This window comes from Streptomyces sp. SudanB25_2051, assembly GCF_964272635.1.
Lineage (GTDB): Bacteria > Actinomycetota > Actinomycetes > Streptomycetales > Streptomycetaceae > Streptomyces.
In genome coordinates this window covers 1,527,399-1,583,684 of record NZ_OZ186787.1, presented here as the reverse complement: position 1 = coordinate 1,583,684, position 56,286 = coordinate 1,527,399, and the positions used below count along the sequence as shown (strand labels likewise).

The 56,286-nt window shown below is 74.6% G+C and carries 51 protein-coding genes and 1 riboswitch (2 of these 52 running past the window's edge); of the genes, 27 read left to right on the top strand and 24 right to left on the bottom strand.

Annotated features, from left to right (window positions below):
* On the bottom strand, window positions 1-653 hold the 5' portion of the coding sequence (locus tag ACSUPT_RS07000; protein ID WP_436943726.1) for a rhomboid family intramembrane serine protease. The gene continues 67 nt to the left of window position 1, outside the view; 653 of the gene's 720 nt are visible here — the first part of the coding sequence; the start codon lies at window positions 651-653; its stop codon lies beyond the left edge, outside the window.
* Between the two features lie 214 nt (window positions 654-867).
* Between ACSUPT_RS07000 and ACSUPT_RS06995 the strand changes: the two genes are divergently transcribed.
* The 5 genes from ACSUPT_RS06995 to ACSUPT_RS06975 all read left to right on the top strand — a co-directional run bounded on the left by ACSUPT_RS06995 (window position 868) and on the right by ACSUPT_RS06975 (window position 6,439).
* On the top strand, window positions 868-1,110 hold the full coding sequence (locus ACSUPT_RS06995) for a hypothetical protein (protein ID WP_351965568.1): 243 nt from the start codon (window positions 868-870) through the stop codon (window positions 1,108-1,110).
* Between the two features lie 62 nt (window positions 1,111-1,172).
* Window positions 1,173-2,537, top strand: coding sequence for an NYN domain-containing protein (locus ACSUPT_RS06990; RefSeq protein ID WP_351965569.1), 1,365 nt, complete (start codon window positions 1,173-1,175; stop codon window positions 2,535-2,537).
* Between the two features lie 323 nt (window positions 2,538-2,860).
* On the top strand, window positions 2,861-3,886 hold the full coding sequence (locus ACSUPT_RS06985; protein ID WP_351965570.1) for a C40 family peptidase: 1,026 nt from the start codon (window positions 2,861-2,863) through the stop codon (window positions 3,884-3,886).
* Window positions 3,887-4,134: 248 nt separating this feature from the next.
* Window positions 4,135-5,169: a C40 family peptidase gene (locus ACSUPT_RS06980; RefSeq protein ID WP_403501584.1), complete on the top strand. Its 1,035-nt coding sequence runs from the start codon at window positions 4,135-4,137 to the stop codon at window positions 5,167-5,169.
* 145 nt (window positions 5,170-5,314) lie between these two features.
* On the top strand, window positions 5,315-6,439 hold the full coding sequence (locus tag ACSUPT_RS06975) for a hypothetical protein (protein WP_436946178.1): 1,125 nt from the start codon (window positions 5,315-5,317) through the stop codon (window positions 6,437-6,439).
* On the opposite strand, the gene ACSUPT_RS06970 is transcribed toward ACSUPT_RS06975, so the two are convergent.
* Window positions 6,409-7,698 carry a glycosyltransferase family 87 protein gene (locus tag ACSUPT_RS06970; RefSeq protein WP_351965573.1) on the bottom strand — a complete coding sequence of 430 codons (1,290 nt, stop codon included), beginning with the start codon at window positions 7,696-7,698 and terminating at the stop codon, window positions 6,409-6,411. The two genes, ACSUPT_RS06975 and ACSUPT_RS06970, sit on opposite strands and share 31 nt — an antisense overlap.
* A 91-nt stretch (window positions 7,699-7,789) precedes the next feature.
* Here ACSUPT_RS06970 and ACSUPT_RS06965 point away from each other — a divergent pair, with 91 nt between their 5' ends.
* Window positions 7,790-8,932: a glycosyltransferase family 4 protein gene (locus ACSUPT_RS06965; protein ID WP_436943723.1), complete on the top strand. Its 1,143-nt coding sequence runs from the start codon at window positions 7,790-7,792 to the stop codon at window positions 8,930-8,932.
* 129 nt (window positions 8,933-9,061) lie between these two features.
* On the opposite strand, the gene ACSUPT_RS06960 is transcribed toward ACSUPT_RS06965, so the two are convergent.
* The gene (locus ACSUPT_RS06960; RefSeq protein ID WP_351965575.1) at window positions 9,062-9,511 is read right to left on the bottom strand and encodes an SRPBCC family protein; all 450 of its coding nucleotides are present in this window, start codon (window positions 9,509-9,511) and stop codon (window positions 9,062-9,064) included.
* 58 nt (window positions 9,512-9,569) lie between these two features.
* Entirely contained in the window at window positions 9,570-10,346 is a 777-nt protein-coding gene (locus ACSUPT_RS06955; RefSeq protein ID WP_436943722.1) for a metallophosphoesterase family protein, read from the bottom strand.
* Between the two features lie 268 nt (window positions 10,347-10,614).
* On the opposite strand from ACSUPT_RS06955, the gene ACSUPT_RS06950 reads away from it, so the two are divergent.
* The 5 genes from ACSUPT_RS06950 (at window position 10,615) to ACSUPT_RS06930 (ending at window position 16,278) form a co-directional block, all read left to right on the top strand.
* Window positions 10,615-12,411 carry an AMP-dependent synthetase/ligase gene (locus ACSUPT_RS06950; RefSeq protein ID WP_351965577.1) on the top strand — a complete coding sequence of 599 codons (1,797 nt, stop codon included), beginning with the start codon at window positions 10,615-10,617 and terminating at the stop codon, window positions 12,409-12,411.
* A 281-nt stretch (window positions 12,412-12,692) separates the two neighbouring features.
* Window positions 12,693-13,832, top strand: a complete 1,140-nt coding sequence (locus tag ACSUPT_RS06945; RefSeq protein WP_436943719.1) for an ArsA family ATPase — start codon at window positions 12,693-12,695, stop codon at window positions 13,830-13,832.
* 60 nt (window positions 13,833-13,892) lie between these two features.
* Window positions 13,893-14,420, top strand: a complete 528-nt coding sequence (locus tag ACSUPT_RS06940) for a DUF5304 domain-containing protein (RefSeq protein WP_403506241.1) — start codon at window positions 13,893-13,895, stop codon at window positions 14,418-14,420.
* Window positions 14,421-14,497: 77 nt separating this feature from the next.
* Complete coding sequence (locus ACSUPT_RS06935; protein WP_351965580.1) at window positions 14,498-15,439, top strand: ROK family glucokinase; 942 nt, start codon at window positions 14,498-14,500, stop codon at window positions 15,437-15,439.
* Window positions 15,440-15,522: 83 nt separating this feature from the next.
* Window positions 15,523-16,278, top strand: coding sequence for an endonuclease/exonuclease/phosphatase family protein (locus ACSUPT_RS06930; protein WP_361660579.1), 756 nt, complete (start codon window positions 15,523-15,525; stop codon window positions 16,276-16,278).
* A 26-nt stretch (window positions 16,279-16,304) separates the two neighbouring features.
* Here ACSUPT_RS06930 and ACSUPT_RS06925 read toward each other — a convergent pair whose 3' ends face one another.
* Window positions 16,305-17,099: a hypothetical protein gene (locus ACSUPT_RS06925; RefSeq protein ID WP_436946177.1), complete on the bottom strand. Its 795-nt coding sequence runs from the start codon at window positions 17,097-17,099 to the stop codon at window positions 16,305-16,307.
* A gap of 70 nt (window positions 17,100-17,169) precedes the next feature.
* On the bottom strand, window positions 17,170-17,973 hold the full coding sequence (locus tag ACSUPT_RS06920) for an alpha/beta hydrolase (RefSeq protein ID WP_403502787.1): 804 nt from the start codon (window positions 17,971-17,973) through the stop codon (window positions 17,170-17,172).
* Between the two features lie 197 nt (window positions 17,974-18,170).
* Between ACSUPT_RS06920 and ACSUPT_RS06915 the strand changes: the two genes are divergently transcribed.
* The 4 genes from ACSUPT_RS06915 to ACSUPT_RS06900 all read left to right on the top strand — a co-directional run bounded on the left by ACSUPT_RS06915 (window position 18,171) and on the right by ACSUPT_RS06900 (window position 22,301).
* A complete protein-coding gene (locus ACSUPT_RS06915; RefSeq protein ID WP_361660671.1) occupies window positions 18,171-19,001 on the top strand; it encodes a lysophospholipid acyltransferase family protein in 831 nt (276 codons plus the stop codon).
* A gap of 113 nt (window positions 19,002-19,114) precedes the next feature.
* Window positions 19,115-20,323, top strand: a complete 1,209-nt coding sequence (gene macS, locus ACSUPT_RS06910) for a MacS family sensor histidine kinase (RefSeq protein ID WP_351965583.1) — start codon at window positions 19,115-19,117, stop codon at window positions 20,321-20,323.
* Window positions 20,320-20,994, top strand: coding sequence for a response regulator transcription factor (locus ACSUPT_RS06905; RefSeq protein WP_351965584.1), 675 nt, complete (start codon window positions 20,320-20,322; stop codon window positions 20,992-20,994). Before macS ends, ACSUPT_RS06905 begins: the two co-directional genes overlap by 4 nt.
* A 287-nt stretch (window positions 20,995-21,281) precedes the next feature.
* Window positions 21,282-22,301, top strand: coding sequence for a 2-hydroxyacid dehydrogenase (locus ACSUPT_RS06900; RefSeq protein WP_436943715.1), 1,020 nt, complete (start codon window positions 21,282-21,284; stop codon window positions 22,299-22,301).
* Window positions 22,302-22,341: 40 nt separating this feature from the next.
* Here ACSUPT_RS06900 and ACSUPT_RS06895 read toward each other — a convergent pair whose 3' ends face one another.
* The 3 genes from ACSUPT_RS06895 to ACSUPT_RS06885 form a co-directional block, all read right to left on the bottom strand.
* Window positions 22,342-24,270 carry an anthranilate synthase family protein gene (locus tag ACSUPT_RS06895; RefSeq protein ID WP_436943713.1) on the bottom strand — a complete coding sequence of 643 codons (1,929 nt, stop codon included), beginning with the start codon at window positions 24,268-24,270 and terminating at the stop codon, window positions 22,342-22,344.
* Between the two features lie 96 nt (window positions 24,271-24,366).
* Window positions 24,367-24,423, bottom strand: a complete 57-nt coding sequence (locus tag ACSUPT_RS06890) for a trp operon leader peptide (RefSeq protein ID WP_351965644.1) — start codon at window positions 24,421-24,423, stop codon at window positions 24,367-24,369.
* Between the two features lie 115 nt (window positions 24,424-24,538).
* Window positions 24,539-27,367, bottom strand: a complete 2,829-nt coding sequence (locus ACSUPT_RS06885) for an N-acetylmuramoyl-L-alanine amidase (RefSeq protein ID WP_365727957.1) — start codon at window positions 27,365-27,367, stop codon at window positions 24,539-24,541.
* A gap of 192 nt (window positions 27,368-27,559) precedes the next feature.
* On the opposite strand from ACSUPT_RS06885, the gene ACSUPT_RS06880 reads away from it, so the two are divergent.
* Together ACSUPT_RS06880 and ACSUPT_RS06875 are read left to right on the top strand one after the other, a co-directional pair.
* On the top strand, window positions 27,560-28,915 hold the full coding sequence (locus tag ACSUPT_RS06880; RefSeq protein ID WP_351965588.1) for a class II 3-deoxy-7-phosphoheptulonate synthase: 1,356 nt from the start codon (window positions 27,560-27,562) through the stop codon (window positions 28,913-28,915).
* A 197-nt stretch (window positions 28,916-29,112) separates the two neighbouring features.
* Window positions 29,113-29,346, top strand: coding sequence for a (2Fe-2S)-binding protein (locus tag ACSUPT_RS06875; RefSeq protein ID WP_351965589.1), 234 nt, complete (start codon window positions 29,113-29,115; stop codon window positions 29,344-29,346).
* Window positions 29,347-29,369: 23 nt separating this feature from the next.
* Here the strand turns inward: ACSUPT_RS06875 and bfr are convergent, their stop codons facing one another.
* Entirely contained in the window at window positions 29,370-29,849 is a 480-nt protein-coding gene (gene bfr / locus ACSUPT_RS06870; protein WP_351965590.1) for a bacterioferritin, read from the bottom strand.
* Window positions 29,850-30,004: 155 nt separating this feature from the next.
* Here bfr and ACSUPT_RS06865 point away from each other — a divergent pair, with 155 nt between their 5' ends.
* Window positions 30,005-30,637 carry a sulfite oxidase-like oxidoreductase gene (locus tag ACSUPT_RS06865; protein ID WP_351965591.1) on the top strand — a complete coding sequence of 211 codons (633 nt, stop codon included), beginning with the start codon at window positions 30,005-30,007 and terminating at the stop codon, window positions 30,635-30,637.
* Window positions 30,638-30,667: 30 nt separating this feature from the next.
* Here ACSUPT_RS06865 and ACSUPT_RS06860 read toward each other — a convergent pair whose 3' ends face one another.
* From ACSUPT_RS06860 to thiO, 6 genes are all read right to left on the bottom strand, one after another.
* On the bottom strand, window positions 30,668-31,270 hold the full coding sequence (locus ACSUPT_RS06860; RefSeq protein ID WP_436943710.1) for a DUF4396 domain-containing protein: 603 nt from the start codon (window positions 31,268-31,270) through the stop codon (window positions 30,668-30,670).
* Window positions 31,271-31,361: 91 nt separating this feature from the next.
* Window positions 31,362-32,258 (bottom strand): deoxyribonuclease IV, encoded by an 897-nt coding sequence (locus ACSUPT_RS06855; protein ID WP_361660553.1) that lies wholly within the window; start codon window positions 32,256-32,258, stop codon window positions 31,362-31,364.
* A 7-nt stretch (window positions 32,259-32,265) separates the two neighbouring features.
* Window positions 32,266-34,278, bottom strand: coding sequence for a Stk1 family PASTA domain-containing Ser/Thr kinase (gene pknB / locus ACSUPT_RS06850; RefSeq protein WP_436943708.1), 2,013 nt, complete (start codon window positions 34,276-34,278; stop codon window positions 32,266-32,268).
* 155 nt (window positions 34,279-34,433) lie between these two features.
* The gene (locus ACSUPT_RS06845; RefSeq protein WP_436943706.1) at window positions 34,434-35,228 is read right to left on the bottom strand and encodes a thiazole synthase; all 795 of its coding nucleotides are present in this window, start codon (window positions 35,226-35,228) and stop codon (window positions 34,434-34,436) included.
* Between the two features lie 3 nt (window positions 35,229-35,231).
* Window positions 35,232-35,456: a sulfur carrier protein ThiS gene (thiS, locus tag ACSUPT_RS06840; RefSeq protein ID WP_351965596.1), complete on the bottom strand. Its 225-nt coding sequence runs from the start codon at window positions 35,454-35,456 to the stop codon at window positions 35,232-35,234.
* Window positions 35,453-36,604 (bottom strand): glycine oxidase ThiO, encoded by a 1,152-nt coding sequence (thiO, locus tag ACSUPT_RS06835; RefSeq protein WP_436943705.1) that lies wholly within the window; start codon window positions 36,602-36,604, stop codon window positions 35,453-35,455. Before thiO ends, thiS begins: the two co-directional genes overlap by 4 nt.
* A riboswitch (TPP riboswitch) is annotated at window positions 36,602-36,713 on the bottom strand. It overlaps the preceding gene by 3 nt.
* 165 nt (window positions 36,714-36,878) lie before the next feature.
* Here thiO and ACSUPT_RS06830 point away from each other — a divergent pair.
* The 5 genes from ACSUPT_RS06830 (at window position 36,879) to ACSUPT_RS06810 (ending at window position 41,805) form a co-directional block, all read left to right on the top strand.
* On the top strand, window positions 36,879-38,138 hold the full coding sequence (locus tag ACSUPT_RS06830) for an NAD(P)/FAD-dependent oxidoreductase (RefSeq protein WP_436943704.1): 1,260 nt from the start codon (window positions 36,879-36,881) through the stop codon (window positions 38,136-38,138).
* A gap of 172 nt (window positions 38,139-38,310) precedes the next feature.
* Window positions 38,311-38,676: an Rv2175c family DNA-binding protein gene (locus tag ACSUPT_RS06825; protein ID WP_351965598.1), complete on the top strand. Its 366-nt coding sequence runs from the start codon at window positions 38,311-38,313 to the stop codon at window positions 38,674-38,676.
* A 486-nt stretch (window positions 38,677-39,162) separates the two neighbouring features.
* Window positions 39,163-39,840 (top strand): thiamine phosphate synthase, encoded by a 678-nt coding sequence (gene thiE / locus ACSUPT_RS06820; protein ID WP_351965599.1) that lies wholly within the window; start codon window positions 39,163-39,165, stop codon window positions 39,838-39,840.
* 182 nt (window positions 39,841-40,022) lie between these two features.
* On the top strand, window positions 40,023-40,937 hold the full coding sequence (gene metF / locus ACSUPT_RS06815) for a methylenetetrahydrofolate reductase [NAD(P)H] (protein WP_351965600.1): 915 nt from the start codon (window positions 40,023-40,025) through the stop codon (window positions 40,935-40,937).
* Window positions 40,938-40,986: 49 nt separating this feature from the next.
* A complete protein-coding gene (locus ACSUPT_RS06810) occupies window positions 40,987-41,805 on the top strand; it encodes a hypothetical protein (protein ID WP_436943702.1) in 819 nt (272 codons plus the stop codon).
* A gap of 83 nt (window positions 41,806-41,888) precedes the next feature.
* On the opposite strand, the gene ACSUPT_RS06805 is transcribed toward ACSUPT_RS06810, so the two are convergent.
* The 4 genes from ACSUPT_RS06805 to ACSUPT_RS06790 all read right to left on the bottom strand — a co-directional run bounded on the left by ACSUPT_RS06805 (window position 41,889) and on the right by ACSUPT_RS06790 (window position 47,565).
* Window positions 41,889-43,397, bottom strand: coding sequence for a phytoene desaturase family protein (locus tag ACSUPT_RS06805; protein ID WP_436943701.1), 1,509 nt, complete (start codon window positions 43,395-43,397; stop codon window positions 41,889-41,891).
* Window positions 43,398-43,870: 473 nt separating this feature from the next.
* On the bottom strand, window positions 43,871-44,479 hold the full coding sequence (locus ACSUPT_RS06800) for a TetR/AcrR family transcriptional regulator (protein ID WP_351965603.1): 609 nt from the start codon (window positions 44,477-44,479) through the stop codon (window positions 43,871-43,873).
* A 37-nt stretch (window positions 44,480-44,516) separates the two neighbouring features.
* A complete protein-coding gene (locus ACSUPT_RS06795) occupies window positions 44,517-46,604 on the bottom strand; it encodes a YhgE/Pip family protein (RefSeq protein ID WP_436943700.1) in 2,088 nt (695 codons plus the stop codon).
* On the bottom strand, window positions 46,576-47,565 hold the full coding sequence (locus ACSUPT_RS06790) for an ATP-binding cassette domain-containing protein (RefSeq protein WP_436943699.1): 990 nt from the start codon (window positions 47,563-47,565) through the stop codon (window positions 46,576-46,578). Before ACSUPT_RS06790 ends, ACSUPT_RS06795 begins: the two co-directional genes overlap by 29 nt.
* Window positions 47,566-47,807: 242 nt before the next feature.
* Between ACSUPT_RS06790 and ACSUPT_RS06785 the strand changes: the two genes are divergently transcribed.
* The 3 genes from ACSUPT_RS06785 to ACSUPT_RS06775 all read left to right on the top strand — a co-directional run bounded on the left by ACSUPT_RS06785 (window position 47,808) and on the right by ACSUPT_RS06775 (window position 49,716).
* Window positions 47,808-48,275, top strand: a complete 468-nt coding sequence (locus ACSUPT_RS06785) for an SAV_6107 family HEPN domain-containing protein (RefSeq protein ID WP_361657482.1) — start codon at window positions 47,808-47,810, stop codon at window positions 48,273-48,275.
* Between the two features lie 23 nt (window positions 48,276-48,298).
* Window positions 48,299-49,057: a methyltransferase gene (locus tag ACSUPT_RS06780; RefSeq protein ID WP_351965607.1), complete on the top strand. Its 759-nt coding sequence runs from the start codon at window positions 48,299-48,301 to the stop codon at window positions 49,055-49,057.
* Window positions 49,058-49,323: 266 nt separating this feature from the next.
* A complete protein-coding gene (locus tag ACSUPT_RS06775; RefSeq protein ID WP_365729553.1) occupies window positions 49,324-49,716 on the top strand; it encodes a DUF3040 domain-containing protein in 393 nt (130 codons plus the stop codon).
* Window positions 49,717-50,099: 383 nt separating this feature from the next.
* Here ACSUPT_RS06775 and ACSUPT_RS06770 read toward each other — a convergent pair whose 3' ends face one another.
* The 4 genes from ACSUPT_RS06770 to ACSUPT_RS06755 form a co-directional block, all read right to left on the bottom strand.
* Window positions 50,100-52,457, bottom strand: a complete 2,358-nt coding sequence (locus ACSUPT_RS06770) for a transglutaminase TgpA family protein (RefSeq protein WP_436943696.1) — start codon at window positions 52,455-52,457, stop codon at window positions 50,100-50,102.
* A complete protein-coding gene (locus ACSUPT_RS06765) occupies window positions 52,454-53,812 on the bottom strand; it encodes a DUF58 domain-containing protein (RefSeq protein WP_436943694.1) in 1,359 nt (452 codons plus the stop codon). The genes ACSUPT_RS06770 and ACSUPT_RS06765 overlap by 4 nt, the downstream gene beginning before the upstream one ends.
* Complete coding sequence (locus ACSUPT_RS06760; RefSeq protein WP_436943692.1) at window positions 53,812-54,837, bottom strand: AAA family ATPase; 1,026 nt, start codon at window positions 54,835-54,837, stop codon at window positions 53,812-53,814. The genes ACSUPT_RS06765 and ACSUPT_RS06760 overlap by 1 nt, the downstream gene beginning before the upstream one ends.
* A gap of 264 nt (window positions 54,838-55,101) precedes the next feature.
* The gene (locus tag ACSUPT_RS06755; protein WP_351965612.1) at window positions 55,102-55,635 is read right to left on the bottom strand and encodes a beta-class carbonic anhydrase; all 534 of its coding nucleotides are present in this window, start codon (window positions 55,633-55,635) and stop codon (window positions 55,102-55,104) included.
* Between the two features lie 476 nt (window positions 55,636-56,111).
* On the opposite strand from ACSUPT_RS06755, the gene rsmH reads away from it, so the two are divergent.
* On the top strand, window positions 56,112-56,286 hold the 5' portion of the coding sequence (gene rsmH, locus ACSUPT_RS06750; RefSeq protein WP_403503311.1) for a 16S rRNA (cytosine(1402)-N(4))-methyltransferase RsmH. Its footprint extends 752 nt past the window's final position; only the first 175 of its 927 coding nucleotides appear in the window; the start codon lies at window positions 56,112-56,114; its stop codon lies beyond the right edge, outside the window.

Here is a 56,286-nt window from a genome sequence, read left to right as displayed (position 1 = left end):
CACGCGTACAGGAACCCCAGCGCGAAGCCGATCAGGTGCGCCAGGTAGGCGACACCGGGCCCGCTGCCCGCCCCGCGCGCCGCCAGCCACTGCAGGACGAACCAGAAGACCAGCACGATCCAGGCGGGGAAGCGCAGCGGCAGGAAGAAGAGGAACGGGAAGAGGCTGGTCACCCGCGCCCTCGGGAACAGGTACAGGAAGGCGCCCAGCACCGCCGAGACCGCGCCCGACGCGCCGACCAGGGTCTGCTCGCTGCCCGCGTGCGCCAGCGCGTACCCGGCCAGCGCGAGGGCGCCGCTCACCACGTAGAACACCCCGAAGCGGACGTGCCCCATGCGCTCCTCGGCCATCGTGCCGAAGACGAAGAGGAACAGCATGTTCCCCAGCAGGTGCAGCCAGTTGCCGTGCACGAACAGGGCGCTGAACGGGGTGAGCAGCGCCTCGGCGGAGCCGCTCAGCAGATCCGCCGGGATCACGCCCCAGCGCTGGAAGTACGTGCTCTGCGCGGCGACCAGGGCCTCCCCGGTGCCGTACGACCTCGCCAGGCCCGAGGCGGGGCCGAGGACGAAGACCAGCGCGCACACCCCGATGACGCCGTACGTCACCGAGGGCCCGGTGACCGCACGCCGCGACGCTCCACGCCAATCGATCACGCACAGATCATGACGTAAAGGGCATGAGCCGGACAGGGTGCCTCGCCGGGGCCGGGTGTAGCCTCGCCCGGTCTCCCCTCCCGTCCGCGACCGCGGAACCGGGGAGGCCGTAGGGTTACGGGCGTGCCCGGGTGCCTCCCGGGGCACCCGCAGTCCGACGGCGCACCGCGGGTCGAAGAGAGTCGAACGATCCGGACATGACAAGGACGGCACCATGACGACGGTTCCCCAGCCGACCGCCGACACCCGCTGGCGCTGCACGCTCTGCGGCAATCTGACGCGCTTCGACGTGACGCGCTCGTCGAAGGTCGTCGAGTACGTCCATCTGGACCTGGCCGGCGAGCCCACGGTGGAGGAGCGCGAGGTGGTCAGTGAGACCATCGAGTCGGTCCGCTGCCGCTGGTGCAACGCGGTGGACCGGGTCGAGCTGGTGGACAGGCCGGGCGCCGGCTCCTGAGCGCGCGCCCGGTGACGGGACGCGCGGCAGAGTGAGAACGACGGGTAGTGGGGTGACGGATCGTGGCGCAGCCGGCAAGCGGCGATGAGTCGGCCGGTGCGGCAGGTGACGCCGCCGAGGCGCTCGACCGCCCGCTGCCCGAGGCGGTACGGCGCCGGGTCGTCGCACTGGTCGCCGAGGCGTTCGGCGGCCTGACGGTCACCGAGCTGCCGGCCCAGCTGCGGCAGTACGCCCGCTTCACCCCCTCCCGCCGCGCCCGTTTCGCGGGCAACGCGATGGCCGCCGCCCTGGAGACCGACGCGCTGTTCCGGCAGCGCATCGGCGACCGGCTGCGCACCGGCCAGCCCGAGCTGGCCGCCGCCGTCGAGTCCGGCGCCCCGCCCGCCGCCGCCGACCCGGTGGACGTGGCCGCCGCCGCGTACGTGCTGCGCCCCACGGGCTGGGTCAAGCTGGTCGCCGCGGCCGGCGAGGAGGTGCAGCGCGCGGACGCCGAGCGCGCCGACGAGGCGGGCCGGCGGGAGCTGGAGCGGCTGCGCGAGGAGCTGGCGGAGGCCCGCGCCCACACCCGCGCCGAGACCGAGCGGCTGCGCGCCGACCTGGAGGCGGCCCGCAAGGAGGCCGAATCGCTGCAGCGCAAGCTCCGCAGCGCGCAGAGCGACGTCAAGCGCGGCGAGGCCGCCCTGCGGCGCGTCCAGGCGGAGATCGACGCCGTCAAGGCGGACGCCGCAGCCCGCGTGTCGGCCGCCGAGAGCGAGACCCGCCGCCTCAAGACCCGGCTCGGGGAGACCGAGGCCGCCCTGGAGGCCAGCCGCCGCGCCGCGCGCGAGGGCCGCTCGGTGGAGGACGTACGGCTGCGGCTGCTGCTGGACACGGTCCTGGAGGCCGCCCAGGGGCTGCGCCGGGAGCTGGCGCTGCCGCCCGTCTCCGTGCGGCCCGCCGACTCGGTGGACGCGGTGGAGCCCGGCCGGATGTCGCCGAAGGACGTCGCGGCCCGCGCGCTGTCCGAGACCGACCCGGCCCTCCTCGACCAGCTGCTCGCGCTGCCGCAGGCCCATCTCGTCGTGGACGGCTACAACGTCACCAAGGCCGGCTATCCGACGATGCCGCTGGAGAAGCAGCGGCTGCGGCTGCTGGGCGGCCTTTCCGCGCTCGCCGCCCGCACCGGAGCGGAGGTCACCTGCGTCTTCGACGGCGCCGAACTGGCCGCGCCGGTGCTGCTCGCCCCGCCGCGCGGGGTGCGGGTGCTGTTCTCCAAGCCGGGCGTCACCGCCGACGAGCTGATCCGGCAGCTGGTGCGCGCCGAGCCCGCCGGGCGGCCGGTCGTCGTGGTGTCCAGCGACCGCGAGGTGGCCGACGGGGTCGCCAGGTCCGGCGCCCGCCCCGTCGCGTCCGTGATGCTGCTGAAGCGGCTTTCGCGGCTCTCGTAACTCCTGGGCGCGATGCCCGATTTGAGGAAGCGTCCGGGGAACGTACCGTCAACCCCTCATGACCCAGGGTGGGGCCGGAGCAAGGAATGCGCCCGGTGAGCGAGATTTTTCTCATGAGGATTTGAACTGATCACAATGTGGTCACTAGGGTCAGGGCTCGAACCTTCGCGCGGTTGGTCGCCCATCCGGGGCGACAGCGAAGGAACCGCCTGAACCGTGCAGTTCGGACGTGGATCACGGGGAGCGTCCGGACGCCAGCGCGCCCGGGGCAGTTGACCGTCGACCCGGCAGGCGGCTCGAAGAGGAAGAAGGAGCTCGCCTCCGTGGCGTCCCACCGTCGACCCAAGCAGCCGAGCCGCGCCCGCGTGACCGTGCTCACCGCGACCGCCGCCGCGGCCGTCGCCCTCACCTCCCAGACCGCTTCGGCCACGCCGCAGCCCACCAAGGACCAGGTCAAGGAGAAGGTCGACAAGCTGCACCACGAGGCCGAGGCGGCCACGGAGCAGTTCAACCTCGCCGACGAGCGCCGCGAGAAGCTCCAGCAGGAGGTCACCGCCCTCCAGGACCAGGTCGCCCGCGGCCAGGAGGAGCTCAACACCCTGCGCGACAGCATCGGTTCGGTCGCCAGCGCCCAGTACCGCAACGGCGGCATGGACCCCTCGCTCCAGCTGTTCCTCTCCTCCAACCCGGACGACTACCTCGACAAGGCGTCCGCCGTCGACCAGCTGTCCGCCAAGCAGGCCGAGACGCTGCGCACCATCCAGGCCAAGCAGCGCACGCTCGCCCAGCAGCGCGCCGAGGCCACCGCGAAGCTCGCCGACCTGGAGGACGTCCGCAAGTCGCTCGGCGAGAAGAAGAAGAAGTTCCAGACCAAGCTCGCCGAGGCCCAGAAGCTCCTCAACACGCTCACCGCCGAGGAGCGGCGGAAGATGCAGGAGGAGGAGCAGCGCGCCAGCCGCGACGCGAGCGAGCGCGTCGAGCTCGGCAACGAGGTCCCCGCCTCCCAGCGCGGCGCCGCCGCCCTCAACGCCGCCGCCACGCAGATCGGCAAGCCGTACGTCTCCGGCGCCGAGGGCCCCAACTCCTACGACTGCTCCGGCCTCACGCAGTGGGCCTACCGCCAGGCCGGCGTCAGCATCTCCCGCACCACCTACACCCAGCAGAACGACGGTGTGAAGATCGGCCGCAGCCAGCTCAAGCCGGGCGACCTCGTCTTCTTCAACAACCTCGCCCACGTCGGCCTCTACGCCGGCAACAACACCGTCCTGCACGCCCCCAAGCCGGGCGCCTCGGTGCGCTACGAGTCGATGAACTACCTGGGCTCGTTCCAGTTCGGCGTCCGCATCTGACACAGGCCGCCCGCCTCGCGGGCATCTGATATGCGCGGCGCGCCGGGACCGTCCCCGGAGCGCCGCGCACACGCGCCCGATCGGGGGAATTGCCGCCCCCCGCGCTGACGCTCCGCCCCGCCGGTGACCTGTGGTTCCCGGCGGGGCGTCACTTTGTGCGCATCCCGAGGTCTTTGGCCGAGCCGTGACCGCCCGGCTACTGTCTGCCGCGCAACAGCCGCTCGACACAGCTGAAGGGAGCGCGGTCCGTGGCGTCCCACCGCCGTCCCCCCACACCGGGCCTCCACCGGAGCGCCGCCAGGGCCACCGTCCTGTCCGCCGCGGCCGCCACGGCGGCCGCCGCCCTCGGCGCCACCCCCGTGCGGGCCGAGCCGGCCGGCCCCGCCGACACCGTCCGCGCCCGCGTCGACCGCCTCTACGCCGAGGCCGAGCAGGCCACGGAGGAGTACAACGCCGCCGACGAACGCGCCGACCGGCTCCGCCACACCGTCGAGGCCGCCCGCGACAGCGTGGCGCGCGGCCAGGAGCGCATCAACCGCATGCGCGGGGCGCTCGGCTCGGCCGCCGGCGCCCAGTACCGGTCCGGCGGCATCGACCCGGCGCTCGCCCTGATGCTGTCCGAGAAGCCCGACGCCTACCTCGACAAGGCCGCCGCGCTGGACCGCCTCGGCGAGCGGCAGGCCGCCGCGCTCGGCGAACTGCGCCTCGCGCAGCGGCGGTTGGCCCAGGAGCGCGCCGAGGCGGGACGGGCCCTGGCGGAACTGGAGCGCAGCCGGGCCGCGGTCGCCCGGCACAAGCGGAGCGTGGAGCACAAGCTCGCCGCCGCGCGGGCGCTGCTGAACTCCCTGACGGCGGCCGAGCGCGCCGACTTCGACCGGGCCTCCCGCTCCGGGCGCGACGACACGGCGCAGCCGCCCGCGGCCGACGGGGCCGCCTCGCCGCGCGCCGCCGCAGCCGTGCGGGCCGCCCGTTCGGCGCTCGGCAAGCCGTACGTGTGGGGCGCCAACGGGCCAAACGCCTTCGACTGCTCGGGGCTCACCCAGTGGGCGTACGCCCAGGCCGGGGTCGGCCTGCCGCGCACCTCCCAGGCGCAGCGGAACGCGGGACGGCACGTCGGGCTGGCCGAGGCGCGGCCCGGGGACCTGGTCACCTACCGGTCGGACGCCAGCCACGTCGCCCTGTACGTCGGCGGCGGCCAGGTCATCCACGCCCCCTACCCGGGCGCCCCGGTCCGCTACGACCCGGTCGGCATGATGCCGATCTCGGCGGTCACCCGCGTCTGAGCGCGCGGGACGCCCCCGGACCCGCGCCTACCATCGGGGCGTGACGTTTCCGGAGCGGTGGACCCGACGCCGAACGGCCGGGAGGCGGGCCGCGCCGCGGCGCGCCGCCGGGCGGTGGATCGCCGGGCGGTGGATCGCCGCCCTCATGGCGCTGGGCGTCCTCGCCCCTGGGTGCGCCGCGCGGCAGGACCCGCCGGCGGGCGACGACGGGTCCGTGCGGGACGCCGTGGCCGCGCGGGCCGACCTCGTACCGGGCCTGCTGGGCGGCGCGCCGGTCCGGTCGGCCGCGTACCGGACGCTGGACGTGCGGTACGACGGCCCGGCCCGCGCGGGCGCCGACGCCGAGCTGACGTACAGCCTCGACGGCCACGACCCCGCGCCCGCCACCGCCCGCCGCAGCATCGACCTGGTGCGCCGCGACGGCAGGTGGCACGTCACCGCCGACCGGCCCGCCCCCGGGCAGCCCGCCCAGCTCTGGGACCAGGGCCGCGTCCAGGCGGTACGGGGCGCCCGCAGCCTCGTGCTGGGCGTCGGCCACCCGGCCGCGCTCCTGCGCCAGGTCGCGGCGCACGCGGACCGGGCCGTCCCGGCCGTCGCCGCCGCGTGGCCGGACGCCGCCTGGAAGGGCACCGTCGTCGTCCTCGTACCGTCCGGGCTCGACGCGATGGGCGCCCTCCTCGGGGCCGGGCCCGGCGCGTACCGGGGCGTCGCCGCCGTGACGACCGGCCGCACCGGCGGCGGGGCCGCGGACCGCGTGGTGGTCAACCCGGAGGCGTACCGGCAGCTCGGGGACTTCGGGCGGACCTTCGTCCTCGCCCACGAGACCGCCCATGTCGCCACCCGCGCCGCCACGACCGGCGCCACGCCCCTGTGGCTGTCGGAGGGCCTGGCCGACCGGATCGCGTACGCCGGCACGGGCCGCACGGCGGCCGACGCCGCGCCCGAGCTGGGCCGGGCCGTGCGCGCCGGGGACCTGCCGCGGACGCTGCCGGCCGACGGGGACTTCGGCTTCGGCGGGGACCCGGCCGCCGTGGCCCGCGCCTACGAGGGCGCCTGGCTGGCCTGCGAGCTGATCGCCGACCGGTGGGGCGGGGAGCGGCTCGCCGCGTTCTACCGGGCGGCCGGGAGGACCGGCGCGGCCCGCGCCTTCCGCGACGTGCTCGGGACCACGCCGGAGGCGTTCACCCGGGCCTGGCGCGAGCGCCTCCGCGAGGAGTTCGGCGGCCCGGGCCCCGGCCGTCAGGACTTCAGCAGCGCCCCGTCGCGGTGAGCGCCCTGCGCGGGCACCCGCGCCCCGGGGCCGCCGCCGTCACCGCCGCCCTCGCCCGCCGCCTCGCGCAGCCGGGGCTCGGTGACCGTGCGCCGCCACAGCTCCCGCGCCGCCAGCAGCGACGCCGCGACCAGCAGCCCGTTGCGCGTGAACAGCAGCACCAGCCCCAGCCCGTCGCTGGCGACCACATGGCTGAACCAGATCGGGAACTCCAGCAGTGTCACCCCGGTCGCCACCAGCACCAGCACCGCCGGCCGGCGCATGCGGCTGCCGCGCCACACCAGGCACACCGCCGCGAGCCCGACGAGCCACAGCATGTACTGCGGGCTGATCACCCGGCTCGTCGTGGTGAACAGCAGCACCGCGACGAACGCCGCGTCGGCCAGGGCCGTCGGGCCGAACTCCCGCGCCCGCACCCGCCACAGCACCAGCCACGCGAACGCCAGCAGCGTCAGCGCCATCGCGGCCCGGCTGACCAGCGGCACGTACGGGCCGAGGAACTCCACCGACCCGTAGTTCAGCCGGACGTCCCCGTCCCAGGCGCCGAAGAACCGCGCCACATGGAAGACCAGCGACCCCAGCGACTCGACCTCCGTGCCCCGGTCCCGCTGGAAGGTGAGGAACGCCAGCGCGCCCGGCGCCGCCAGCACGCACGCCCCCAGCACCGCCGCGCCCGACACGACCGCGGCCGTCCACGACCGGCGCGTCACCCGGCCCCGGGCCGTACCGGCCAGCAGCAGCGCCGGCCACACCTTCAGCAGCGCGCCGACCCCGGCGAGCACCCCCATCGTGCGCGGGTTGCGCACCCCCGCGAGCAGCGCCGCGACGGCGACGGCGGTGACCATGATGTCGTAGCGGGAGTACGCCGTCGGGCCGAGCAGCGGGACGCCCGCCAGCCACACCCACGCGCCCGCGTGGCTCTTGCCGGGGCGCCCGCCCGCGTACATCAGCAGCCCGAACACCACCGCGTCGCAGACCAGCGCCAGGACGAAGAAGGCGTGCGCGTACTCCAGGAACGGCAGCAGGCCGGGGGAGAGGATCGCGAACGCCGCGGCCGGCGGGTACTGCCAGGTCACGTCGTCCAGCGGGTACGTGCCGCCGCGCAGCACCTGGTACCAGTCGAAGTAGATCACCGACACGTCGGTCGTGACGTCCGGGCCGGGGACGAAGACGACCCTGAAGGTGTAGAGCAGGAGGACGGCCCTGCTGAGCAGCCACAGGGCGGCCAGGGGGAAGCGCGGTCCGCTCGGGAGCTTCATCGGTACCTCGTCCGGTTTCGTGGTGATCTGCGGCTGGGGGCGGTACGGTGCGCGAGCGGTGCGGGCGGGCCGTTCGGTACTGTCGGCCACGATGCACAAGACGCTGATCGTAACGAACGACTTCCCGCCCCGGCCCGGGGGCATCCAGGCGTTCCTGCACAACATGGCGCTGCGGCTGGACCCGGACAGGGTCGTCGTCTACGCCTCCACGTGGAAGCGGGGGCGGGAGGGCGCGGAGGCGACCGCGCGGTTCGACGCGGAGCAGCCGTTCCCCGTCGTGCGCGACCGCACGACGATGCTGCTGCCCACGCCCCGCGTCACCGCGCGGGCCGCGGGGCTGCTGCGCGAGCACGGCTGCACGTCCGTGTGGTTCGGCGCGGCCGCGCCGCTCGGCCTCATGGCGCCCGCGCTGCGCCGCGCCGGGGCCCGCCGCCTGGTCGCCACGACGCACGGGCACGAGGCGGGCTGGGCGCAGCTGCCGGTCGCGCGGCAGCTGCTGCGGCGCATCGGCGAGGGCACGGACACGATCACGTACCTGGGCGAGTACACCCGCTCCCGGATCGCCACCGCGCTCAGCCCCGAGGCGGCCGCGCGGATGACGCAGCTGCCGCCCGGCGTCGACGAGAAGAGCTTCGACCCCGGCTCGGGCGGCGACGAGGTGCGCGCCCGGCTCGGCCTGGCCGGCCGGCCCGTCGTCGTGTGCGTCTCGCGCCTGGTGCCGCGCAAGGGCCAGGACACGCTGATCCGGGCCATGCCCGCGGTCCTCGCCGCCGTGCCGGACGCCGTCCTGCTGATCGTCGGCGGCGGCCCGTACGCCAAGGACCTGGAGCGCCTGGCCCGCGAGACCGGTGTGGCGGGGTCCGTGCGCTTCACCGGGCCCGTGCCGTGGGAGGAGCTGCCCGCGCACTACGGGGCCGGCGACGTGTTCGCCATGCCGTGCCGCACCCGGCGCGGGGGCCTCGACGTGGAGGGCCTGGGCATCGTGTACCTGGAGGCGTCCGCGACGGGCCTCCCGGTCGTCGCCGGCGACTCGGGCGGCGCCCCCGACGCGGTGCTGGACGGCGAGACCGGCTGGGTCGTCCGGGGCGGCTCCCCGGAGGAGGCCGCCGACCGGATCGTCCCGCTGCTCCAGGACCCCGAGCTGCGCCGCCGCATGGGCGAGCGGGGCCGCCGGTGGGTCGAGGAGAAGTGGCGCTGGGACCTGCTGGCGGAACGCCTCAAGGCGCTGCTGTAGCCCGCGGCTCCCCGCCCCCTCGGGCGCGGCGGCATCGCCCCTCGCGGGGCGCCCGGGACCGGAGGGCCTCGCCCCCCGCGGGGCGCCTTCGACCGGCGGCGCGGGTCCCCGCCCGGGCGGGGCGGGGGTTCAGGCGCCGGGGCGGGACTCGACGCGCTTCTTCAGGCCCGCGAGGGCGCGGTCGATGATGACCTTCTCGGCCTTGCGCTTGATCATGCCCAGCATGGGGATCTTGACGTCCACCGTCAGCCGGTAGGTGACCTCCGTGCGGGCGCCGCCCGCCAGCGGGGTCAGCTTGTACGAGCCGTCCAGCGCCCGCAGCATCTGCGACTTCACCAGCGTCCAGCTGACCTCGTCGTCACCGGTCCAGGTGTACGCCAGCGTGTGGTCGTCCTTGATGGCTCCGGCGTCCAGCAGGAGGCGGACCTGCTCGGCGCGGCCGGCGGCGTCCTTCGACAGCACCTCCGCCTCCTTGACCTCGCCCGTCCACTCCGGGTAGCGCGCGAAGTCGGCGATCACTCCCATGACCTCGGCGGGGGCCGCCTCGATCGTGATGCTCGAGCTGGTGTGTTCCGCCATCGCTGTGGCTCCTCCAGAGGGCTCGGTACGTGGGGGAAGGCTATCGCGTGCCCGCGGGTCACCATTCCAGGGCCCACGGCCGCCCCGTGGAGGCGAAGTGGCCCACGTTGACGCACTCGGTCGCGCCCACGCGCATGCGCCGCGCCAGCGGCTGGTGGACGTGCCCGAACAGCGCGTACCGGGGCCGTACCCGGCGGATCGCGGCCAGCAGGGCGCCCGAGCCGCGCTCGAAGCGGCGGGCGACGGTGTCGTAGGTGAGCTCCGGCACGTCCGGCGGGATGTGGGAGCAGAGCACGTCGACCTCGCCGAGCGCCTCCACCTTCGCCGCGTACTCCTCCTCCGGGACCTCGTACGGCGTGCGCATCGGGGACGGCAGGCCGCCGCCGACGAAGCCGAACACGCGGCCGCCGATCTCGACGCGCTCTCCGTCCAGGACGGTCGTGCCGGGCCGGGCGTACTCCGGCCACAGCGTCGGGATGTCGACATTGCCGTAGGTGGCGTACGTCGGCGTGGGGAGCGCGGCGAACAGCTCGGCGTACTGGGCGCGGACGGCCGACTCCACGGCGGCGGCCTTGTCGACGCCGCGCTCCGCCAGCTCCGCCCACAGGCCGCGGGCGAAGACGCGCGCCTCGTCGAAGCGGCGGGCGGTGCGCAGGGCGACGATGCGCCCGGCGTTCTCCGCGCCGAACAGGTCGGGGAAGATCCCGCGCCCGTGGTCCGCGTAGTCGAGGAAGAGCACCAGGTCGCCGAGGCAGACCAGCGCGTCGGCGCCGTCCCCGGCCTTGGCGAGGTCCCGGGCGTTGCCGTGCACGTCGCTGACCACATGAATGCGCATGACACCCCACCTTAAGGGCCCCGGGAGGGGGCCGGACCTGCGGTTACTTCCACCTCGCGACGAGAGTGGACTACTGTGCGCGCAGTAGTGCCAATGATGTGTGACGCAGCGAACATCTGACCAGGACCCCCTATCGGGAACGAGGTACTGGTGGGTAACGTCCGGGCAGTCCAGTCGTGCTCACCCCACTGAGCACGTGTCCGTTTGGACCGCGAACCGACGCATCACACAGAGCCGTGGCGTCGGCGCCCGATGAGGAGCAGCAGTCTTGCGCGAGTTCAGCCTTCCGGCCCTGTACGAGGTCCCCGCGGACGGCAATCTGACGGACCTCGTCCGCCGCAACGCCGCGCAGCACCCAGACGTGCCCGTCATGGCCCGCAAGGTGGCCGGCGGCTGGCAGGACGTCACCGCCGAGGGCTTCCTCGCCGAGGTGCGCGCGGCGGCGAAGGGCCTGATCGCGCGGGGCGTGCGGCCGGGCGACCGGGTCGCGCTCATCTCCCGCACCCGCTACGAGTGGGTGCAGCTGGACTTCGCCGTCTGGAGCGCGGGCGCGGTGACCGTGCCGGTGTACGAGACGAGCTCCCCCGAGCAGATCCAGTGGATCCTCGGCGACTCGGGCGCGGTCGCGGTGATCGTGGAGAGCGCGGCGCACGCCGAGGCCGTGGAGTCCGTACGCGACGCGCTGCCGGCGCTCACGCACGTGTGGCGGATCGACGGCGGGGCCGTCGACGAGCTGACCGAGGCCGGCCGCGAGGTCTCCGACGAGACCCTCGAAGAGCGCTGCTCGACCGCCAAGGCGGACGACGTGGCGACCATCGTCTACACGTCCGGCACGACGGGCCGCCCCAAGGGCTGTGTGCTCACCCACCGCAACTTCTTCGCCGAGTGCGGCAATGTCGTGGAGCGGCTGAAGCCGCTGTTCCAGACCGGCCGCTCGTCGGTGCTGCTCTTCCTGCCGGCCGCGCACGTCTTCGGCCGCATGGTGGAGGTGGCGTCGGTGCTCGCGCCGATCCGCCTCGGCTGCGTACCGGACATCAAGAACCTGACGGACGACCTCGCGTCGTTCCGGCCGACGCTGATCCTGGGCGTGCCGCGCGTCTTCGAGAAGGTCTACAACTCGGCGCGGGCGAAGGCCCAGGCGGACGGCAAGGGCAAGATCTTCGACCGCGCGGCCCAGACGGCCATCGCGTACAGCCGCGCCAAGTCCACGCCGGGCGGCCCCTCGCTCGGCCTGCGGCTGAAGCACAAGCTGTTCGACGTGCTCGTCTACTCCAAGCTCCGCGCGGTGCTGGGCGGCCGCTGCGAGTTCGCGATCTCGGGCGGCGCGCCGCTGGGCGAGCGGCTCGGCCACTTCTACAGCGGCATCGGCTTCACCGTGCTGGAGGGGTACGGCCTGACGGAGTCGTGCGCGGCGACCGCGTTCAACCCGTGGGACCGGCAGAAGATCGGCACGGTCGGCCAGCCCCTGCCCGGCTCCAAGGTGCGGATCGCCGACGACGGCGAGGTGCTGCTGCACGGCGAGCACATCTTCACGGGCTACTGGAACAACGAGGCGGCGACGGCCGACGCGCTGGCCGACGGCTGGTTCCACACGGGCGACATCGGCACCCTCGACGAGGACGGCTACCTGGCCATCACCGGCCGCAAGAAGGAGATCCTGGTCACCGCGGGCGGCAAGAACGTCGCCCCGGCCGTGATCGAGGACCGCATCCGGGGGCACGCCCTGGTCGCGGAGTGCATGGTCGTCGGCGACGGCCGGCCGTTCGTGGGCGCCCTGATCACGCTGGACGAGGAGTTCCTGGCGCGCTGGGCGGCCGAGCACGGCAAGCCGGCCGGCGCGACGGCGGCGCAGCTGCGCGACGACCCGGAGCTGCTGGCCGAGGTGCAGCGGGCCGTGGACGACGGCAACGCGGCGGTGTCGAAGGCCGAGTCGGTCCGCAAGTTCCGCGTCCTGACCTCGCAGTTCACCGAGGAGGCGGGCCACATCACGCCGTCGCTGAAGCTGAAGCGGAACGTGGTGGCGAAGGACTTCGCCGACGAGATCGAGGCGATCTACCAGAGCTGACCCGTCGGCCGGCCCGTCGGCCGCGCCAGGCGGTGCCGGCCCTTCCGGTGGCCGTACCCGGACCCGGCGCGCGCCCCGGCACGTCGCGCGGAGCCTTCCGGCGCCCGTCAGGACCCCTCCCGGCGGGCGCCGCGGCGTTCCCGGCGTCCGCCGCGGCGTTCCGGACAGGCGCGGGCCCGGAGGGCGAGGAGGCGCGGCGGCCGAGGGCACCGAGGGCTCCGAGGGCTCCGAGGGCAAGGGTGCCCGGCGGGTGTCCGCGCGCAGGGGGTTACCGTGCACGCATGCGCACCCTCCTCGTCACGGGCCCCGGCGGCTCCGGCCGCACCACCGTCGCCGCGGCCACGGCCCTGGCGGCCGCCCGCGACGGGCGGAAGGTCCTCCTCCTGACCGGCGACGCGGCCGTCCCCGCCGACGGCGCCCCCGCCACCCTGACCGTGCACCGCCCGGACCCCGCCGCCCACTTCCGCCAGGAGCTCCTCGCGCTCCAGGCGCACGCCGCGCCCGCCCTCGAACTGCTGGGCGCCGCCCCGCTCGACGACGACGAGCTGACCCCGCTGCCCGGCAGCGCCGCGTCCGCGTACCTCAAGGCCCTGCGCGACGCCGCCCGCGGCGACTGGGACCTCCTCGTCGCCGACCTCCCGCCCCTCCCCGAGGCGATCGCCCTGCTCGCGCTGCCCGAGCAGCTGCGCCGCTACCTGCGCCGCCTCCTCCCGCCCGAGCGGCAGGCCGCCCGCGCCCTGCGCCCGATGCTGGCCCAGCTCGCCGGCGTCCCCATGCCCCCGGACGGCCTGTACGAGGCCGCGGCCCGCAAGGACGCCGACCTCGCCGCCGTACAGGACCTCGTCCACGCCCCGTCGGCCGGTGTCCGCCTCGTCGTGGAGCCCGGCCCGGCCGCCGCCGACGCGCTGCGCACCGCCCGCGCCGGTCTCGCCCTCCACGGCCTCGCCCTCGACACGCTCGTCGCCAACCGCGTCCTGCCCGCCGCGTCCCAGGACCCCTGGCTCGCCGCCCTCGCCGCGCAGCAGCAGACCCACCTCAAGGAGCTGTACGGGGACGGCACCCCCGCCGTGCACGAGGTGCCCCACCTCGGCCGCGACCCGCGCACCGGCGGCGATCTGGCCCTCCTGCGCGCGCCCGGCCCCAGCGCCGCGCCCGTCCCCGCCCCTCGGTGGACCGTCGAGGACCGGCGCGACACCGACGGCGTGCTGGTCTGGCGCATCCCCCTGCCCGGCGCCGCCAAGCCCGACCTGGGGCTCGTACGGCGCGGCGACGAGCTGGTGCTGACCGTCGGACCGTTCCGCCGCGTCGTCCCGCTGCCCGCCGCGCTGCGCCGCTGCACCGTCGCCGGGGCCGCCCTGCGCGACGGGGAGCTGCGCGTACGGTTCGCTCCCGATCCCGGCCTGTGGCCCTGCACCCCCTGAACCCGCCCGCGGTGGACGGACCCCTGAACGCCCGCGCGCCGGTCGGGTACCGTCGATGACATGAGCGATGCCACCCACCGCCCCGGCACCCCCGAGGACGACGCCTGGGCGCGGGCCTGCGCCGAGGACCTGGCGGCCGAGCGCGCCCGCCGCCGCGGCCAGGATGGCCCCCCGCCCGGCTCGGCCGCCGAGGAGCTGCGCAAGCTCGTCGACGCGGTCGCCGACAAGGTCTCCTCGCTCGGCACGCCGCTGCTCGGCGCCGGAGCGCAGAGCGCCGTCCGGCAGGCCGTCGCCCAGGCGAAGTCCGCGATCGAGCCGGTCATCGAGCGCAACCCGCAGGTCTTCGACCACCTCGCGGCCGCCGGAAACGAACTCCTCGCCGCCTACCGCTCCGCCGTCCAGGGCCACGAGCAGCGCTGGACCCGGGGCGGCGACGAGCCGGGCCGGGGCCAGGCCGGTCGGGACGCCGGAGGCTCGCGGGACGCGGGCGGACCGGGCACCCCGCAGGACCCCCTCCGCCCCGAACGGCCCGGGCACGGACGGGACGACGAGGGTCCGGCGGGTAGCCAGCACATCGACCTGGACTGACGAGAAGGCGAACAGCCGGACGCCCGCCCTCGGGTACGGTTGGGCATAGCGGGGCTCGACCGAAAACTGAGGGACACATGGGACTCACCATCGGCGTCGACATCGGCGGCACGAAGATCGCGGCCGGCGTGGTCGACGAAGAGGGCACCATTCTCGACACCCACAAGGTGCCGACCCCGTCGACACCCGAGGGCATCGTCGACGCGATCTGCGCCGCCGTCTCCGAGGCCGGCAAGGGCCATGACATCGAGGCCGTCGGCATCGGCGCCGCCGGCTACGTCGACGACAAGCGCGCGACCGTCCTGTTCGCGCCCAACATCGACTGGCGGCACGAGCCGCTGAAGGACAAGGTCGAGCAGCGCGTCGGGCTCCCCGTCGTCGTGGAGAACGACGCGAACGCCGCCGCCTGGGGCGAGTACCGCTTCGGCGCCGGCCAGGGCCACGACGACGTCATCTGCATCACGCTCGGCACGGGCCTCGGCGGCGGCATCATCATCGGCAACAAGCTGCGCCGCGGCCGGTTCGGCGTCGCCGCCGAGTTCGGCCACATCCGGGTCGTCCCGGACGGTCTGCTGTGCGGCTGCGGAAGCCAGGGCTGCTGGGAGCAGTACGCCTCCGGCCGCGCCCTCGTCCGGTACGCCAAGCAGCGCGCCAACGCCACCCCGGAGAACGCCGCGATCCTGCTGTCCCTCGGCGACGGCACGCCCGAGGGCATCCAGGGCAAGCACATCAGCGACGCCGCCCGGCAGGGCGACAAGGTCGCCGTCGACTCCTTCCGCGAGCTCGCGCGCTGGGCCGGCGCGGGCCTCGCGGACCTGGCGTCGCTGTTCGACCCGTCGGCGTTCATCGTCGGCGGCGGCGTCTCCGACGAGGGCGAGCTGGTCCTCGACCCGATCCGCAAGTCGTTCCGCCGCTGGCTCGTCGGCGGCAAGTACCGGCCGCACGCCCAGGTCCTCGCCGCCCAGCTCGGCGGCAAGGCCGGCCTGGTCGGCGCCGCGGACCTCGCCCGCCAGGGCTGAGCCCCGACGGCCCGCCGGATCTCCCGCACAGCCGCCCGCCGCGTCCCGCCCGGACGCGGCGGGCGCTGCCGTATCGTGCCCGCATGGCGCTCACCGCACTGCCCGACTCCCGTACCGAGCCGGACGGTTCGGCCGTGATCCGGGTGCTCAGCTACAACATCCGCTCGATGCGCGACGACGAGGACGCCCTGGCGCGGGTCATCCACGCCTGCGCCCCCGACGTCGTCCTCGTCCAGGAGGCGCCGCGCTTCTTCCGCTGGCGCAAGCACGCCGCGCGGCTCGCCGCCAAGAGCGGACTGCTCGTCCTGGGCGGCGGCGCCCCCGCGTCCGGGCCGCTGCTGCTGTGCTCGCTGCGCGTCACCGTCGAGCGCACCCGCGACATCCTGCTGCCGCTCACCCCCGGACTGCACCGGCGCGGCTTCGCCACCGCCGTCGTACGCGTCGCGGGCGCCCGCTTCGGGGTGCTCAGCTGCCACCTCAGCCTGCGCGCCGACGAGCGGTACGCCCAGGCCGGCATGCTGCTGGACGAACTCGCCGCCCTCGACGCGCCCCACGCCATCGCCGGGGGCGACATCAACGAACGCCCCGACGGCCGCTCGTTCCGCCGCCTCGCCGCCGAGCTCCAGGACTGCCGGGCCGTACGGCCTTGGGGCGGTGAGCACACCCACCCGCCCGGCGACCCGCACCAGCGGATCGACGCCGTCTTCGCCACCCCCGGCGTGGAGGTGCTGGGCTGCGGCGTACCCGCCGGGCTGCCCGGCGTCCACGACGCGGACCTGAGGGCGGCGACGGACCATCTGCCCGTGCTCGCCGCCCTCCGCGTACCGGCCGCCACCTGAGGGCGGCCGCCGCCCGGCGCGGCGGGTCAGACGACCGCGCCGCGCCCCGGATCGTCGTCGTCCTCGTCGTCACCGGACTGCATCCGCGCCACCAGCGTCGCGAAACCGCCCAGGAAGCCGCCGACGCACAGCGTGGTCAGCCACCAGGTCATGTCCCACTGGAGGAGCACGGCGAGCAGCATCAGCACCGGCCCGCCGATCACGCCCAGCCAGCCGAACTTGGCAGCCGAGTCGGCCTCCGGCAGCGGCGGCGGCTCGGGCGGTACGAAGTGCCCCTCGCCGTCGTCGTCCCCGTCGCCGTCCGCGCCCCGTCGGCCCGCGCGCCCGGCGGGCGCGGCGGGCGCGTCGGCGTCGGGATCGGCCAGCTCGTAGTCGCGCGGGCCGCGCGGCCCGACACCCGGCGCGAAGACGATGGAACCGCCCAGCGCGGGCCGGTTCACCGACGTACCGCTCGCCGCCGGGCCCGCCCCGTCACCGTCACCGTCGCCCGGCCCGTCACCGGCCCCGTCGCGCGACCCGCCCCCGTCGTCCTCGCCGGAGGCGGCGTCGCCGCCCTCGCCGGTCGGGCCGCGGTCCGCACCGCCCCCGCCGTCGCGGCGGCCGCCACCTCCGGCGGCCGGGGCGCCGCTCCCGCGCGGCCCGTCGCCCCCGGTACCGGTCCCGTCCACGCCGTCATGGTCCGGCAGCGCCAGGTCCCTGACCGGGCGGAACGGCCGCGCGCCCGGCGGGTCCGGCGGCTCCTCCCCGTACGCGGCGACGATCGCCGCCCAGGCCGCCTCCTCGTCGATGGGCGCCCCGCCGCCGTCGCCGGGCTCCGGCACCGGCCGGTCCCGGGGGCCGCCGCCCTGCCCGTCCACGCTCTCCCCGCGGTCCGCGTCCGCGTCGTACTGGTCAGCCACCGGTCGTGCTCCCCTCCCTGTTTCTGTCCCGGGCGGCGCTGTCGCCGGCCCCCGGAGCGAGCCGGCCGATGAACGCGTGGCTCTCCTCGAAGATCCGCTCCGCGTCGAGGTCCAACGTCGCGACGTGGTAGCTCTGTTCCAGCAGGATCTCCGTGACATCGGTGGAGGAGACCCGGCTCAGTACGCGGGCCGAGTCCGCGGGCGGCACGACGTGGTCCTGCGGCGCGCGCAGCAGCAGGAGCGGCTGGGTGACCTGCGGCAGCTCGGCGTCGACCAGGCGCAGGAACCGGCGCATCGAGTAGGCGGCGTGCAGCGGCACCCGGTCGTAGCCGCCCTCGTCGACGCCCTCCTTCGCGATGTCGTTGGCGATGCCGCCCGTCGACGCCACGACGTGGCGGACGACCGGCAGCGCGTGCGCGGCGAGGCCGTGCACCTTGTTCGCCGGGTTCACCAGGACCAGGCCCGCGACGGCGTCGCCGTGCCGGGCGGCGAGCCGCAGCGCCAGCGCGCCGCCCATGGACAGGCCGCAGACGAACACCCGCGAGCACGTCGCGCTCAGCACGCGCAGCTCGCGGTCGACCTCCGCGTACCAGTCCTGCCAGGCGGTGACCTGCATGTCCTGCCAGCGCGTGCCGTGCCCGGGAAGCAGGGGCACCGACACGGTCAGACCGCGCTCCGCGAGGTACTCGCCCCAGGGGCGCATCGACCGGGGGGAGCCGGTGAAGCCGTGGCAGAGGAGTACGCCGATGTCGCCGCCCTCGTGGCGGTACGGCTCGGCTCCGGGAAGGAGCGGCACGGAGGTCTCCCGTTCGGAATCGTTGGGATCGGAGAAACGTGTACTTCACCGTACGCGACCGGGGTGACACCGACCAGGGCCGTCACGCCGCCGGACCGCGCCCCCGGCGGCCCGCGGGCGGACGGGTGCCGGGAGCCCCGTACGGGTTAAGGTCTGTGCGACGGAAACGGGAGGAACACGAGTTGATCTACGGCGCTATGAAGTTCTCCATCGGAGGGACGCTGAAGCTCGCCTTCAGGCCCTGGGTGGAGGGCCTCGAGAACATTCCCGCCGAGGGGCCGGCGATCCTCGCGAGCAACCACCTCTCGTTCTCCGACTCCTTCTTCCTCCCGGCCGTCCTCGACCGGAAGGTCACCTTCATCGCGAAGGCCGAGTACTTCACCTCGCCCGGTGTGAAGGGCCGGCTCACCGCCGCGTTCTTCAAGGGCGTCGGCCAGCTCCCCGTGGACCGCTCCGGCGCGCGGGGCGCCGGCGACGCCGCCGTGCGCAGCGGTATCGAGGTCATCAAGCGCGGTGAGCTGTTCGGCATCTACCCGGAGGGCACCCGCTCCCCGGACGGCCGGCTGTACCGCGGCAAGACCGGCGGCCTCGCGCGCGTGGCGCTGGCCACCGGCGCGCCCGTCATCCCGATCGCCATGATCGACACGGAGAAGATCCAGCCGCCCGGCAAGGTCGTCCCCAAGCTGATGCGCCCCGGCATCCGCATCGGCAAGCCCCTGGACTTCAGCCGCTACCAGGGCATGGACAACGACCGCTTCATCCTCCGCTCGGTCACCGACGAGGTGATGTACGAGATCATGAAGCTGTCCGGCCAGGAGTACGTGGACATCTACGCCACCGTCGCCAAGCGCCGCATCGCCGAGGCGGAGAAGGCCGCCAAGGCGGCGGCGAAGGGCGAGAAGGGCGAGCAGCGGCCCGAAGCCCGCGGCACGGCGTCCGAGAGCGCGGCGCCCGAGAGCGGGACGCCTGAGGACGGGACGTCCGGAGGCACGGCGTCCGGCGGCGCGGCGGAGAAGCCGGCGGGCTGAACCCGGGCGCGCCACGGCACCGGCGCGGGAACCGGCAACAGGCACAGGCAGGACGACGCGCGGACCGGCGCCCCTCGGACGGGCCCCGGCGTCCCGCGCGGAGGGTGGGGGAGATGGCCAGGCGCGAGCGGGTGGTCCGCATGTCCGTGGAGCAGCCGCTGTGGCGCGCGCTCACCGCGTACCGCGTCCTCACGATGGTCTACGCGGACCTCCTCTTCCTCGCCAACCGCGGCCACTTCGAACGCCCCTGGGCGGGCGCCGCGTTCCTCGCCGTGATGAGCGTCTGGACGCTGGCGACCCTGCCGAAGGTGTCCGGCGCCGTCCGCTGCACCAAACCGTTCCTCGCCGTCGACCTGGCGATCGCGCTCACCGGCATCCTGCTGACGCCGTTCGCCGACAACCACGCCCAGGTGCAGGACGGGCCGACGCTGCCCGGCATCTGGACGGCCGGCGCGGTCCTCGCGTACGCCATCAAGGGTGGCTGGCGCTGGGCCGGCTTCGCCTCCTCGCTGGTCGCCGTCGCCAACATCGTGGAGCGCGGCGAGCCGAGCCGCGACACGCTCCACAACGTGCTGCTGGTGTGGGTGGCGTCCATCGCGATCGGCTACGTCGTCGAGGTCGCCCGCGCCTCCGAGCGGACCCTCGCCCGCGCCCTGGAGATCGAGGCCGCCACGCGCGAGCGGGAGCGTCTCGCGCGGGACATCCACGACTCGGTGCTCCAGGTGCTGGCCATGGTCCAGCGGCGCGGCACCGCGCTCGGCGGGGAGGCGGCGGAGCTCGGCCGGATGGCGGGGGAGCAGGAGGTGGCGCTGCGCACCCTCGTCGCCGGCGGCCTCAACCGGCCCTCCCACGTGAGCGACGACGCCTCCCAGGGCGCGGTCGTCCGGCTGGTCGACGAGCCGGACGTGCCGGACGGCCCCGGCGAGCAGGACCTGCGGACGCTGCTGGCCCCGTACGCCGGCTCGCGGGTGACGTTCGCGGAACCGGGCGCGCCGGTGCTGCTGCCGCGCGCGGCCGCGGCCGAGCTGGCGGCCGCTGTCGGTGCCGCCCTGGACAATGTCCGCAGGCACGCGGGGCCCGGAGCCCGGGCGTGGATACTCGTCGAGGACTGGCCGGACGAGGTCGTCGTGACCGTGCGCGACGACGGGCCCGGCATCCCCGAGGGGCGTCTCGCCCAGGCGGAGAGCGAGGGCCGGCTCGGCGTCGCCCAGTCCATCCGCGGCCGGCTGCGGGACCTGGGCGGTACGGCGGAGCTGCTCTCGGTCCCCGGGCAGGGCACGGAAGTCGAGTTGAAGGTCCCACGGGGGAAGGCGGAGCGATGACGGAACAGCCGATCAAGGTGATGGTGGTGGACGACCACCCGATGTGGCGCGACGCCGTGGCCCGCGACCTGGCCGAGGCCGGGTTCGCGGTGGTGGCCACGGCGGGCGACGGCGACCAGGCCGTACGCCGCGCCCGCGCCACGTCGCCGGACGTGCTCGTCCTCGACCTGAACCTGCCGGGCAAGCCGGGCGTCCAGGTCTGCAAGGAGCTGGTGGGCGGCGGGGACCTGCCGGTGCGGGTGCTGGTGCTGTCCGCGAGCGGGGAGCACGCGGACGTCCTGGAGGCCGTCAAGTCCGGTGCCACCGGGTACCTGCTGAAGTCGGCCAGCACGGCGGAACTGCTGGACGCGGTACGGCGTACGGCCGCCGGCGACGCGGTGTTCACGCCGGGGCTGGCCGGTCTGGTGCTGGGCGAGTACCGCCGCCTGGCCGCTGAGCCCGCGGCCGACCGGGGCGCCCCCGAGCCCAACGCGCCGCGGCTGACGGAGCGTGAGACGGAGGTGCTGCGGCTGGTGGCCAAGGGCCTCAGCTACAAGCAGATCGCCGAGCGGCTGGTCATCTCGCACCGGACGGTGCAGAACCATGTGCAGAACACGCTGGGGAAGCTGCAGCTGCACAACCGCGTCGAACTGGTCCGCTACGCCATAGAATCCGGCCTCGACACCCCCTGACCCGGCGGGGCACCCCGTTGTACCCACCCTCCCCAAGGGCTCGGCTTCGCTCGAGCACGAGGCACCCCCATCGCCCTTGCGGGACGCCTGCCCAGCCCACAACGGGGTGGGCCCGGCCGCCCCGCAGGGGAACGCACCGTCAAGGAGCCGCCGCCCCGCAGGGGGCGGGGTCGCGGGTCGCCTGCGCATGACTGGCGCAGCCGGAGGCGCAAGGCCGAGGTACCGGGGAAGTGAAGGGGCGGGTCGTATATTCGCGGGGGTACCGCCCCACAGGAAGGCCCCGCACCGTGGACGTCCTCGCCTTCGGCGTGCAGACAGACGAGCGCCCCCTCCTGGAACGCGCCTTCGCCGGCCACCACGACCTCCACTGCCTGGACGTCTTCCTCACCGAGGACACCGCCCCCCTGGCCGCCGGCCACGAAGCCGTCTCCACCAGCGTCAACGCCGACCTCGGCGCCCGCGTCCTGCGCACCCTCGCCGCCGGCGGCACCCGGCTCGTCGCCCAGCGTTCCACCGGCTTCAACAACATCGACCTCGACGTGGCCCGCGAGCTCGGCATCACCGTGGCCCGCGTCTCGTACTACTCGCCCTACTCCGTCGCCGAGTTCGCGTGGACGCTCGCCATGGCGGTGAACCGCCGCATCGTCCGCGCCGCCCACCGCACCCGCGACTTCGACTTCCGCCTCGACGGGCTCCTCGGCCGCGACATGCGGGGCCGCACCGTCGGCGTCCTCGGCACCGGCAAGATCGGTGAGGCGTTCACCCGGATCGCGCACGGCTTCGGCATGCGCCTGCTCGGCTGGGACATCGCCGAGAACCCGGCCTGCCAGGCGCTCGGCATGACGTACGTGGAGAAGGACGAACTGCTCGCCGACTCCGACCTGGTCAGCCTGCACGTGCCGCTCACCCCGCAGACCCGGCACCTCCTCGACGCCGCCGCCCTCGCCGCGATGAAGGACGACGCGATCCTGGTGAACTCCAGCCGGGGCGGCCTGGTCGACACCGACGCCCTCGTCGACGCGCTGCGCGCGGGACGGTTCGCCGGTGTCGGCCTCGACGTGTACGAGGCGGAGGCCGGGCTGTTCCACCTGGACAAGTCGCTGGTGGGCGTGGACGACGACACCCTGGCGAGGCTGATGACCTTCCCGAACGTGCTGGTCACCAGCCACCAGGCGTACTACACCGCCGAAGCGGTCGGCGAGATCGTCGCCGCCACCCTGCGCAACGTCACCGACTTCGCGGAGGGCCGCCGCAACGACAACGTCCTCGTCCCCGCCGAGGAGCCCGACGAGGGCCCCGCCGGCTGACCCGCGGGCGCGTGACGCCCCGCCGCGGGCCGGTGCCGGCTCACCCGCCGACCGGCCCAGCCGCCGGGGAGGCCGCCGACGGGGGAGCCGAGGGGGCCGCGCCCGCGCGGCGGTCCAGCAGCCCCCGTACGATCGCCGACCCGTTCAGCGTGAGCACCGACTCGGGGTGGAACTGCACCCCCGCGAAGCCGTCGCCGCGCAGCGCGTGCACCTCGCCGCTCAGCGGGTCCCGGCTCACCTCCACCCCGCGCGCCGCGAGCCGCGCGGCCGCCGCGTCGTCGCAGCGCGCGGTGAAGCTGTTGTAGAAGCCGACCCGCTCCCGCGCCCCGAACAGCTCCACGTCCACCTGCGCGCCCTGCAGCGGCACCCGCTTGCGTACGATCCCCAGTCCCAGCTCCGCGGCGATCAGCTCGTGCCCCAGGCACACCCCCAGCAGCGGGTGCCGGTGCCCGGCCAGCAGCTCCGCGGCGAGCCCCCGCAGCAGCCGCATCCGGGGGTCGCGGGCGTCGCCCGGATCGCCCGGCCCGGGGCCCAGCACCACGGGCCCGGCGTGCGTCAGCGCGGCCTCCCGCAGCCCCGGCTCGTCGAACCGGCGCACCGTCACCTCCAGCCCCAGGGACCGCAGCAGATGGGCCAGCATGGAGGTGAACGTGTCCTCCGCGTCGACCACCAGGGCGTGCCCGGCCAGTCCGCCACCGGCCGGCCGCTCCCGCATCCGCAGCCAGAACGGCGCCAGGTCCGCGCGCCGCGCGTCCAGCGCGGCCCGCACCCGCGGGTCGTCCGCCAGCCGCGCCGGCCGCTCCGCCTCCGCCGCCGGACGCCCCGGCCGGACCCCGAGCGCCGCCAGGACGCCCGCCGCCTTGGCGTGGGTCTCCGCGACCTCGCCGTCCGGGTCGGAGTGCCGCACCAGCGTCGCGCCGACCGGCACCCGCAGCCCGCCGTCGGCGTCGATGTCGGCGGTACGGATCAGGATGGGCGAGTCCAGCGTCTGCGCCCCGCCCTCGTCCGTGCCGAGCAGCGCCAGGGCGCCCGCGTAGTAGCCGCGCCCGCCCTCCTCGTGCCGCTCGATGACCCGGCAGGCGTTCTGCACCGGTGACCCGGTGACCGTCGCCGCGAACATCGTCTCCCGCAGCACCTCCCGCACGTCCAGCGTGGAGCGCCCGCGCAGCTCGTACTCGGTGTGCGCGAGGTGGGCCATCTCCTTCAGCCGGGGCCCGACGACGACCCCGCCCATGTCGCCGACGGTGCACATCATCTTCAGTTCCTCGTCGACGACCATCGACAGCTCGTCGGTCTCCTTGCGGCTGGCGAGGAACCCCAGCAGGTCCTCGGGCGTCGGCCCGCCCGCCGGATAGCGGTACGTGCCGCTGATCGGGTTCATCACGACCGTGCCGCCCGACATCCGCACATGCACCTCGGGGCTCGCCCCGACCAGGGTGCGCTCCCCGGTGTGGACGACGAACGTCCAGTACGCGCCCCGCTCCCCGGCCAGCAGCCGCCGGAACAGCGCGAGCGCGTCCGCCCGGCCGAAGCCCGGCACCCGCCCGTGGAAGGTGCGGCGGATGACGAAGTTGGCGCCCTCGCCCCGCCCGATCTCGTCGTCCACGACCCGCCGCACGATCCGCGCGTACGCGTCGTCGGGGACGTCGAAGCCGCCGTCCTCCACGGCCACGCCGTGGGCGGGCAGCAGGTCCAGGGCCTCGGCGAGCGGCAGCTCGTACGTCTCGTCGGCGACCAGCACGGACAGCGGCGTGCCGTCGTCGCGGACGTCGAAGCCCCGCTCGCGCAGCTGCCGGAACGGGACGAGGGCCAGCGCGGGCCGCTGCCCGACGGGCAGGTCGGCGAGGCGCTCCACCTCGTGGACGGGGCCCGTCAGCACCTCGACGGTGTCGTGGTCGCGGCCGGGGGTGCGGCGGCGGAGCAGGGCGAACGGGGGGCCTGACGGGTCGAGCAGGGATCGCAGGTCCATCGGTGGGGTTCCTTCCGTGGTGGAGAGGAACGGCCCGCCGGAAACGGGAGAAGGCCGCCCCTCGGGCGGCCTTCGCGTCGTGTGCGCGCGTGTCGGTCAGCGGGCCGCCGGTTGAGCGGTCCACCACCAGTTCCGGGTCGTCGGCGCGAACACGAAGCCGACCCTAGCGCATCCGCCCGCGGCGCGGCGGTCCGTTCCGTCAGACGGGACGGCCGCGCGCCGCGGGCGGACGGGGCTCCCCGCCGGAAGCGGGGAGCGGGGAGCGGGATCAGACGAACAGGTTGTAGACCTGCCAGCCCGTGCCGACGGACGTGCGGGCGGCGAACGGCGAGGTGGCGCTGCCGCTGCCCTTGTAGAACCACATCTGCCCGTTGGTGTCGCGGGCGATCAGGTCCGGGCGTCCGTCCCGGTCCAGGTCGCTCGGGCCGAGCAGCATGTTGTAGACCTGCCAGCCCTTGCCGATCGTCGTACGGGCGGCGAACGGCGCGGTCGCGCTGCCCGTGCCCTTGTACAGCCACATCACACCGGAGGTGTCGCGGGCGATCATGTCGGGCCTGCCGTCGCCGGTGATGTCACCGGTGTCGGTCATCACGGGGTAGACCTGCCAGCCCCGGCCGATCGACGTGCGCGCCTTGAACGGGGCCGCCGGGTTGCCGGTGCCCGCGTAGAACCACAGGTAGCCGGAGCCGTCGCGGGCCACCAGGTCCGCGATGCCGTCGCCGGAGAGGTCCCGGGCGCCGCTCATCAGGTTGTAGATCTGCCAGCCCTTGCCGACGTACAGCCGGGCCTTGAACGGGGCCGACGGGTTGCCGCTGCCCTGGTAGTACCACAGACCGCCGGAGCCGTCGCGGGCCACCGCGTCGCCCGTGCCGTCCGCGCGCAGCGCCGTCATCGACGTGATCATGTTGTACGCGCCCCAGCCGCTGCCCACCCGGTAGCGGGTGAAGAACGGCGCGGTCGCGCTGCCCGTGCCCTGGTACTGCCACAGCACGCCCGAGGTGTCGCGGGCCAGGGTGTTGTAGCGGTTCGTGCCCGGGTCGGGTGCGGTGCTGGCGACCTTCTCCACGTCGGCCGCGCTGACCCACGCGAAGCGGTGGTTGTAGCGGATCGGGTAGAAGAGGTTGCCGCCCTGGACCAGGGTCCGCGAGCCGGTGCCCGTCCCGTCGATCGTGCCGCCGTAGTAGTACGTGCCCGGCACGGCGTCACCGGCGAGCGTGTACGTCTGCCCGGCCGGGAGGGAGTACTTCGTCAGGTGCGCGCCGTTCTGGTCCTGCAGCGGCACGCCCGTGCCGGTGTAGGCCGCGTCGTCCGGGTAGCTGCGCCCGTACACCTTGACGGTCGCGCCGGCCTTCGCCCGCACCACGGTCCCGGTGCCCACGGGCGCGGTGAACTGGCCGCCCGGGTTGTGGAACCACGCCTTCTGGCCGCCGTACCAGATGGCGGTCCAGTCGTTGCGCGCCTCGGCGACGACCCAGGTGCCGCCCGCGACGAGCTTGTTGCCCCAGTTCCAGCCCTCGGTCCAGGTCTGCGCGCCCAGGTACGGGTCGCCGATCGTGGGGGAGGAGGTGGACGGGGACGTGTACAGGTAGCCGAAGTTCGCCGGCTGGGTCGGCACGGCCGCCCCGTTGTTCGTCAGCTTCGGCTGGTTCGCCGTGGTGAACGGCGGGACGAAGCGGACGAGCTGCCCGGCCTTGAGCAGGCCGCCCGCGCCGCCGGCCCCCGTGGGGGCGCCCATCAGCGACATGTAGTGGTTCCAGTCCCAGAACGGGCCCGGGTCCCAGTGCTGGGCGCGGACCTTGGTGTCCAGGACGCCCGGAATCTCGTCGTGGCCGATGATGTGCTCGCGGTCGAGCGGGATGCCGTACTTCGCCGCGAGGTGCTTCACCAGCGCCGCGGACGACTCGTACTGCGGCTCGGTGTACCAGCTGCCCGCCTTGATGGCGTAGCCCTCGTGCTCGATGCCGATCGAGTGCATGTTGAGGGTCTTGTTGCCCGCGTGCCACGCCTCGTTCTTGTTCTCCACCATCTGGGTGACCAGACCGTCGGAGGCGCGGACCATGTAGTGGGCGCTGGCGTAGGTGTTCGAGTTCTGGAAGACCGCCAGCGAACCGTCGTAGCTGCCCTCCGTGTCGTGGATGGCGATGTAGCGGATGTCGTGGCCGCCCTCGGGGCGGTTGGCGATGTTGTAGTTGCCCCAGTCGTCCGGTCCGCTGTTCTGCTTGTACGCGGCCGGGCGGAAGTCGCAGTTCAGACCGGTCGGGCAGTCCGGCGTGGGGACCGCCGTCGTGCCGGCCGAGGTCATCGCCAGCGGGACCTTCGACTGGACCGGCGTCACGGACGGGTCCGCCGGCAGCGACACGTGCTGGCCGTCGCCGGTGGTCCGCCGCTCGCCGGTCCTGATCGACTCGAAGACGCGCTTGGCGAACAGCTGGGCGCCCTTGCGGTCGGGCGCCTGGCTGTAGCGGGCGACGGCCGGGTACCACTTGCCCGGGTCGTCGGGCAGCGAGCCGGTGGCCTGCCGCTGGTACTCGGCCAGGAGCGCCGCGCCCGCCCGGATGCTCTGCGCCGGGTCCTCGCGCACCGCGTCGGGGGAGGCGTCGATCAGCTCGGCGGCCTCGTCCAGCGTGTGCAGCCGCGGGTCGCTCGTGTCGACCGGCTTCTTCCGGACGGACTTCAGCGCCTTCTCCGCGTCGAAGTGCTTCTCGACGTTCGGGTCGCCGCTGCGGTTCATGTGGGCCAGGCGGTGGTCGTCGTCCTCGCCGGCGTGCCCGTCCTCCAGGTCCTCCGGGTCGACCTGCGTCAGCCCCATGACGTTGTACGCGCCGGTGGTGCTGGGCAGCCCGTCGTGGCTCTCCCAGCGCGTCTGCCGGTACGAGACCGCCATCAGGACGCTCTTCGGGACGTCGAACTCGCGGGCCGCCTCCTCGAACTCCGTCTGGAGCTCGGCGGACGGCGGCACGGCCTTCGCGTCGGAGGACCCGAGGAGGTCCGGGGACGCCACGGCGAGGCCGGCGGTCGTCGCGGCGACGACCGCCGAGGCTATGCCGTAGATCAGGAGCTTTCTCTTCTTGCGGTCTCTGCGGTGTCCAGCGCTCAAGTCCCACCCCTGTGTGAAGTTCTCTGCTGGGCAAGTAGTTCAAGCCTCAAGAGCGCGTGACGCTATCAAACTGAGGTTCGGGCGGGACCGCCGGGGCGCGGCCGGAGGCGCCCCGCACCGGCATGGGAGACCGCCGTCTCACTTTCTGATCGTGTACGTGGCCTTCTGTCCCGAGCGCGTAATGTTGTCGAGGTGACCGTGAACGCTGACACCCACGCCGTCGCCGCCAAGGCGACCTGGCGAGACCTGCCCGCGGCGCAGCAGCCCGAGTACCCGGATGCCGAGGCTCTGCGCGATGTGATCGCCGACCTCGAGTCGTATCCGCCGCTCGTCTTCGCCGGCGAGTGCGACCAGCTGCGCGCCCGCATGGGAGCCGTCGCCCGGGGTGAGGCGTTCCTCCTCCAGGGCGGCGACTGCGCGGAGTCCTTCGACGCCGTCGGCGCCGAGGACATCCGGGCCAAGCTGAAGACCCTCCTCCAGATGGGCGCCGTGCTGACGTACGCCGCCTCCGTGCCCGTCGTGAAGGTGGGGCGGATCGCCGGCCAGTACTCGAAGCCGCGCTCCAAGCCCACCGAGACCCGCGACGGGGTGACCCTGCCGACCTACCGCGGCGACTCCGTCAACGGCTTCGAGTTCACCGAGGAGGCCCGCGTCCCCGACCCGGAGCGCCTCAAGCGGATGTACCAGGCGTCCGCCTCGACGCTGAACCTGGTCCGCGCCTTCACCACCGGCGGCTACGCCGACCTGCGCCAGGTGCACGCCTGGAACCAGGACTTCGTGAAGTCGTCCCCGTCCGGCCAGCGCTACGAGCAGCTCGCCCGCGAGATCGACAACGCCCTCAACTTCATGAAGGCGTGCGGCACGGACCCGGCCGAGTTCCGCACGGTCGAGTTCTTCGCCTCCCACGAGGCGCTGCTCCTCGACTACGAGACGGCGCTCACCCGCGTCGACTCCCGCACCGGCGAGCTGTACGACACGTCGGGCCACATGGTGTGGATCGGCGAGCGGACCCGGCAGCTGGACCACGCCCACATCGAGTTCGCGTCCAAGATCCGCAACCCGATCGGGATCAAGCTCGGCCCCACCACGACGGTGGACGAGGCGCTCACCTACATCGACCGCCTCGACCCCGAGCGCGAGCCGGGCCGGCTGACCTTCATCGTCCGCATGGGCGCCGACAAGGTCCGCGACAAGCTCCCCGAGCTGGTCGAGAAGGTCACCGCCTCGGGCGCGACCGTCGCCTGGGTCACCGACCCGATGCACGGCAACACCTTCGAGGCCGCCTCCGGCCACAAGACGCGCCGCTTCGACGACGTGCTGGACGAGGTCAAGGGCTTCTTCGAGGTCCACAAGGCGCTCGGCACCCACCCCGGCGGCATCCACGTGGAGCTGACCGGCGACGACGTCACCGAGTGCGTGGGCGGCGGCGACGAGATCTTCGTGGACGACCTGCACCAGCGGTACGAGACGGCCTGCGACCCGCGGCTCAACCGCAGCCAGTCGCTGGACCTGGCGTTCCTGGTGGCGGAGATGTACAGGTCCCAGTGATCCGGGGACCGGCCGATCGTGGGTTGATCTTGGCTGGAAATCGGCTTGAGGAATGACGTGGGGCGCGGATCCGTGTGATCCGCGCCCCACCGTCATTCCCATGGCCGCTGTGGGCTTTTCCGCACCGCGCCCTATGGGTAAGGTTAGGTTAGCCTCACCGACCAAGCGGGGGGCGTAGGCCCAAGACCTGCAGGGAGGTGACCCGCGTGTACGTCTGCTCGTGCTTCGGTATCACCGAGAAGCAGGTCAAGGAACACGCGGACGCCGGTGCCTGCACCCCGCGCCAGATAGCGTCGGCCTGCAAGGCCGGCACCGACTGCGGCTCGTGCGTGCGTCGCATCCAGGCCATTCTCGGCCGGGGCGCCTGCCCCCGCCGCGAGCTGCTGGAGCAGGGCGAGCCGGCCCTGTCCGAGCTGTCGGAAGCCGCGTAGCCGCACGGCCCCGGCCGGGGGCCTCAGCTCTCCGGCTGCTCCACGAGCGTCGCCAGGTACAGCGACTCGCCGAGCTTCTGCACCAGCTCGAGCTGGGTGTCCAGATAGTCGATGTGGTGCTCCTCGTCCGCGAGGATCGACTCGAAGATGTTGGCCGACGTGATGTCGCCCTTGTTGCGCATCACCTCGATGCCGCGCCGCAGCCGGTCGATCGCCTCGACCTCGACCTCGCGGTCCGCCTGGAACATCTCCGTCACCGTCTGGCCGATCCGGACGTGGAACAGCCGCTGGTAGTTCGGCAGGCCCTCCAGGAACAGAATCCGGTCGGTGAGCACCTCGGCGTGCTTCATCTCGTCGAAGGACTCCGCGCGGGTGTACTTCGCGAGCTTCGTCCACCCGTTGTTCTCCTGCATCTTGGCGTGCAGGAAGTACTGATTGATCGCGGTCAGTTCGGCGGTCAGCTGCTCGTTGAGGAACTCGATGACCTCGGGGTCGCCCTGCATCGCAGAGGCTCCTTCCACGTGACTGAAGGGGCGGGATGCGCGCATCCTCGCACCACGACGCAGGGCCGTCCAGTAAGTCAAGGCTTAGTAGGACTTGCCCGATTCGATCCCGGCCCCGGTCGTGACCACCCCTCCCGGTCTGTCACCATTGACCCATGGGTCAGCCGGAGAGCGCGGAACACCGGGCAGCAAGGGAGTCCACGCTTCCACCGGGGCAGCGTCTGCAGCGCGGCTGGCCGGTCACCCACTACGGGCCCGTCCCCAAGTTCCGGCCCGAGCGCTGGGAGTTCCGGGTCTTCGGCGCCACGGCGGACGGCGGCAAGCACTGCTGGAGCCACGAGGAGTTCACCGCGCTCCCGTTCTCGACCGTCGTCGCCGATCTGCACTGCGTCACGAAGTTCAGCATGGTCGGGGCCGAATGGGGGGGTGTCCCCGCGCGCACGGTGCTGGAACTGGCGCCCCCGTCCCCGGATGTCACCCATGTGATGGTGTGGGCCGAGTACGGCTTCAGCGCCAACATGCGGCTCTCGGACTTCGCCTCCGAGCGTTCGATCTTCGCCACCCACAAGGACGGCGAGCTGCTCACCGCCGAGCACGGCTTCCCGCTCCGGCTGATCGTCCCCCACCTGTACGCCTGGAAGGGCCCCAAGTGGGTCCGCGGCGTCGAGTACATGACCGCCGACCGCCGCGGCTTCTGGGAGGAGCGCGGCTACCACAACATCGGCGACCCGTGGGCGGAGCAGCGCTACTCGTACCAGGAGGAGCCGGGCGACGGCCCGGAGCTCTGACTCCCGGTACGAGCGGCGGGACGGCCGCCGTCAGCCGTGGTACCGGTGGACCACCGCGTGGCCCTTGCCGCGGCCGATCATCCACTTGTTGACCGGTGTCGTCACGACGAACGCGACGGCGAACGCGAAGGCCAGGGCGCCCCAGAACAGCGCGTCCGACAGGTGCGCGTCCATCGCCCCCGGCACCAGCAGCAGCACGCCGTTGTCGACGGCCTCCATCACCGTGATCGACAGCGTGTCGGCGGCGAGCGCCACGCCGATGGCCGCCCGCAGGCCCACCCCGGCCCGTACGACGGCCCAGAGGGTCAGCGAGTAGCCGAAGAAGAACGCCAGCACGATCGCCAGGGCCATCGTCGGCGCGTTGCCCCAGCCGAGGGCGGTGCCGATGACCATGCCCAGGACCTCGCCGATGGCGCAGCCGGTGAGGCAGTGGAGGGTGGCCTTCGCCGCCATCGCCCAGCCGACCGGACCTCCGGCGTGCCGGTGGCCGTGGTGGTCGTGGCCCGGGTGGTCCGGCGCCTGCCGGCGGTCCTGGTCGTGGTGGTCGTGGTGGTCGTGGGGCTGGTGTGCCGGGTGGCCGGTCTCCGGCGCGCGGCCGGCGTGGTGCCCGTGCTCGTGTGCGCTGCGGTCCATGACATGCCCCCATGCCGAGAAGCGGTTCCTGTCCTGATGACGGGAACCGTATACCCCCCTGGGGTATTCCTCAAGCGTCAGGGCCGCCGCGTCACGACGGCTCCCGCAGCGACTTCAGCCGGGCCACGTCCTCGGCGTGCCTGTCCTTGCCGCCGGGCGTCTCGATGACCAGCGGCACGCCCTCGGTCGCCGGGTGGCGCAGCAGCTCCCGGAACGGCTCCTCGCCGATGTGGCCGGCCCCGATGTTGGCGTGCCGGTCCTTGTGGGCCCCGGCCACGTCCTTGGAGTCGTTGGCGTGGATCAGCTTCAGCCGCCCCTCGCCGACCGTCTCCACCAGCAGGTCCAGCGTCTTGCCCACCCCGTCCGCCTCGGCCAGGTCGTGGCCGGCCGCGAAGATGTGGCAGGTGTCCAGGCAGACGCCCAGCTTCGGATGGGCGTCCAGCGCCTCGAAGTACGGCCCGAAGTCCCAGGTGCGGGAGCACAGTGACGAGCCCTGCCCGGCCGTCGACTCCAGCAGCAGGAACGGGTCGTCGTCGTGCGTCAGCTCGTCCAGCAGCGGCAGCATCCGCTCGCGCACCTGCGCGAGCGCCGTCTCGCGCGACCGCCCGCCGGTCGCCGAGCCGGTGTGGACGACCACGCCGAGCGCGCCGATCGCGCGGGCCCGGCGCAGCGAGTGCCGCAGCGACTCGACGGACCGCTCGGCGGTGGCCTCCGTGTGCGAGCCGAAGTTGATCAGGTAGGGGGCGTGGACGTACGCGGGGATGCCCTCGGCGGCGCAGGCCTCGCGGAACAGTTCGTCCTGGGCCGGGTTGCCGACGGGGGTGGCCCAGCCGCGCGGATTGGCGACGAAGACCTGGACGGTCTCGGCGCCGATCTCCCGCGCGAACGCGAGACCGGTCCTGGCCAGGCCGCCGGCGACCGGGACGTGGGCGCCGACGGGGCGGAGCGTCCCCCCGGCGGGAGCGGGAGCGGAGGCTGGGGGGAGCATGATGCGACTAGATTCCCTTGATCTTGATGGTGATCGCGGCGCCCTCGGGCGCCGTGTCGCCGCCGGGTACGGACTGGCCGCTGACGGTGTCCCCGAGGTACGGGAACGTCTTCTCGACCTTCACCGCGAAGCCCGCCGCCTCCAGCTCGCGCGTGGCGTCGTCGACGTTCTTCCCGGTGACGTCGGGCACGGCGACCATGCGCGGGCCCTTGGAGAGCGTCAGCGTCACGGTGTCGCCCCCGGCCGCGCGGGCGCCCGCCGGGACCGACTGCGCGGCGACCGAACCGGCCGGGTGCGGCGAGTGGACCCGCTCCTCGGCGACCTCCACGGTCAGCCCGGCGTCCGTCAGCGCGTCACGGGCCTCGGCCAGCGGCCGGCCGACCGTGCCCGGCACCTCGACGGGGGCGCCCTTGCTGACGACCAGCGCCACGGCCGCGTCCGGCGAGCGCTCCGTACCGGCCGGCGGGTCGCTGCTGACGACCGAGCCCTTCGCCACCTCGGTGTCGAACTCCTCCGTGACGACCCCGGCCGCGAGGCCCGCCTTCCGCAGCCGCTCCTTCGCGGTGCCCAGCGGCACGCCCTTCAGCTCGGGCACCTTCACGATCTTCGGGCCGCGCGAGATGACGAGGTCCACCGAGCCGTTGCCCCGGATGCGCTCGCCGGGCGCCGGGTCGGTGCCCATGACCGTGCCCCGCTCGTACGCGCCGCTGAACTCCTCGCGCGTCGAGCCGACCTCCAGGCCCTCGTCCGTGAGCCGCCGCTCCGCCTCCGCGCGGCTCTTGCCGAGCACGCCCGTGGTGGGGACGCGGGTGAACTGGCCGGAATTGATGTACCAGACCCCGGCGCCGACGCCCAGGACCAGCAGCACGGCCGCGAGGACCGCGACCAGGCCCCGGCGCGGACCGGAGGCCAGGGCCAGGGCGCCACGGCGACCGGGCGGCCCCGCGGGACCCGCGGGCGGCTCGGGGCGGGGCTGCGGGCGCGTACCCGACTCGGGCGGAAGCTCCAGCCGGCTCGTGTGCTGGACGTCGTCGGCGTCGCCCGCGGGCGTGGCGGCCACCGGGCGGGCGATGACGCTCGTCACGTCGTCCGGCCCGGCGGCCTCCGCCTCGGGCGCCGACGCGGTTGTACGGGCCTCGCCCCGGGCGCCCGGCGGCACCAGGTCCAGCTGGCCGGCGTCCAGGGCGGCCCGCGTGGCGCGGGTGCGGGACAGCAGCGCCACGGCGTCGTGCGGGCGGGCGTCGGCCTCCCGCGCCGTGGCGACGGCCACCAGGGCGTCCAGCTCGGGAGCCAGGCCGGGGACGGCGGCCGAGGGGGCCGGGACGTCGTTGTTCAGGTGCTGGTAGAGGACCTGGGCGGGCGTGTCACCGCCGTGCGGCTTGCCGCCGGTCAGCATCTCGTACAGGACGACCCCGCACGCGTACACGTCGGTGCGGGTGTCGGCGGTGCCGTGCTCGATCTGCTCGGGCGCCAGGTACGACACCGTGCCGAGCACCGAGCCGGTCGTGTTGGTGGCCGTGCCGACCGCGCGGACCAGCCCGAAGTCGGCGACCTTGACCCGGCCGTCGTCGCCGATCAGCACGTTCTCCGGCTTCATGTCCCGGTGGACGAACCCGGCCCGGTGCGCCGCCCCCAGCGCCGCCAGCACCGGCTCCAGCACGTCGAGCGCGGCGCGCGGGGACAGCGCCCCGCGCTCGCGCAGCACATCGCGCAGGGTGCACCCGGCGACGTACTCCATCGCCAGATACACATACGGCCCGTCCGCGCCCTGGTCGAAGACGCCGACCACATTGGGGTGCGACAGCCGCGCCACGGACTTGGCCTCGCGGATGAACCGCTCCACGAAGGACGCGTCGGTCGCCAGCGACGGGTGCATCACCTTCAGGGCGAGGTCGCGGTCCAGGCGGGTGTCGACCGCCCGGTAGACCGTGGCCATGCCGCCGACGGCGACGCGCGCGTCGACGCGGTAGCGGCCGTCGAGCAGCCGGCCGACGAGCGGGTCGTGAAGGGTCGTATCCACGCCCCGAGTCTACGAGCCCCGCGGGACCCGCCCGTCGCCCTGTACATGACCGGTTCGCCGGTGCAGCGAACTTGTGACAGGCCCGGACGCCCCGGTCGGACCCCCTGAGCGCCCGGCGTCAGAGGGCCGGGCTTCCCGCGGCGGGGGCCCCGGCGTCAGAAGGCCGGGCGCTCCGGGTCGAGGGCGGCGCGGCCCTCGACGGGGGAGGAGGCGTGCGCGAAGTGGCGGCGCGGGATGCGCCCCGCCCGGTACGCGAGCCGTCCCGCCTCCACGGCGTGCCGCATCGCCTCGGCCATCAGTACCGGCTCCTGCGCCCGCGTCACGGCGGAGGCCAGCATCACCGCCGCGCAGCCCAGCTCCATCGCCAGCGCCGCGTCGGACGCCGTCCCCGCGCCCGCGTCGAGGACCACCGGGACGCGCGCCTGCTCGACGATCAGCTGGAAGTTGTGCGGATTGCGGATGCCGAGCCCGGACCCGATGGGCGAGCCCAGCGGCATGATCGCCGCGCATCCCACGTCCTCCAGCCTCCGCGCGAGGACCGGGTCGTCATTGGTGTACGGCAGGACGGTGAAGCCGTCGTCGACCAGGGTCTCGGCGGCGTCCAGCAGCTCCACCGGGTCCGGCAGCAGCGTCCGCTCGTCCGCCACGACCTCCAGCTTCACCCAGTCCGTGCCCAGCGCCTCGCGCGCGAGGCGGGCCGTCAGCACGGCCTCGCCCGCCGTGAAGCACCCGGCCGTGTTCGGCAGGACGCGGATGCCCAGCCGTTCCAGGACGGACAGCACCGAGCCGTGGACGGTCGGATCGATCCGCCGCATGGCCACGGTCGTCAGCTGCGTGCCGCTGGCCACGAGGGCGCGCTCCAGCACGTCGAGGCTGGGCGCCCCGCCCGTACCCATGATCAGCCGGGAGTCGAACGGGGTCCCGGCGATGGTGAGACGGTCGTCGGCCACGGCTCAGCCCCCCTGCACGGCGGTGAGGATCTCGACCCGGTCGCCGTCCGCGAGGACGGTCGACGCCCACGCGCCGCGCGGCACCACCGTCTCGTTGACCGCGGCGGCCACCCCGGACGGGGCCGTCGTCAGCGTCGCCACCAGCGCGTCCAGGGCGACGGGGGCGGGAAGCTCGCGCGGCTCGCCGTTCACCGAGACGGTGAGCGCGGCGCGTACCTGGTCGGTCATGACACTCCTACGGGGGCGAAGCGGGCGGGGGTGAACGCGCGGGCGAACCCGGGCAGCTCCCCGGTCGTCAGCACGGCGGCCATCACATCCCCGGTGACCGGGGTCAGCAGCACGCCGTTGCGGTAGTGGCCGGTCGCCAGGTGGAGCCCCGGCAGCGCGGACGGGCCCAGCAGCGGGGCGTTGTCCGGGGAGCCGGGCCGCAGGCCGGCGCACGTCTCGGTGAGCGGCAGCTCCGTGAGCCCCGGCACCAGCTCGTGGGCGTCGCGCAGCAGCTCGTACACCCCGCCCGCCGTGACCGTCGTGTCCCAGCCCATCTCCTCGCTGGTCGCGCCGATCACCAGCTCGCCGTTCTCGCGCGGCACCAGATACACATGGCTGCCCCGCACGACCGCCCGCACCGACCGGTTCAGGAACGGCCCGTACGCCTCCGGCACCGCGAGCCGCACCACCTGGCCCTTCACCGGGCGCACCGGCGGCAGCACCTCCCGCGGCACGCCGTCGAGCCGCCCACTCATGCTTCCCGCGGCCAGCACCACCTGCTCCGCGGCCGCCTCCGCGCCGTCCCCGAGGACCGCGCCGCCGGCCCGGCCCCGCACGACCGTGAGCCGCCGCGCCGCCGCCCGGTGGAACACCACCCCGGCCCGCTCGCAGGCCGCCACCAGCGCCGTCGCCAGACGCCGCGGATCGACCTGGTGGTCGCCGTCCACGCGCAGCCCGCCCCGCACGCCCGGCGCCAGCATCGGCTCCAGTCGGCGGCACTCCCGGCCCGTCAGCCACTCCGAGGCGAGCCCGCACCGCTCGTGCAGCGCGTGCAGCTCCCGCAGATGGGCCCGGTCGTCCGCGTCCAGCGCGACCGCCAGCGTGCCGCTCGCGCGGAAGCCGACGTCCGCGCCGGCCGCCTCCTCCAGTTCGGCGACGAACGCCGGATAGCGCTCCGCCGACGCCACATTGAGCCCGAGGAGCGTCTCCTCCCCGTAGTGCAGCTCCGTGACCGCGGCGAGCATCCCCGCCGCCACCCGGGCGGCGCCGCCGCCCGGCTCCGGGTCCGCCACGGCGGTGCGCAGCCCGCGCTGCGCCGCCCGCCAGGCCGTGACCAGGCCGATGATCCCGCCCCCGATGACGAGGACGTCCGACGTACTGCGTGACATGGGCGTCCAGCCCCTCCCTTCGCCGGCATGACCCGGATCAGGTTCGTACGGTCGGAGGCCGCGCAGCCTCCCTCTCAGCCCGGTGCGCCGGGCTCCCGCGATGTTCTGGCGCGCCCAGACTAACCCCACCCTCGAAACACCGGTAAGGGGCGACCGGTTGCCGGACGGCACCCCGCGCCCGGTCCCGCGCCCCCGTACGCCCCGTCGGGCCGCCGGCCGACGGCCCGCCGCCGGGCCGCTGTCTGACGGTCCGGCGGCTGCGTAAGGTGTGGCCGTGACCGAGCAGCAGCACGAGGAACAGCAGCAGCCCCACGCGCGCGAAGCCGCCCCCGCGGACAGCAGGCGCGTGGTCGTCGTCGGCGCCGGGATGGCCGGTGTGCAGACCGCCGTCGCCCTGCGCGAACAGGGCTTCCGCGGGCAGGTGCTGCTCCTGGGCGCCGAGCCCCACCAGCCGTACGACAGGCCGCCGCTGTCCAAGGCCTACCTGCTGGGCCACGCCGAGGGCTCCGCGTTCGAGGTCGACTTCGAGGCGCTCGGCGTCGAACTGCGGCTCGGCGTCGAGGTGACCGGGCTGCGCCCCGGCGACCGCGAGGTCGACACGGAGGCGGGACCCGTCCCGTACGACGTGCTGGTCGTCGCGACCGGCGCGGTCCCGCTGGAGCTGCCGGGCGCCCGCGGCGTGCCGGGCGTCCACCTGCTGCGCACCCTCGACGACGCGCGGCGGCTGCGCCCGGTCCTCGCCGACAGGCACGACGTGGTCGTCGTCGGCGCGGGCTGGATCGGCGCCGAGTTCGCCACGGCCGCCCGCGAGGCCGGCTGCGCGGTCACCGTCGTGGAGGCCGCCGCACGGCCGCTCGCCGGGGCGCTGCCCGCCGAGGCCGCCGAGCCGATGGCCGCCTGGTACGAGGAGAGCGGCGCCCGCCTGCTGTGCCACGCGCGCGTGGAGCGGGTCGAGCCCGGCCGGGTCGTCCTCGCCGACGGGCGCGTCCTGCCCGCCGGGGCGGTCGTCGTCGGCATCGGCGCGCGGCCCGCGACCGGCTGGCTGCGCGGCTCCGGGGTGGCGCTCGGACCGGACGGCGCGGTCACGGCCGACGAGCGGCTGCGGACCTCGGTGCCGGACGTGTACGCGGTCGGCGACTGCGCCTCCTTCCCGTCGGCCCGCTATGGGGCGCGGCTGCACGTCCACCACTGGGACAACGCCCTGCAGGGACCGCGCACGGTCGCCGCCGCCGTGGCGGGCGCCGGGACGGGACCGTACGACCCGGTGCCGTACTTCTGGTCGGAGCAGTTCGGCCGGTTCGTCCAGTACGCGGGCCACCACGCCTCCGCCGACACGGCCGTGTGGCGCGGCGACCCGGCGGACCGCGCGTGGTCCCTCGTGTGGCTGCGCGACGGCACCCCGGTGGCACTGCTCGCCGTGGGGCGGCCGCGCGACCTGGCGCAGGGACGGCGGCTCATCGAGGCCGGTGCGCGGGTCGACCCGGCGCTGGTCGCGGACCCCGAGGTGCCGCTGAAGTCGGCGGTACGCGCCTGACGGCGGCCGGCCCCGCCGGACCCGCGGCCGCTCTGCCGGACCCGCGTCCCCCTGCCGGTCCTGCGTCCCCCTGCCGGACCCGCGGCCGCCCGGCGGGCCCGCCGACACGGCGCCGTGGCCCGGACGGCGGGCCCGGCTACCCACTGTCAGTGCGGGATGGCAGGCTTGTCGTGTGACCGAGATTGACACGAAGATCGACGCGCTCGTCCCTGCCTGGCTGCACCTCCCCGACATCGCCGAGCTGCTCGGGGTCGAAGTGACGCGGGTGCGGCAGCTCGTCAAGGAGGGCCAGCTGATCGCCGTGCGCCGCGGTGAGAACCGCGCGCTCCAGGTGCCCGCCGCCTTCATCAAGGACGGCAAGGTCGTCAAGGGCCTCTCCGGCACCCTGACCCTGCTCAGGGACGACGGCTTCACCGACGAGGAGATGCTGGAGTGGCTGTTCACTCCGGACCCGTCCCTGCCGGGCACGCCCGCGCAGGCCCTGGCGGAGAATCGCGGCACGGAGGTGAAGCGCCGCGCCCAGGCGCTGGCCGTCTGACCGGGAAGCCCGCGGGCCCTGACGCCCACGAGCCCGGCTCACGGACCAGAGGCCCGCAGGGCTGACGCCCACGCGTCCGCAGCCGGCGAGCGGGGAGCCCGCCGGGCACGACGCCCACGGGCTGAGGCCCGCCGGGCCAACGCTCACGGGCCCTGGCGCCCAGGAACCCGCCCGGCCCGGCGCTCACGGGCCTGAGACCCGACGGGTCCGCGAGCCCGCAGCGCCGGCGCTCACGAGCCGCAGGGCCGCGCCCCGAAGGCCGCGAGCCCGCGAGGGCGCGCGTCCGGAAGGGCCGCGCGCCCCGATCGACACCGAACGATCGACACCGAAGGCCGGGAGCCGGACGCGCCGCACGAACCCGTGGCGCGGTCGCCGAAAACCGACAGGTCGGGAAACCGACACACCACACCACACGGGCGGTGCGCCGCCGGAGCCCCAGGGCCCCGGCCGCGCACCGCCGCCGCACCGAACCGGGGGGAGCACCTCATGTCCACCAGCGCCCGCGCGAGCCTGTCCGACGCCCGGCTGTACCTGTGCACGGACGCCCGCAAGCGCCAGGGAGACCTCCCGGAGTTCCTCGACGCGGTCCTCGCCGCCGGGGTGGACATCGTGCAGCTGCGCGACAAGGGCATGGAGGCCGGCGAGGAGCTGGAGCACCTCGCCGTGTTCGCCGACGCCTGCCGCCGGCACGGCAGGCTGCTCGCCGTCAACGATCGGGCCGACGTGGCGCACGCCGCCGGCTCCGACGTGCTGCACCTCGGCCAGGGCGACCTGCCCGTCCCGGCCGCCCGCGCCATCCTCGGCCGGGAGGTGCTGATCGGCCGGTCCACGCACGCCGAGGCGGAGGTCGACGCGGCCGCCGCCGAGCCCGGCGTGGACTACTTCTGCACGGGCCCGTGCTGGCCCACGCCCACCAAGCCGGGCCGCCACGCGCCGGGCCTCGGCCTCGTCCGGTACGCCGCCTCCCTCAAGCAGGACCGCCCCTGGTTCGCGATCGGCGGCATCGACGCGGGCAACCTCGACGAGGTGCTGGACGCGGGCGCACGCCGGATCGTCGTCGTCCGCGCCCTCACGGAGGCGGACGACCCGGCCGCCGCCACGGCCGACCTCGCGCGCCGGATACGCGAGCGCGCCGCCGCCGACGCCCCGCCGGCGGCCCGCTGACCGGACCCGGACGGCGCACGACCGCGTACCGGATCCCCGCCGTCCGCATAGTGGGACGAGGACCGGGGCAAAGGGGCGCATGCCGGCGATCCCTGTCCGCCCACTGGACAAGATTCCGGCAAAAGGCCTGAAAGGGGCTGCTCCGGTTGGGTGAGCCTCCGCCGGGTGGCTAACCTGCCCGTATGGCCCTAGGCACCCCCTCCACCAGGACGGATCGCGCGCGTACGGTGCGCGATCTGCTCGACAGCGGCACCACGTACTCCTTCGAGTTCTGGGCGCCCAAGACCGAGAAGGGCGAGCGCAACCTCTGGAACGCGCTGCGCCGGGTGGAGGCGGTGGCCCCGAGCTTCGTCTCCGTGACCTACGGGGCGGGCGGCTCCACGCGCGCCGGCACCGTGAAGGCCACCGAGCAGATCGCCGCCGACACCACGCTCACCCCCGTCGCGCACCTGACGGCCGTGGGCCACTCGATCGCCGAACTGCGCAACATGGTGGGGCAGTTCGCCGACGTCGGCATCCGCAACATCCTCGCCCTGCGCGGCGACCCGCCGGGCGACCCGATGGGCGAGTGGGTGGCGCACCCCCAGGGCCTGCACTACGCCGCCGACCTGGTCCGGCTGATCAAGGAGGCGGGCGACTTCTGCGTGGGCGTCGCCGCGTTCCCCGAGATGCACCCCCGGTCCACGGACTGGGACACGGACGTCCGCCACTTCGTCGACAAGTGCCGTGCCGGCGCCGACTACGCGATCACGCAGATGTTCTTCGAGCCGGAGAGCTATCTGCGGCTGCGGGACCGGGTCTCCGCCGCGGGCTGCGACACGCCGATCATCCCGGAGGTCATGCCCGTCACCGCCGTGCGTCAGCTGGACCGCCTGCCGCAGCTCAGCAACGCGCATTTCCCCCCGGCCGTGAAAGAGCGCATCCTCGCGGTCAAGGACGACGCGGCCGCTGTACGCTCCATGGGCATCGAGTTCGCGACGGAGTTCTGTGCGCGGCTGCTGTCCGAGGGTGTGCCCGGACTGCACTTCATCACGCTGAACAACTCCACGGCGACACTCGAGATCTACGAGAATCTCGGACTGCATCAGCAGTCCTGACCGGCCGTACCCTCAGGTCCCGAGGCGGCGGCCGACGAGAGGGGCGGGCATGGACTGGAGCTGGTGGACGGTCCTCTACATCGCGTTCGGCGTCGTCGCGCTCTGGCTTCTCGGCGAGGTACTGCTGCAGTACAAGGCACGGCTGCGGTGGCGGCTGCTCGCCTTCTTCGGCTTCCTCGGCGTGGTCGCCGGCGTCGTGACGTCGTCCCTCGTCCTGATCATCGCGGGCACGGCGGCGTTCGGCGTCGGCCAGACGCTCGTCACGCTGTCGTTCCTGCGCGGCTTCTCCACCGGCTGGGCGATCGGCGGCAGGCCCGGCGCCAGCCGCCGCCGCAGGACCGCGCGGGAGGAGCGGGCGCACGGCCCCGCCCTGGAGGTCACCGAGCTCGCGTACGACGACGAACCGCGGACCCCGCCCGTGCCGGCCGCCCCGCCCGTCCACGAGCCGCTCCCGCTGCCCGACGACACGGGCGAGTACGGCGTCTACGGCGCCTCCGCCCCGCAGCAGGCCGCCCCCGAGGCCGCGCCCGCCTCCGCGTACGGCGACTACCCGGCGTACGAGCCGGGCGCGTACGCCCCGGCCTACGACTACGGCACCGACAGCGCGCAGCAGCAGTACGCCGCCTACGCCGACCCCTACGGCGGTACGGCGGCCCCGATGCCCGGCGCGCAGCAGTACGGCGGCTACGACCCGTACGGCCCGCAGCAGTACGCCGGTGACCCGTACGCCCAGCAGTACGCGGCGGACACCCCGCCCGGCGGCGTCTGGGTGCCGCCGCAGCGCGACAACGAGCCGCAGTTCCCGCCCCCGCCGGAGCAGCCGCCCGCCCCGTACGGCTACGACCAGGCCCCGCAGCCCCGCTACTGACGCGCCTCGCCCGTGCCGCCGCCCGGCGGCACGGGACGCCGCGCGAGGCCCCGCCGAGGCGGGGGACGGGCGGGCGGCGCTCCCTAGCGGGACCCGCGGAAGTCCGCGCCCTCCACGATGAGGCCCGCCACCAGGGCGCCCGACATCCCGGCGTGCGCCAGGCCGCCGCCCGGATGGGACCAGCCCCCGGCGAAGTACAGGCCCGGCAGCGGCGACAGGTTCGCGGCCGGCAGCCAGGCGCCGCCCCCGCCCGCCAGCGCGGGGCCCGGCACGCGACGGCTGCCGGTCTCCTCCCCGGTGTGGACCGGCGTACGGACCTCACGCCACAGCAGCCGCTCCCGCAGCCCCGGCACCGCCGCGGCGGCGGCCTCCACCATCCGGTCCGCGAACGCCTCCACGGCCGCCGCGTCACCCCACGGATCACCGGCGCCCGCGTCCCCGGCCGGCACCGTCGCCGTCACCGTGACCGCCTCGTGGCCGCCGTCCGGCCGCAGCTCCGCGTCGTCCGGCCGCAGCACCACCACCGTCGGCCGCGCGCACAGCGGCCCGCCGCCCGCCAGGGAGGCCCGCTCACCGGCCGGGTCCGCCGAGTGCACCACCGTGCGGTGCGCCGCGCCCGCCTCCCGCGCGCCGCGCAGCGCCAGGCACACGGTCATCCGCCCGGACGCCACCCCGGTCTGGAAGCGCGGCCAGTCGTCCTGCCGCTCCCACGCGACCACATGGTCCCGGTACAGCGCCGGCACGGGCGCCCCCGCCACCACGTGGTCGGCGTCCACGACGCGCCCGTCGGCCAGCTCCACTCCGGCGACCCGCCCGTCCCGTTCGACCACACCGGTCACCCCGGTACCGAACGCGAACTCGACCCGCCGCGCCACGCACCGCTCGTACACCGCGTCCGCCAGCGCCCGCAGCCCGCCGCGCACGTACCAGGTGCCGAACGTCTGCTCCATGTACGGCAGGACGGCCGCCGACGGGGGAGCGGCGGCCGGGTCGAGCCCGTACGCCAGCGCGTACCCCTCCAGCAGCGCGGCCAGCCGCTCGTCGCCCAGCTCCCGGCGGCCCACCGCGGCGAGCGTCGTCGCACCGCGGCGCAGCAGACCGGTCCTCAGCGCCGGGTACGGGTCGCGGGAGAACGGCGTCACGTCCGCCGGCAGGGGCTCCTCCAGCAGCGGGCGCCGCGAGCGGTCCCAGGCGTCGCGCGCCCGGTTCAGGAACGCCGCCCACCGCTCGCCCGCGCCCCGCCCCAGCGCCTCGTCCAGGGCGGAGACCACCCCGGCCCGCGAGGCGTTCGGCAGCGAGAGGGCCGTGCCGTCCGCGAAGACGTGCCGGCTCGCCGGGTCCACCTGCGTCAGCTCGACGCAGCGCTCCAGCGGCTCCTTGCCGGTCTTCACGAACAGGTCCCGGTACACGGCGGGCAGGTGCAGCAGACCGGGCCCCGTGTCGAATCCGAACCCGTCCCGTACGAGCCGGCGCACCGAGCCGCCGTACGTCTCCGTCCGCTCGTACACCGTCACCCGGTGCCCCGCCACGGCCAGCCTGGCGGCCGCCGCCATGGCGCCCATCCCGGCGCCGATCACCGCAATCCGTGCCATGCGGGCGACTCTATAAGCCGCCCGGAGCCCCGCCCCGCGAGCCCCCGCGGCCCGACGCGGGACGGGTACCGCGGGGACGGGGACGCGGCGCCGGGGGCCGGGCCGGCGCGGGCTGAGTATCCGTACTCAGGCGCCCGGATGAGTAGGTACGCGGATGGGGCGCGCCCCGCCCGGACGGAAGAGTGGGGACCACGGAAGGGGCGCGGCACCGGCACCGCCGACACGGGGCTGCGGAACCGGCGCCGCGCACCCGCCCGCAGGGGGAAGTACGGGGGACACGGGGGTGAACGCGCCGGTCCGGCGGGGCTCGGGGGGATCGAGCCTCACCGGACCGGCGCTCTTCCGTTCCCGGGCCGTGCGCTCAGCGCCCGCCCACCGGCCGTGCACTCGGCGCCCGCCCACCGGCCGTGCACTCGGCGCCCGCCCACCCACCGGCCGTGCGCGCAGTGCCCGCCCGCTGCCCGGCCCTGCGCTCAGTGCCCGCTCACCCGGCCGTGCAGCAGCCGCGACAGCGCCGCGTGCACGTCGTCGAGGGACCGCTCCCGCTGGAACGCCTGCCAGTCGAGGGCCGCGACCAGCACCATCCCGACCAGCGCCGCGGCCGACAGCGAGACGTCGATGTCCTCGCTCACCTCGCCGTTCGCGACGGCCTCCCGCAGGACGCCCTCCACCACGGCGACCGCCTCCTGGCGCACCACCAGGAGCGTCGACTGCCACGCCCGGTTCGTGCGCCACAGCTCGGCCACGTACAGCTGTGTGAACGCCGGGTAGCGGTCGATGAAGACCAGACCCGCCCGGATCATCGCGTCCAGCGCCTCGACGCGGGTCCCGCCACGCGCCGCCGTCTCGTCGGCGGCGGTGCGCAGCGAGGCGGTGAGCAGCCCGACCCCGTGCCGCAGCAGCTCCTCGAACAGCTCGGTCTTGCTCTTGAAGTTGTAGTAGACCGTGCCCTTGGCGACCCCTGCCCGCTCCGCGATCTCGTCGACGGTCGTCGCCGAGAAGCCCTGTTCCGCGATGAGGGTGACGGCCGCCTCGTACAGCTTGGTGCGGGTGGCCTGCCGTCGGGTGCTCTGGGTGTCCATGGCGTCGATTCTCACAGGTCCGTGGGGTCCTTCCCGCCTACAGGCTCAGCTCGGGGTGCAGGCGGTCGAACGTCCACACCTGCTTGCGGCGGGCCGACAGGGCCGTCAGCGCCAGCGCGCCCGCGGTGAACGCGGCCAGCACCGCGCACGCCAGCCACACCGGCTCCAGCGGGCCGCCGGTGATGAGCCGGCGCAGCGCCTCGACGACATGGGTCATCGGCAGGTACGGGTGGACGGCGTTGAAGAAGCCCGGACTGGTCTGCACCGGGTACGTACCGCCGGCGGACGTCAGCTGGAGCATCAGCAGCGCCAGGACGAGGATGCGCCCCGCCGCCCCGAACCGGGCGTTCAGCCACTGGATGATCGCCGCGAAACAGCACGTCACGAGGGCCAGGAAGCCCACGGTCCCGGCCGAGCGGGCCATCTCCAGGCCGAGGCCCCAGTGCAGTACCGCCATCAGCGCCGCCACCTGGGCGAGGCCGATGGCCGCGACCGGCAGCCAGCCGGCGAACGCGATCCGCCAGGCGGACGCGCCCGCGGCGAGGGCCCGGCGGTTCATCGGCTGGATGAGCATGTAGGCGACCATGGCGCCCACCCACAGGGACAGCGGGATGAAGTACGGGGCGAAGCCGGTGCCGTAGTTCTCCGCCTTGTGCAGCGACTGGGAGGCGAGCTTCACCGGGTCGGCCATCACCTCGGTGCGGCGGTCGCGGTCCGGCTTCTCGTAGTCGGGGATGCGTTCGACGCCCTCGTCCAGGCCGCTGGCGAGCTCGGTGGACCCGTCGGCCAGCTTGAACAGGCCGCCGTCCAGGTCGTTGGCGCCCTTCTTGATCTTGCCGAGCCCGGAGTCGACGCGGACGGCGCCGTCCTTGCTCTTGGTGATGCCGGCGTGCAGGTCGGCCATGCCCTTGGCGACGCGGTGGGCGCCGCTGTTCAGTTCGTTGATGCGGGCGATGGCGTAGTCGACGTCCTGGCTGAGCGTCGGCGCGCGCTTGCCGAGCGCCTCCGCCTTGCGCTGGAGGTCGGCGAGGTGGGCGTCGAGCTTCTTCAGGTCGCCGTTGCCGTCCTGCGCCAGCGCGTGGATGTCGTCGCCGATGACCGCCACGTCGGCGGCGGCGACCTTGGCCTTCTTCAGCTCGCCGCACAGCTCGGTGTCCGTGACCGGCGCGCCCTCGCACCGCTTGGCGTACAGCGCGTCGAGCGCGTCGGACGCCTGGTGGGCGCGGGTGCGGGCGCCGGGGCCGAGCCGGACGATCGTGTCCAGGCTGTTGCGGGCCGCCCGCGAGCTGTCCGCGACGAGCCGTGCCGCGTCGCCGATCTGCTTGCCGTTGTCGCGGAGGTACGGGCGGACCTTCGGCGCGACGCCGTTGACCTTGTCGGCGAGCTGCTGGGTGCCGTCCGCGACCTTGCGGCTGCCGGTCTCCAGCTGCCCGGCGGCGGAGTCGATCTTCTTGAGGCCGGATGCGAGGTCGGAGGTGCCGTTCTTGGCCTTCCCCAGGTTGTCCGCGAGGCTCTTGGCGCCCTTCTTCGCCTCGCCGACCCCGTCCTTGAGGTCGTTGGCGCCCTTGGCCGCCTTCTCCGTCGCGTCGTGGATGTCGGAGAACGAGATGAAGATCTTGTCGAGGAAGGTGCGGGACGACTTCGTCGACGCCGCCGTGCGGACCTCGGAGAACACGCTGCGGGAGATCTGGCCGACGATGTAGTTGTTGGCGTCGTTCGTCCGAACCCGCAGCGCGCCCGTCTCCGGGGCGTCACCCGAGCTGGACGCGATGCGGGCGCTGAAGTCCTCCGGCATCGTCAGCGAGAGGTAGTAGCGGCCGTCTTCTACCCCCGCGCGCGCCTCGGCGTCGCTCACCTCGTGCCACTCGAAGACGGCGCTGTCCTTGAGGCCCTCGGCGAGGTCGTCGCCCGCGTTGATTCTCTTGCCGTCGGTCGTGGCGCCCTTGTCCTCGTTGACGAGCGCGACGGGTATCCGGTCGAGCCTGCTGTACGGGTCCCAGAACGACCACAGGTACAGCGCGCCGTACAGCAGCGGCAGCAGCAGGATCGCGACCAGCGCGGCGCGCGGCAGCTTCCCCCGCCCGAACCGCTTCAGCTCAAGCGCGGCCAGTTTCGGCGATCGCATCGGCCGCCCCCTCCTCGTCGTCGTCCTCGCCGGCCCCGTCGCGCGGGCCGGCCTTCTGCGCGGGGGCGCGGTCCGCCCCGCCGGATGCCGCGCCGGGCCCGACGCCGGCGCCGCGCCCGTCCGCCTCCGCGGCCGGGTCCGCGTCCTCGCCGCCCGCCGGGGCGGGGCCCGGCGCGGCAGTAACCGCGGTGTCCGGGCGCGCGTCCGCGTCCCCGTCCGCACCCGTGGCCCTGGCCTTGGCCTTGGCGGAAGCCGTGTCCGGCTCGGCCGCCGAGGCCGGGGCCGGGGCGGTGGTCCGGTCCGGGCCGGTGGCCGTCGTGCGCACCACCACGTCGGCCTCGTCCGGTACCTCGGTGCAGACCGCCAGCACCGTCACGCCGCTGTCGGCCACGGAGCGGAGCATCGACCAGGCCGCCGCCTCTTCCGCGTCGCCCAGCTTCAGATCCGTGTCGTCCACCGCGAGCAGCCGGGGCTCACCCAGCAGGGCGAGCGCCACGGACAGCCGCAGGGCCTCCAGCCGCTCCAGGTCCCGTACGGACGTCCGCTCGCCCTTCGGCAGCGTCTGCGGGTCCAGCCCGGCGGCCTCCAGGGCGGCCTCCACGCGGCGGCGGTTCTCGGCGGCCCGCCCCGAGCGCGGCCGCAGCAGCGTCAGCGGCGAACCGGCGAAGCGGCGCCGCAGCAGCGCGGCCTCCCGCAGGTGCTCGGCGACGGTGAACGCGGGATCCAGGTCGCTCACCCCCGGTACGTGCGCGAGGGCGCTGAACCGGCGTACGGCGGCCATCTTGCGCGGCAGCCGCACCCCGCCCACCTCGGCAAACCCCTCGGCCGCCTTCATCCGCCCGGTCAGGGCGAGCAGCAGGCACGTACGGCCCGACCCGGAAGGCCCCGCCAGGGCGACGAGGCTGCCGGGAGCGGCGTCCACGCCGATGCCCCGGAAGGCCCAGCCGCGCGGGCCCTTCACCCCGAACCCCTCCGCTCTGACGGCCGCGCCCCGACGGGCCGCGTCCGTGCCGGCGGCGCCGGCCCCGTTGTCCGCGCTTCCCACGAACCCCCCAAGCTCATTTGAACTGACCAGTCAGTTCAAAAACTACAGGTGATCGTCGGGTCGCGGCAAAACGGCAGGTCAGACGCGATTGTCAGTGGCGGCCCGCACGATGGGGGCAGATGGTGCATGTGCCGTCACACCACGACAGGAGGTCCGTCATGGCGAGCGACGTCCATCCCGTGCCGCGCCGCTCATCGGCCCCGCCCGCCGCCCTCGACCTGCTCGCCCAGGCGCACGCCGGCCTGGCCGAGGCGACTACCCTCGACGACCCCAACGAGCGGTACGCGACAGCCCACCTGGCCGCCCTGCGCACCGCGGCCGCCGTCCTGGCCGTCCGCGGCCGCCCCGACACCCGGCGGCGCGGTCGGCGCCCGATCCGCACGGCCTGGGAGATCCTCACCGAGACGGCTCCCGAGCTCGCCGAGTGGAGCGCCCTGTTCGCCGCGGGCGCCGAGCGCAGGGCGCGCGCCGAGGCGGGCATACGCGGCGCCGCGTCCCCGCGTGACGCCGACGACCTCGTCCGCGACGTCGCGATGTTCCTCCGCCTCGTGGAGCGGCTGCTCACGCTGCGGCCCGCACCGCGACCGAGGACGGCTCCGGAGGCCATAGGCTGGGACCGTTCGTAACAGTCACCGAGGAGTCAACTGCCGTGTCCGACCCGCAGCGCCCCCGTGCCTCCCTCCGTACCGCCGTCGTGTGGGACGTCCTGGAGGAGGCCCTGAACCGCAGGGCCGAAGCGGTCGGCGGGAAAACCCTCGACGTCCTGGACACGGGCGGCGGCAGCGGCAATTTCGCGGTGCCCGTCGCCCGCCTCGGCCACCGCGTGACCGTGGTCGACCCCAGCCCCAACGCCCTGTTCGCCCTGGAGCGCCGCATCGCGGAGGCCGGTGTCGCCGACCGCGTGCGCGGCGTCCAGGGGGACATCCACGACCTGTTCGACGTGGTGGAGCCCGGCGGCTTCGACGCGGTCCTGTGCCACGGCGTGCTGGAGTACGTGGACGACCCCGCCGAGGGCGTGCGCCGCGCCGCCGAGGCACTGCGGCCGGCCGGTGTGCTGAGCCTGCTCGCCGCGGGTCTCGGCGGCGCCGTGCTGGCCCGCGCCCTCGCCGGCCACTTCAACCAGGCCCTGCGCGCCCTGAGCGACCCGGACGGCCGCTGGGGCGACGGCGACCCGGTGCCGCGCCGCTTCAGCGCCGAGCAGCTCACCGAGGCCGTCGAGGCGGCCGGGGTGGACGTCGGCGCGGTGCACGGCGTGCGGGTCTTCGCCGACCTCGTGCCCGGCGTCCTGGTCGACGCCGAGCCCGGCGCGCTCGACGCCCTGAACCGGCTGGAAGCCGCCGCCGCCGAGCTGCCCGCGTTCCACTCGGTCGCCACCCAGCTGCACGTGCTGGGCGAAAAGCGCGGCTGACCCGGCCGAGGGCCCTGAACAGCGCCTGAGCGGCAGATGGAGTACGCCACAGCCGCCCCGATCCCGCCAGGTTCCCCGTATGATCGAAGGACACCATCCGGCATGACGGTTCGGACGACGGGGAATCAACGCCTCACCAGCCGAACCGGCATGGCGGCCCGATCGGCGAATTGGCATTGAGGGCGGGTTTCACGGGGACGAATCCCTGCCTATCCTGAAAGGGCCGCATACCGGTCGCCCCCGCGACCGACGATGAGGAGGACTCCGTGCCGCTCTCGGAGCACGAGCAGCGAATGCTCGAGCAGATGGAGCGAGCGCTGTACGCCGAAGATCCCAAGTTCGCGACAGCGCTCGAGGGAAGCGGGCTGCGTACGTACACCCGACGACGGGTCTACCAGGCGGTCGCTGGATTCCTGGTGGGTATCGCGCTCCTCATGGCCGGAATGGTCGCCCAGCAGATCTGGATCAGCGTGGTGGGGTTCCTCGTCATGCTCGGCTGCGCGGTCCTGGCCGTGACCGGTTGGCGCAAGGCCCCCAAGCCCGGGGAGCAGCCCACTCCGGGAGGCGCCCCGCACGCGCGGGGGAGTCGGCAGCGCCGCTCCATGATGAACCGCATCGAGGAACGCTGGCAGCGCCGTCAGGACGAACAGGGCCACTGACAAGCACACCGATGGAGGGGTGACCGCACCTGCGGCCACCCCTCCATCGGTGTGCCCGCCGCCTGCCCTGCTGGCCGCGCTGCCCCGCTGTGGGCGTGCGTTCCTCCCCCAAGGGCTTCGTCCAGGGCCAGGGGTGACCCCCAGGGCGATGGGGGTCTCCCTGATCGAGCGAAGCCGAGAGCTTGGGGGAGGAACGACTGCCCACAACGGGATGGGCGCCGCCCAGGCAGGGGCACTCGCCCAGGGCGCCAGGCCCCTGGGCAAGACACCCCCCGAGCAGCGCCCCGGCTCAGCGGCCAAGGTCCAGGAGGAGCGCCGCCCCAGCGGGGCCCGGCTCGGGGCCGAGGGCCGGGCTGGGGCGGCGGCCCGGGAGGGGCCGGGGGTCAGCCCCGTTGGCGGGAGGGGAGGCGCAGGAGGCCGGCGCAGCGGGCGGTGAACGCGGCCCGCCGACGCGACACCGCCCACACCACGCGCACCGCCGACCGAGGCACCAGCAGCGCCCGCACCCGCGCCCCGCGCCCCACGGCCGCCGCCAGCCCGGCACGCACCGCCTCGGCCTGAGCCGCCAGCCCCTCCGCGGGACGCGGCGCCCGCGCGTACAGGGCCTCCTCCACGGCGTCCGCGATCCGGTGCGCCGCCCCGGCCGCCGCGCCCTCCAGCCGGCCTTCCCGCACCAGCCGCTCCGCCGTCCGCCGCGGCGTCAGCGACTCGTCCGGCGGGACCCCCAGGTCCCAGGCGGAGTCCACGACCTCCGCCCACACGGCCAGGGGCTCACCGCCCCGCAGCCGCCGGGCCCGCACCCGTCTGCGCCACAGCATCGGCGACAGCGGCAGCGCGATCAGCGCCGCGCCCCCGGCGACGGCCAGCAGCACGGGTCCGAGCGCGGCGCCGGAGCCGTCGGTGGGTTCGGCGCCCTGCGGCGTCTGCCCCGCGCAGCCCTCCGGGCCGACGACCTGCGGGGCGCAGCTGTCCTGCGGGGACGGCTGCGACGACGGGACCGCCGACGGCCTCGGCTCGGGCTCCTCCGCGCCCGGGTCGTCGGCGGCCGGCGCCTCCGGCATCGCGTAGTCCGGGATGGAGCCCCGCGACGGTGTCGGCTCGAAACGGGTCCAGCCGACGCCCTCGAAGTACACCTCCGGCCAGGCGTGCGCGTCCTTGATGCTCACCGACACGGTCCCGCCGGCCGACGGCGTGCCCGGCATGAAGCCGACGGCGACACGCGCCGGGATGTTGAGCGTGCGGGCCATCGCCGCCATCGCGAAGGAGAAGTGGACGCAGAAGCCCTCCTTGTCCTTCAGGAACCGGGAGATCGCGGTGACGCCCGTCCCGGACTCCACCCGCGTGTCGTACCGGAAACCGCCCTGGCTGGCGAACCAGTCCTGCAGCCGCACCGCGCGCTCGTAGTCGTTCTTCGCGTCCGCCGTCACCTGGAGCGCCGTGGCCTTCACGTCGCGGGGCAGCGACTCCGGCACGCGCGTGTACTCGCGCTGCAGCGCGCCCGGCGCCGCGGGGGCGGCCGCCAGCTGCTGCGGCGTCGGCTGGACGAGCAGGCTGCTCACCGAGTACTGGATGCCGCCCGTCGTCTGCCCGTCGTCGCCGACGACCATCCGCCCGACCGGCTCGTACCGCCAGCGGCCCTCGATCTCCACGTCGGTCGCCGGGTACGGCATCGGCAGCCACTTCTGCTCGTACGAGCCGGCCGCCGACAGGTTCGTGGTGATCTCCGTCGTGCCGGTCGCCGGGCCGAGCCCCACCGGCGTGGGCAGCCGCCCGGGGATGTCCTCCACGCCCCGTACGGAGGTCCGCCAGGACGTGCCGTCGAACTGGTCCAGCGACACCAGCCGCAGGTACATCCCGGACAGGTCCGGGGCGTTCGTCCGGTACCGCAGCACCTCGCGGTCCTCCGGCTGCGTCAGGTTCTCCTTCAGCGACACCAGCGGGTTCACCGCCGAGATGGTGCCGCCCGAGCCCTCGCCGGTGCCCGAGGGGCCGAGCAGCCCCCCGTCCAGCGACGGCAGCACGCCGGGAACCACCAGGGCGATGCCGAGCGCCAGCGCGCCGATCCGCCGCCCGGTGCGCAGCGGCGCGGGCGCCGAACCGTCCGGCGTGCCGAACGCCGCGGGGCCGCCGGGCCGGGGCGCGGGACCGCCGAACACCCGGCCCCACTGGTTCAGCCGGTCGCGGCCCTCCGCCAGCAGCAGCACCAGGTATCCGGCCGCCGCCACCAGGAACCAGAGCCAGTTCGCCCCGCCGCCGCCCGAGAGGCCGGCCGCGACCGAGTACAGGGCCAGCAGCGGAAGCCCCGCCGGGGCCGCGCTGCGGAACGTCACCGCCAGGACGTCCACGGCCAGGCCGATCAGCAGCACCCCGCCGATCAGCATCAGCCGGATGCCGTCCGTCGCCGGCGCGGGCTGCGCGTACTGGCCGACGTCCTGCACGCCCGCCTCCAGCAGCGAGCCGAACCGGCGGAACACCTCCGGCGACGGCAGCACCCCGGCCACCGCCTGCTCCCGCGCGAACAGCACCGTCAGCAGCACCAGGCCCACCGCGACCTGCGAGGCCACGGTCAGCGGACGCGCCACCGGCACCCGCCGCGCCGCCGCTCCCACCCCGGCCACGACCGCCAGGAGCAGGGCCGCCTGCACGATCCAGCCGACCTCGCCGACCAGCGGCAGCAGCGAACACGCCGCCGCGACCGTGGCGATCAGGGCACACACCGTCAGGCGCCCGCCGCCGCTCATGACCAACCCCCAGTGAAGCCCGTCGTACCACTGCCGGCGACGGCGCCCGCGCCGCTCGCGGCATGCCGCCACAACGCGGCGAGCGAGTCGCCCGGCCGCACCGGCACCGCGACCCAGCCCGCCTCCCGCAGAAGCCGCACCGCGTCCGCGGCACCACCCGGACCGCCGGTGTCACCGACCGCCACGTCCCGGACGAAGGCGACCGCCGTACCGCTGCGCCGCCGCATCCGGCTCGCCAGCTCCGCCTGCGCCCCGTCCAGATCGCCGAAGAACGCGACCAGCAGACCCTCGCCCCCGGCCGCGCGCAGCACATCGTGCGCCCGCCCGAGGTCCGCCTCCCCGGAGTGGTCCACCACGGCGAGCGCGTCCATCATCAGCCCCGCCGTGTCCGCCGCCTCGTGCCCCGGCGCGACATAGCCGTCGCCGGGCAGCGTGTCCCCGGTGTCCGTCAGCAGCCGCACCGCGTAGCCGCGCTCCAGCAGGTGGGTCACCGCCGACGCCGCGCCCGACACGGCCCACTCGAACGAGGAGTCCGGGCCGCCGCTCTCGTACGCGGTGGCGCGCGTGTCCAGCAGCACCGTGCAGCGGGCCTGCTGCGGCTGCTCCTCGCGCCGCACCATCAGCTCCCCGTACCGGGCCGTGGACCGCCAGTGGACCCGGCGCAGGTCGTCGCCGTACCGGTACTCGCGGGGGATGATGTCGTCCTCGCCGACCTGCGCCAGCGCGTGGTGCCGCCCCTCGCCGTACCCCGGCGCCTCACCGGCCAGCCGGACCGCCGGCAGCGGTTCCGTACGGGGGACGACGGTCAGCATGTCGTACGCGCTGAAGGAGCGCGTCAGTTCGCACATCCCGAACGGGTCGCTCAGCCGCAGCTGGAGCGGGCCCAGCGGATACCGCCCGCGCAGATCGGAGCGGACGCGGTACGACACCTCCCGCTTGCCGCCCGGCTCCACCCGGTCCAGGACGAACCGGGGCCGCGGCCCGAGCACGTACGGCACGTGGTCCTGGAGCATCAGCAGCCCGGTCGGCACCCGCGACACGTTGTCCATCCGCAGCCGCACCCGCGCCTCCGCGCCCGCGGCCACCCGCTGCGGGGAGAGCCGCCGGCTCGCGGTGACCCGGTGGCGCGTGCGGTACAGCACCGTCACGCACACCAGCGGCAGCGCCGCCAGCAGCAGCCCCACGCGCAGCAGGTCCGGCTGGCCGAGGACGTACGCGCACACCGCGGCCGCCACCCCCGCCGCCAGGAACGAGCGCCCGCGCGTGGTCAGCCCGCCCAGAGCGCCCCGCAGCCCGCCCCGGACCGCGCCGTCCGGGGCGGCGCCGTCCGGGCCGGCGGGACCCGAGGCCGGCATCACAGCCGCCGCAGGCCGGGCCGCTGGGCGAGGAACGCCTCACCGGCGGGCTGCTGGTGGGCCACGGCCGGCACGGGCGTGCGCTGCAGGATGTCCATGACGACCTGCTCGGCGGTCCGGCGGTTGAGCTGCGCCTGCGCGGTCGGCAGCAGCCGGTGCGCCAGCACGGGCACGGCCAGCGCCTGCACGTCGTCCGGCAGGGCGTACTCGCGGCCCGCCAGCGCGGCGGCGGCCTTCGCGGCGCGCAGCAGATGCAGCGTCGCGCGCGGGGAGGCGCCCAGCCGCAGGTCGGGGTGGGAGCGGGTGGCGCCGACCAGGTCCACGGCGTACCGGCGGACCGAGTCGGCGACATGGATGCCGCGCACCGCGTCGATCAGCTTCACGATGTCGTGGGCGTGCGCCACCGGCTGGAGGTCGTCCAGCGGGGAGAGGCCGCCGTGCGTGTCCAGCATCCGCAGCTCGGCCTCGGGGCTCGGGTAGCCGATCGAGACGCGCGCCATGAAGCGGTCCCGCTGCGCCTCGGGAAGCGGATACGTTCCTTCCATCTCGACCGGGTTCTGCGTGGCCACCACCATGAAGGGGCTGGGCAGTTCGTACGACTGCCCGTCCACGGTGACCTGGCGCTCCTCCAGCGACTCCAGCAGCGCGGACTGCGTCTTCGGCGAGGCGCGGTTGATCTCGTCGCCGATCACGATCTGCGAGAAGATCGCGCCCGGCTTGAACTCGAACTCGCGCCGCTGCTGGTCGTACACCGACACGCCCGTGATGTCGGACGGCAGCAGGTCCGGCGTGAACTGGATGCGCCGCACCGAGCAGTCGATGGACCGCGCCAGCGCCTTCGCCAGCATCGTCTTGCCGACCCCGGGGACGTCCTCGATCAGGAGGTGCCCCTCGGCCAGCAGTACGGTCAGCGAGAGCCGTACGACCTCGGGCTTGCCCTCGATCACACCCTCCACCGACCGGCGGACCCGCTCCGCTGTGGTGGTCAGATCAGTGAGGCTCGCTCGATCGTCATAGGTCGTCACCGGCCCTCCTCGGCCCTTTCGCTCATGGGCCGGTGCGAAGAAGGACGGCACGGCCCACCCAGAGATACGGACACCGCCCGCGGAACGTTTCCTGCGGTCCGGAAGGGTGTCACCCCGCATTCTTGTTGCCGTGCGGCGCGGTGTCACTCGGCGGCCGGCAACAGCGGGCGATATGTCAGGGCTTCAGCGGTTCGGTACCGCGCCCGGGGCCCCCGCCGCGCCGCACGGGGCAGCGGCGCCGGGCGGTCAGGCGCGGTGCCGGGGTCAGGCCGGGTCGATCTCGCGCAGCAGACCGGTCGTCACGTCGAAGACGAAGCCCCGCACGTCGTCGGTGTGCTGGAGGAACGGCGAGGTGCGCACCCGCTGCATCGACTGCCGCACGTCCTGGTCCACGTCCCGGAACGCCTCCACCGCCCAGGTCGGACGCTGCCCGACCTCCTGCTCCAGCTCGTCGCGGAAGCCCTCGGTGATCTTCTCCAGGCCGCAGCCGGTGTGGTGCACGAGCACGATGCTGCGGGTGCCCAGCGCGCGCTGGCTGATGGTGAGCGAGCGGATCACGTCGTCCGTGACCACGCCGCCCGCGTTGCGGATGGTGTGGCAGTCGCCCAGGTGGAGACCGAGCGCGGCGTGCAGATCCAGACGCGCGTCCATGCAGGCGACGATGGCCACCTTCAGCACGGGCCGCGCGTCCATGCCGGGGTCGGTGAACTGCTCGGCGTAACGACGGTTCGCCTCGACGAGGCGGTCGGTGACCGTCTCGCCCTGGACATCGGTGGGGAGGTGAGCGGAAGTCGACATGGCTACGACGTTAATGGTCACGGCCCCGCGAGGCTCGCCGTGAGAGCGGACAAAGAACGTCAATGGCGCGTGTTGTGAGCTAACCCACAGGGCGGATGGGCCGTACACCCGGAGGGGTGATCTGTCCGGGTTCGCTCCACCCGCCCGCCGGGTTGGCGACGCGCTCGGCCGGTTGATTGACCGTGCGGGGGAGTGGACTAGAGTGGCGCGAAGTTCACGGAGACATTGAGCGAATTCCGAGCGATTTCCGCAGTTTCTCCTCCGCGTGTGCGGTGGCATGTACGGCTCGGCCCCTCCGCTCGCCGGTCGGCCGACGCCCTCTCCGGCGCCGGTGGCCCGGTGGTACGTGCGCCGCGCCGGACCTGAGAGGGCAGATGACAGGGCGCGATGGGGGTGCCGCCGGTACGGACCCGGTGGAGCTCCCCGACAAGGACGGCGGCGAACGGCCGGACGGCAACACCCGGCACGTACCCGTGATGCTCCGGCGGTGCCTGGACCTGCTCGCCCCCGCGCTGGAGCGGCCCGGAGCGGTCGTCGTGGATTGCACCCTGGGCCTCGGCGGCCACAGCGAGGCCCTGCTCACCCGGTTCCCCGAGGCGCGGCTCGTCGCCCTCGACCGGGACACCGAGGCCCTGCGCCTCTCCGGTGAGC

Coding starts and splice junctions, on each gene's coding strand:
- ACSUPT_RS06995 (WP_351965568.1), top strand. CDS start 868: ATGACGACGGTTCCCCAGCCGACCGCCGACACCCGCTGGCGCTGCACG.
- ACSUPT_RS06975 (WP_436946178.1), top strand. CDS start 5,315: ATGGCGCTGGGCGTCCTCGCCCCTGGGTGCGCCGCGCGGCAGGACCCG.
- ACSUPT_RS06970 (WP_351965573.1), bottom strand. CDS start 7,698: ATGAAGCTCCCGAGCGGACCGCGCTTCCCCCTGGCCGCCCTGTGGCTG.
- ACSUPT_RS06965 (WP_436943723.1), top strand. CDS start 7,790: ATGCACAAGACGCTGATCGTAACGAACGACTTCCCGCCCCGGCCCGGG.
- ACSUPT_RS06960 (WP_351965575.1), bottom strand. CDS start 9,511: ATGGCGGAACACACCAGCTCGAGCATCACGATCGAGGCGGCCCCCGCC.
- ACSUPT_RS06955 (WP_436943722.1), bottom strand. CDS start 10,346: ATGCGCATTCATGTGGTCAGCGACGTGCACGGCAACGCCCGGGACCTC.
- ACSUPT_RS06945 (WP_436943719.1), top strand. CDS start 12,693: ATGCGCACCCTCCTCGTCACGGGCCCCGGCGGCTCCGGCCGCACCACC.
- ACSUPT_RS06940 (WP_403506241.1), top strand. CDS start 13,893: ATGAGCGATGCCACCCACCGCCCCGGCACCCCCGAGGACGACGCCTGG.
- ACSUPT_RS06935 (WP_351965580.1), top strand. CDS start 14,498: ATGGGACTCACCATCGGCGTCGACATCGGCGGCACGAAGATCGCGGCC.
- ACSUPT_RS06930 (WP_361660579.1), top strand. CDS start 15,523: ATGGCGCTCACCGCACTGCCCGACTCCCGTACCGAGCCGGACGGTTCG.
- ACSUPT_RS06915 (WP_361660671.1), top strand. CDS start 18,171: ATGAAGTTCTCCATCGGAGGGACGCTGAAGCTCGCCTTCAGGCCCTGG.
- macS (WP_351965583.1), top strand. CDS start 19,115: ATGGCCAGGCGCGAGCGGGTGGTCCGCATGTCCGTGGAGCAGCCGCTG.
- ACSUPT_RS06905 (WP_351965584.1), top strand. CDS start 20,320: ATGACGGAACAGCCGATCAAGGTGATGGTGGTGGACGACCACCCGATG.
- ACSUPT_RS06895 (WP_436943713.1), bottom strand. CDS start 24,270: ATGGACCTGCGATCCCTGCTCGACCCGTCAGGCCCCCCGTTCGCCCTG.
- bfr (WP_351965590.1), bottom strand. CDS start 29,849: ATGCAGGGCGACCCCGAGGTCATCGAGTTCCTCAACGAGCAGCTGACC.
- ACSUPT_RS06865 (WP_351965591.1), top strand. CDS start 30,005: ATGGGTCAGCCGGAGAGCGCGGAACACCGGGCAGCAAGGGAGTCCACG.
- ACSUPT_RS06860 (WP_436943710.1), bottom strand. CDS start 31,270: ATGGACCGCAGCGCACACGAGCACGGGCACCACGCCGGCCGCGCGCCG.
- ACSUPT_RS06855 (WP_361660553.1), bottom strand. CDS start 32,258: ATGCTCCCCCCAGCCTCCGCTCCCGCTCCCGCCGGGGGGACGCTCCGC.
- thiS (WP_351965596.1), bottom strand. CDS start 35,456: ATGACCGACCAGGTACGCGCCGCGCTCACCGTCTCGGTGAACGGCGAG.
- thiO (WP_436943705.1), bottom strand. CDS start 36,604: ATGTCACGCAGTACGTCGGACGTCCTCGTCATCGGGGGCGGGATCATC.
- thiE (WP_351965599.1), top strand. CDS start 39,163: ATGTCCACCAGCGCCCGCGCGAGCCTGTCCGACGCCCGGCTGTACCTG.
- metF (WP_351965600.1), top strand. CDS start 40,023: ATGGCCCTAGGCACCCCCTCCACCAGGACGGATCGCGCGCGTACGGTG.
- ACSUPT_RS06810 (WP_436943702.1), top strand. CDS start 40,987: ATGGACTGGAGCTGGTGGACGGTCCTCTACATCGCGTTCGGCGTCGTC.
- ACSUPT_RS06805 (WP_436943701.1), bottom strand. CDS start 43,397: ATGGCACGGATTGCGGTGATCGGCGCCGGGATGGGCGCCATGGCGGCG.
- ACSUPT_RS06800 (WP_351965603.1), bottom strand. CDS start 44,479: ATGGACACCCAGAGCACCCGACGGCAGGCCACCCGCACCAAGCTGTAC.
- ACSUPT_RS06795 (WP_436943700.1), bottom strand. CDS start 46,604: ATGCGATCGCCGAAACTGGCCGCGCTTGAGCTGAAGCGGTTCGGGCGG.
- ACSUPT_RS06785 (WP_361657482.1), top strand. CDS start 47,808: ATGGCGAGCGACGTCCATCCCGTGCCGCGCCGCTCATCGGCCCCGCCC.
- ACSUPT_RS06770 (WP_436943696.1), bottom strand. CDS start 52,457: ATGAGCGGCGGCGGGCGCCTGACGGTGTGTGCCCTGATCGCCACGGTC.
- ACSUPT_RS06765 (WP_436943694.1), bottom strand. CDS start 53,812: ATGCCGGCCTCGGGTCCCGCCGGCCCGGACGGCGCCGCCCCGGACGGC.
- ACSUPT_RS06755 (WP_351965612.1), bottom strand. CDS start 55,635: ATGTCGACTTCCGCTCACCTCCCCACCGATGTCCAGGGCGAGACGGTC.